Source organism: Roseomonas genomospecies 6 (genome assembly GCF_008365375.1).
Lineage (GTDB): Bacteria > Pseudomonadota > Alphaproteobacteria > Azospirillales > Azospirillaceae > Azospirillum.
The window spans coordinates 1-40839 of record NZ_QOKW01000040.1; the positions used below are offsets into that span (position 1 = coordinate 1).

A 40839-nucleotide genomic window follows, 5' to 3' on the forward strand; every position below is an offset into this window, starting at 1 on the left:
ACGTCGCCCAGTGCGCCGGCGGCTCGGCCTCGACCACCGGCTTCGACGACGGCCCGCCGATGGTCACCGGCGCCCAGATCGGCGACAGCGGCACCGGCCTGCATCTGGCGCTGGGCATCGTCACCGCGCTCTACCAGCGCACCCAGACCGGGCGCGGCCAGAAGGTGCTGGCGGCCATGCAGGACGCCGTGCTCAACCTCTGCCGCGTCAAGCTGCGCGACCAGCAGCGGCTGGAGCGCGGCCCGCTGAAGGAATACCCGCAGTACCCCAACGGCGACTTCGGCGACACCGTGCCGCGCGCCGGCAACGCCTCGGGCGGCGGCCAGCCGGGCTGGATCTTGAAGTGCAAGGGCTGGGAGAGCGATCCCAACGCCTACATCTACTTCATCGCCCAGGCGCCGGTCTGGGGCAAGATCTGCCAGGTCATCGGCAAACCGGAGTGGGTCACCGACCCCGACTACGCGACGCCCGCGGCGCGGCTGCCGCGGCTGAAGGACATCTTCGCGACGGTCGAAGAGTGGACCATGACCAAGACGAAGTTCGAGGTCATGGAGATCCTCAACAAGCACGACATCCCCTGCGGCCCCATCCTGTCGATGAAGGAGCTGGCGGAGGACCAGTCGCTGCGCGAGACCGGCACCATCGTCGAGGTCGCCCACCCGACGCGCGGCACGTACCTGTCGGTCGGCAACCCGATCAAGCTGTCGGACAGCCCCACCGAGGTCACCCGCTCGCCGCTGCTGGGCGAGCACACCGACGAGATCCTGCGCGAGGTGCTGGGCTTCGACGAGCGGCGCATCGCCGAAATCCGCGAGGCCGGGGCGCTTGGCGCCGCGCGGAGGCCGCTCACCGCCGGGTGACGCCCCCACGACCGAGTTTTCCTGAAATCTTCAAGACGCGAATCAAAAATCTGCAAAGGAGGAAAGGCCATGTCCGCAGCCATCGATCCGCTCCGTAACGAGCGCCCGACGGACGTCGTCCGCCGCCTTCTCGACACCGCGAAGGCCGAGGGCCGCACCGCCCTGACCGCGCCGGAAGCCAAGGAACTCTGCGACCTGTACGGCATTCCGGTGCCGAAGGAAGGCGTGGCGAAGAGCGCCGACGAAGCCGCCGCCCTCGCCGGGGGCATGGGTTTCCCGGTCGTTCTGAAGATCGTCTCGCCGCAGATCCTGCACAAGACCGAGGCCGGCGGCGTTCTGGTCGGCCTCACGGACGCCGACGCCGTCCGCCGGGGCTTCACGACCATCATGGACAACGCCCGCGCCTACGACCCTGGGGCGGAACTGGTCGGGGTGCAGGTCCAGCAGATGCTGCGGGGCGGGGTGGAGGTCATCGTCGGCTCCATCACCGATCCGAGTTTCGGCAAGCTGGTGGCCTTCGGGCTGGGTGGCGTGCTGGTCGAGGTGCTGAAGGACGTCACCTTCCGCCTCGCCCCGGTCTCCCGCGACGAAGCGCTGTCGATGCTGGACGGCATCCAGGCCGCGGAGGTGCTGAAGGGCGTGCGGGGCGCCAAGCCGGTCGACCGCGAGGCGCTCGCCGACGTGATCGTGAAGGTGTCCCGCCTCGTGGACGAGGTTCCGGAGATCGCGGAACTGGACCTCAACCCGGTGTTCGCGCGCGAGGACGGCGCCGTCGCCGCCGACGTGCGCGTGGTGCTGGACTTCGCGGCCAGGACACCGCGCTACCGTCCGTCGCAGGAGCAGATCGTCCGGCAGATGAACCGGATCATGAAGCCGGACGCGGTGGCGGTGATCGGCGCGTCGGCCGAGGACGGGAAGATCGGCAATTCCGTGATGAAGAACCTCATCAACGGCGGATACAAGGGCCGGATCTACCCGATCCACCCCAAGGCCGACGAGATTCTGGGCTACAAGGCCTACAGGAGCGTCAAGGACGTGCCGGACGACATCGATGTGGCGGTCTTCGCCATCCCGGCGAAGTTCGTCGCCCAGGCCCTGACCGAGGTCGGCGAGAAGAAGATTCCCGGCGCCGTCCTGATCCCGTCGGGCTTCGCCGAAACCGGCAACGTCGAGGGCCAGGACGAGATCGTGGCGATCGCGCGCCAACACGACGTGCGCCTGATGGGGCCGAACATCTACGGATTCTACTACACGCCGAAAAATCTCTGCGCGACCTTCTGCACGCCGTACGACGTGAAGGGGAAGGCGGCGCTGTCGTCGCAGTCCGGCGGCATCGGCATGGCGATCATCGGCTTCAGCCGGTCCGCCAAGATGGGCGTGTCGGCCATCGTCGGGCTCGGCAACAAGTCGGACATCGACGAGGACGACCTGCTGTACTTCTTCGAACAGGACGACAACACCCAGGTCGTCGCCATGCATTGCGAGGACCTGAAGGACGGCCGCTCCTTCGCGGAGGCCGCGAGGCAGGTCTCGAAGAAGAAGCCGGTGGTCGTTCTGAAGGCCGGGCGCACCGCTCTGGGCGCGCGGGCGGCCAGTTCCCATACGGGCGCGCTTGCCGGGAACGACAGGATCTACGAGGACGTGCTGCGGCAGTCGGGCGTGGTGCGGGCGCGCAGCCTGCAGGATTTGCTGCAATTCGCCCGCGGCATCCCGGTTCTGCCGACGCCGAAGGGCGAGAACGTCGTCATCATCACCGGCGCCGGAGGGTCGGGCGTTCTCCTGTCGGACGCCTGCGTGGACAACGGCCTGTCGCTGATGGCGATGCCGCCGGACCTCGACGCCGCCTTCCGCAAGTTCATCCCGCCCTTCGGCGCCGCCGGCAATCCGGTGGACATCACCGGCGGCGAACCGCCCACCACCTACCAGAACACCATCCGGCTGGGGTTGGAGGATGACCGCATCCACGCGCTGATCCTTGGCTATTGGCACACGATCATCACGCCGCCGATGGTGTTCGCCAAGCTCGTCGTCGAGGTGAAGGAGGAGATGAAGGCCAAGGGCATCGAAAAACCCATCGTCGCCTCTCTGGCCGGCGACGTGCAGGTCGAGGAAGCCGCCAACCATCTCTACGATCACGGTGTCGTGGCTTATCCATACTCGACGGAGACGCCGGTGGCGGCGCTGGGCGCCAAGTACAAATGGGCCCGCGCGGCCGGTCTGCTCTGAGCGGGGGGCGCCTCCGCGGTTCGTGAATGGACCGCGGGGGGCGCCCTCAACGGTTCGCGGTCCTTGCGGGGAGAGCGGCGCGGTCGATCACGTCGTACAACTCCTGATCCTCGCGGGCGATGCGCTGTTTCAGGGCGGAGACGACCTCCCGGGTCTCGCGGACGAAGGAGTCCGGGTCCTTGGACACCGCCAAAGGGCCGGGCCAATCCGCCCGGTAGCGGTCGAAGCGCGTGCGCAGATTGCCCATCTCGGCCTGGAACCGGGCCGCGGTGGCCCGAAGCGCCGGGGTCGGATGCGCCAGGAGACGCGGATAGAGCGCGCTGTCCTCCAGCGACAGATGAACCGTGAAGATGCCGAACAGGTCGCGGACCGCCGTGGCCAGCGCGGAAGCGTTCGCCGCCGGGGACGGCGCCGCCAGCAGCGATTCGATCCGCTCGACGAGCTGTCCGACGGCGGCGTGGTGATTGCGGTACAGGGTGGTGCTGATGGCGGCAGCGGACATGGCAGCGGACATGATGGTGTCTCCAACCGAGGCGGGCCGTTACGGGCCTTGTTGAGGGACGAGAGTGGCCGCTGGACACCCATGGATCGTTGCGCCAAAGCAAGCAGGAGCGCCAAAAGGCGAGGGCGGACCCCCAGACCCGGCGAGCCTTCGTGCTGTTTCAGTGTTTGGGCTTCAGGGTCGAACCTGCTCCGGTGCCGCATAGAAATCCCATAAGGTGTCTTATGGTAAATGAACCGACCGGCTGTTCCACAGCGGGGTTTTGTATGAACGCAGGTGGTGACCCTTCATTTTCCGGAACATGGCTCCCTTTCCGGAATGCGGCGTGCTAGGCTCCCGTCCGGGCTGTTGAATGGCTTATGGCCGGACCGCCTCCATGCTCAGGACATTCATGCAATGAACCACATCGTCGCTCCCTGCCAACAGGAACAGGACCGCCCGGAGTCCGCCTTTCTGGAAGGCGTGGACGGCATGTGGGCGATGCTGCGCGCCGAGGCGGAAAGCGTGGTCGTCAAGGAACCGTGGCTGCGCCCCTTCATCGACACCGCCATCCTGCTGCACCACGACTTCCCGTCGGCGCTGGGCAGCATCCTGGCGCGCAAGCTGGGCGACTCCTACATCTCCGCGGACCAGCTCGCGATGCTGGTCCGCTCGGCGGTGACCGACGCGCCCTGCATCGTGGAGGAAGCCTGCTCCGACCTTCAGGCCATCTGCACGCGCGACCCGGCGGCGGACAACTGCCTGACGCCGTTCCTCTATTACAAGGGCTTCCACGCCCTGGAATGGCACCGCATCGGCCATTGGCTGTGGCGGCACGACCGGCACGACCTCGCCCATTTCCTGCAAAGCCGGGTGTCGGAGGTGTTCGCTGTGGACATCCACCCGGCGGTCCCGGTCGGGCGCGGCGTCTTCATCGACCACGGCACCGGCGTGGTGATCGGCGAGACCGCCGTGGTCGGCAACGACGTGTCGATCCTTCAGGAAGTGACATTGGGCGGCACCGGCAAGGAACACGGCGACCGCCACCCGAAGGTGCGCGACGGCGTCCTGCTGTCCGCCGGGGCCAAGATCCTGGGCAACATCGAGATCGGCAGCCGCGCCAAGGTCGGCGCCGGCAGCGTGGTTCTGAAGGACGTACCCCCCTGCGCCACGGTGGTGGGCGTCCCGGCGCGGATCGTCGGCTGGTGCCGCGACACGGTGCCGGCGCTCGCCATGGACCAGACCGTGCCCGAGCCGGAGTATCACATCTAATGGTCCGGATTCAGTGGCCCGGGCCGCTCCGGAACTCCGGCGCGGTCATCTCCTCGCGGGTGAGCGCGATGAACAGGTCCACCACCGGGCTCTTGGAGCGGTTGGCGTCGAAGGCCACCTGGAACGGCGCCTGATAGGACAGGACCTTCGGCAGCAGCACCCGCAGCCGCCCGGCCTTGACATAAGGTGCGGCGTAATGGTCCGGCAGGTAGCCGAGATAGGCACCGGACAGGATCAGCCGCGCCGCCCCCTCCATGTCGCTGACCGTCGCCTTGGGGGTTGAAATGGCGAAAATCTTCAGGTCGCGCGATCCCCAATAGCTGCGAGCGACCAGCCGGTAGCGGCGGATTTCGTCCAGGTCGATGGCCTCGTCCGGCTGGGCGAACAGCGGGTGCCCGTCCGCCACGCAAAAGTGGATCGTCTCGTTGTAGAGGTCCTGATAGGACAGGCTGGGCACGATGCGCGGAAAGCTGGCGATGGCGAGCTGGAGCTGCCCGCCGATGACGTCGCGCAGAAGCTCGTTCGGCGGGCGGACGTTGATGATGAGCGAGACCTCCGGCGCCGCCTCCGTGAAGCGGGCGAAGACCCGCTCCAGCGGGGCGCGCGGGTCGGACAGCGTGTTGTCCACCAGCCCGACCGCCAGCGTGCCGGTCAGCCGTTCGCGCAGGCCGCGCACCCGTCCGCGGAACCGCTCCAGCGTGTCGAACACGCGGCGCGCCTCGTCATAGACGGCCTGCCCTTCCGCGGTGAGCTGGAATCCCGACCGCCCGCGCCGGCACAGCCGCAGACCCAGCCGCGTCTCCAGATCGGCAAAATGGGTGGAGATGGTGGACAGGGAGAGGTTCAGTTCGCTCTGCGCCGCACTGAATCCACCGGCCTCGACAATGGTCATAAACAACCGCAACAGGCGCAGATCGACGGTCTCAAGCTGGATCATCGCCAAGGCACCTGCCCTCCCCTGCCCCGTCCGGCGTGCCCTGCACCCGCGATACTTCGGCTCCGGTCGAAGTAAGATACAAAACTTTCTGATTTTCGGGCAACGGCGCCGGGCGTTCTAATGACCGCAGGCCACACAGATGGCTTCACGAACCGATAAGCTCGTCCGCAAGGAAAGGTCGCAATCCATGAACGAGACGACGGGTAAACAGGGAATTCACGCCGTGGTGGCCGGCGGCATCAGCCGACGCGCCGTTCTGGCCGGTGCGGGGACGCTGTCCGCGGTGGCGGCCGTCGGCGGCTTTCCGAACATCGTCCGCGCCCAGTCGAAGACGCTGAAGGTCGGCGTGTACGGGGGCTATTTCAAGGAATCCTTCGAAAAGCACATCTTCCCGGAATTCTCCAAGGCCACCGGGATCACCGTCGAAGCGGTGGCCGAGCCGACCGGCGAGGCGTGGCTGGTCCAGCTTGAACAGGCGGCCCGCGCGCGGCAGGCGCCCGCCGACGTCTCGATGATGTCGCAGGTGGCGATGCTGAAGGGGGCCGCGGCGGAGCTGTGGGCGCCCTTCGACCTGTCGAAGATCCCCAACGCCGCCAAGGTCGTCCCGCATCTGGTCAACAAATACCCGGACGGCAGGGTCAGCGGCATCGGCGCGGTGTCCTGGTACATCACGCTGGTCACCAACACCAACAGCTACCCGAAGGCGCCGGACAGTTGGGCGGCCCTGTGGGACCCGGCGAACAAGGACAAGCTCGGCCTGCTGGCGCTGGTCAGCAACAGCTTCCTTCTGGAAGTGACGGCGGCGACCTTCTTCGGCGGCACCAAGCATCTGGACAGCGAGCAGGGGCAGCTCGACTGTTTCAAGAAGCTGGCGGAGCTGAAGTCCAACGTGAAGCTCTGGTACCGCGACGAGGCTCAGTTCGAAGCCGCGCTGAAGTCCGGCGAAATTCCGATGGGCCAATATTACCACGACGTGACCGGCCTTGCCGCGGCGGACGGGCAACCGGTGCGCTCGACCTTCCCGAAGGAGGGCGGCATCCTCGATTCGGGAAGCTGGGCGGTCACCCGCGCCTCCAAGGCCGGCGACCTCGCGCATGTCTTCGTGGACTACATGTGCCAGCCGTCGATCCAGGCCCTGTTGTCGCGCAAGGTCGGCACCGCCCCGACCATCGACCGCAAGCTGACCGACCTGACCGACCAGGAGTTCGCGGCGGTGTCCTCGGACATCGCGCCGATCATCCCGCGCTACGACCTGTACCAGAGCAAGTCCGACTGGCTGAACCAGAAGTGGACGGAAATGATCGTCGGGTGAGTGAGAGCCCCTCTCCCGCCCCGGGAGAGGGAGGGACCCGCCGCCCTGCGGCGGGAGGGTGAGGGTACCGGCGAGGATCAGCGGACTGATTCTCGGCCGTACCCTCACCCGCCCGCTTCGCGGGCCCCCTCTCCCGGGGCGGGAGAGGGAATTTCTGCTTCAATTGCAATAAGCCATCCCATGTCAGCCCTTGTCCTCGACGGTCTCACCAAACGATACGGTCCCGTGACCGCGGTGCACGGCGCGTCGCTGCGCATTCCGCACGGGCAGTTCGTCTGCCTGCTCGGCCCGTCCGGCTGCGGGAAGACGACGCTCCTGCGCATGATCGCCGGGCTGGAGGACCCCTCCGGCGGGCGGCTGATGATCGACGGGCGCGACATCACCACGGCCCCCGCCCACACGCGGGAATTCGGCATGGTGTTCCAGTCGCTGGCTCTCTTCCCGCACCTGACGGCGGGCGAGAACATCGCCTACCCCCTGCGCATCCGCGGCGCCTCGAAGGCCGAGCAGCGCAAGCGCGCCGACGAGCTGCTGGAGCTGGTCCGCCTGCCCGGCGTGGCCGACCGGCCCGTGTCCAAGCTGTCCGGCGGGCAGCGGCAGCGCGTCGCCATCGCCCGCGCGCTGGCCCTGTCGCCCAAGCTGTTCCTGCTGGACGAGCCGCTGTCGGCGCTGGACGCCAAGCTGCGCGAGGCCATGCAGATCGAGCTGAAGCAGCTTCAGCAGCGGCTGGGAATCACCACCATCGTCGTCACCCACGACCAGCGGGAGGCGATGACCATGGCCGACCTCGTCGTGGTGATGTCGCAGGGCCGCATCCATCAGGCCGCCCCGCCGATGGAGGTCTACCGCCAGCCCGCCGACGCCTTCGTCGCCGATTTCATCGGCCTGACCAACCTGCTGGAGGGCGAGGTCTCCGCCCCCGGCACCGCCGCCGTGCCCGGCGGCACCCTGCATCTGCCGAACCTGCCGCCGTCCGGTCCGGTCCTGCTGTCCGTCCGCCCGGAGGACGTGATCGTCCACCCCGCGGGGACCGACGGGCCGAACCGGCTCACCGGAACGCTGTCCTTCATGCGCGACCTGGGCGCCAGCGTGGAGTTCCGCATCGACGTGGCCGGGCGGGAGATCGTCGCCCTGTCCCGTCCGCAGGATCGCCCGCCGGTCGCCCCCGGCGGCGCCCTGGCGGTGGAGTTTCCCCCGGCGGCCTGCGTCGTGCTTCCGCCGATGGCCGAGAGGGTCCCATGATCCGCCGTGCACCCCGCGGTCTGGCCGAGCACGCGCCGATCCTCTTCCCGGCGCTGATGCTGGTCGTCTTCTTCGTCATCCCCTTCAGCCTGATGATCGCGGTCAGCGTCTTCCGGCGCGTGCCGGGCGGCTTCTACGAGCCGGACCTCGTCTTCGCCAACTACGAGCGGTTCCTGACGGCCTTCTTCGGCGGGGTGATGTCCTTCTCGCTGGGGCTGGCGGCGCTGGTCGCGGCGCTGTCGGTGGGCATCGCCTTCCCCTTCACCTACCGGCTGGTGAAGCTGTCGCGCGGCGCGCAGATCCGCTGGCTGGTCTTCCTGCTGTCGATCCTGTCGCTGTCGGAAGTCATCATCGGCTTCGCCTGGTCCACCCTGCTGTCGCGCACCGCGGGCATCACCAACCTGTTCGTGGCGCTGGGCCTGATGGCGGAGCCGCAATCGCTCAGCCCCAGCTTCGGCGCGCTGCTGGCCGGGCTGGTCTATCAGGCGTTCCCCTACACGGTGCTGGTGCTCTACCCGGCGCTCGCCCGCCTCGACCCCTATCTGGAGGAGGCGGCGCGCACGCTCGGTTCCTCGCCGCTGCGCGCCTTCTTCACGGTGGTGGTCCCGGCGTTGCGCAACACCATCGTCGCGACCACGATCATGGTGTTCGTCTTCGCGCTCGGCTCCTACCTGCTGCCGCAACTTCTGGGGCGGCCCCAGCATTGGACGCTGTCGGTACTCATCACCGATCAGGCGATCTACCAGTCCAACATGCCCTTCGCGGCGGCCATGGCGGTCTTCCTGGTGCTGGTCAGCCTCGCGCTGGTCGGGCTGGCGCTGCTCGCCGGGCGGCGGGAGGAGACGGCCTGATGCTGATGCGCACGCTGAATTCCGTGGCCGCCGGCCTGATCGCGCTGGTCCTGTCGGCCCCCATCCTGGTGGTGGCCGGCGTCTCGGTGAACGAGAAGAAGGCGCTGACCTTCCCGCCGCAGGGCTTCTCGCTCGCCTGGTACGCGGAGGTCTTCACCGATCCCGGCTGGCGCGGCGCCCTGATCGCCAGCCTCGTCGTCGCCACCCTGTCGGCGGCGCTGGCGGTGCTGATCGCCTTCCCGCTGGCCTGGTTCCTGTGGCGCTGGCGGGCGCCCTGGGCGCGGGCGTTCGAGGTTCTGGGCATGACGCCCTTCATCCTGCCGCCGGTCATCACCGCGCTGGGCTTCCTCAGCTTCTGGGCGGCGGTGGGCGAATACGGGTCGCCCTGGACGGTGGTGGTCAGCCACGCGGTGTTCTTCGTCACGCTTCCGCTGGTCACGCTGTCGCTGGGTTTCGGGGCGGTTGACCGCTCCTATGTGGAGGCGGCGGCAACCATGGGGGCGGACGACCGGACGGTGCTGCGCACGGTGGTGATGCCATTGGTGCGGCCTTATGTGATTTCCGGCTTCGCCTTCGCCTTCGTGCTGTCGCTGAACGAGTACATCGTGGCCTACATGGTGGTCGGCTTCACGCTGGAAACGCTGCCCATCAAGATCTTCAACGCGCTCCGCTACGGCTACACCCCGACCATGGCCGCCGTGACGGTGCTGTTCGTGTCGCTGACGGCGGTGGTCTTCGGGCTGATCGCGTGGTTCGGCGACCTGCCCCGCCTTCTCGGCGCCTGGGCCAAGAACGACTGACATCCAAAAACGACTGACATCCTTTTCCTCAGAGAGATTCGGACGATGATCGACCCTCAGAAACTTGATCGTTTGCGTACGAAGTACAGCGGCTCCGGCGGCGACGACTTCCACGATCCGGAGTTCCAGCGGGTGGCCGCCCTCCAGTTCTCTGGCGGCAAGCGGGTGCAGCCCTTCGCCGGGGTGTCCACCCTGCTCGACGCCCCCTACCGCCCCGACGCGGCGGAGGCGGCGGATTTCGGCGGGCTGGACATCGCGCTGATCGGCGTGCCGATGGACCTGGGCGTCACCAACCGGGCCGGCGCCCGCCTGGGGCCCCGTGCCGTGCGCGGGATGGAGCGCATCGGCCCCTACGAGCACGCCCTGCGCATGGTCCCGGCGGCCTCCTGCAAGCTGGCCGACGTGGGCGACGTGCCGCTGTCCAGCCGCTTCAGCCTGGAGGCCTGCCACGGCGACATCCTGGCCTTCTACAACCGCGTGATGGACGCGGGTGTCGTTCCGCTATCGGTGGGCGGCGACCATTCCATCACCTATTCGATCCTCAAGGCGCTGGGCCGCGAGCGTCCGGTAGGCATGATCCATTTCGACGCCCATTGCGACACCGGCGGCCCTTACGAAGGCGCCAAGTTCCACCACGGCGGCCCCTTCCGGCAGGCGGTCCTGGACGGCGTGCTCGACCCGGAGCGCACGGTGCAGATCGGCATCCGCGGCAGCACCGAGTATCTGTGGGAGTTCTCCTACGACAGCGGCATGACCGTGATCCATGCGGAGGACATCCCGGAACGCGGCATCGCCAGCGTCATCGAGACGGCGCGCAAGGTGGTGGGCGACGGGCCGGTCTACGTCTCCTTCGACGTGGATTGCCTGGACCCGGTCTTTGCCCCCGGCACCGGCACACCGGAGGTCGGCGGCCTGACCACGCGGGAGGCTCTGGCGATCCTGCGCGGGCTGGACGGGCTGGACATCATCGGCGGCGACGTGGTGGAGGTGGCGCCGCAGTACGACGCCACGACCAACACCGCCCACGCCGGCGCCCAGATGCTGTTCGAAATCCTCTGCCTGTCGGTGCGCGCCCTCGCCAAGCGCCAGGGCAAGGGCTGACGCCATGCGGCTGACCCTGTTCCAGGCGGACGCGGAACCCGGTGCGCCGCACCGCAACCTCGACCGTCTGGAGCGGGCGGCGGCGGAGGCGGCGGGGCGCGGCTCCGCCCTGCTGGTCGGGCCGGAAATGTGCCTGACCGGCTACGACATCGGCGCGGAAGCGGTGCGCGCCCTGGCCGAGCCGGCGGATGGGCCGATGGCCGCGCGGGTCGCCGACATCGCCCGGCGGCACGGCATCGCCCTCCTCTACGGCTATCCGGAGCGGGGGGAGGACGGCGCCGTCCACAACGCCGCGCAACTGATCGGGGCGGACGGGCGGCCCGTGCTGAACCAGCGCAAGGCGCATCTGTACGGCGATCTCGACCGCGGGTCCTTCGCGCCGGGCGGCGACGCCTTCCCGACCGCCGAGGTCGGCGGGATGCGGGTGGGGGTGGCGATCTGCTACGACGTCGAATTTCCGGAACTGGTGCGCCGCCACGCGCTGGCCGGAGTGGACCTGCTGCTGGTGCCGACCGCCCTGATGTCGCCCTATGAGATCGTCGCCACCACCATCGTCCCGGCCCGCGCCTTCGAGAACGGGATCTTCGTCGCCTACGCCAACCGCTGCGGGCGGGAGGGAGCGCTGACCTATTGCGGCCTCAGCAGCGTGGCGGCGCCGGACGGATCGGTGCTGGCGCGGGCCGGCGACGGCGAGGCGCTGCTGACCGTGGACCTCGACCCGGCGCTGCGCAGCGTCGGCACGCATCTGGCGGACCGCCGCCCGGACCTGTACGGTGCGGTCTCCAGCGCGCCTGGGAAGGGCGATTCGTAGAGGAAGCACAGGAACATGCCGGTCAGCATCGACGACATCCACGCCGCCGCCGAACGGCTGGCCGGGCGCATCAGCCGCACGCCCTTCCTGCGGTCGGAAACCCTGTCGCAGATCACCGGCGCCGAGGTCTGGGTGAAGCTGGAGAATCTCCAATTCACCGCCTCCTTCAAGGAGCGCGGGGCGGCGAACCGGCTGCTGCGCCTGACGCCGGAGGAGCGGCAGGCCGGGGTGATCGCCATGTCCGCCGGCAACCACGCCCAGGCCGTGGCCTACCACGCGAAGAAGCTGGGCATCGCGGCGACCATCGTCATGCCGCGCTTCACCCCCTTCGTGAAGGTCAAGCGCACGCGCTACCACGGCGCCACCGTGATCCTGGAGGGCGATTCCCTGGCCGAGGCCGCGGCCTTCGCCCACGACCTTGCCGAGCGGGACGGCTTGGTCTTCGTCCATCCCTACGACGACGACGCGGTGATCGCCGGCCAGGGCACCGTGGTGTTGGAAATGCTGGCGGAGGTGCCGGACCTCGACGCGCTGGCCATCCCCGTGGGCGGCGGCGGTCTGGCCGCCGGGGCCGCGGTCGCCGCCCGCGCGCTGCGGCCCGGCCTGGAGGTCGTGGGCGTGGAGGTGGAGACCTACCCCGCCGCGGCGCAGCGCCTTGCCGGGCAGCCGGTCAAGGTCGGCGGCCCGACCGTGGCCGAGGGCATCGCCGTGCGCGACGTCGGCGACCGTCCCATCGACATCCTGAAGCAGCACGGCTGCGACGTGGTGCTGGTGCCCGAAGCGGTGATCGAACGCGCCATCGCCATGCTGATCGAAGTGGAGAAGACCGTGGCCGAGGGCGCCGGTGCCGCCGGTCTGGCCGCCCTGCTCTTCCATCCCGAGCGCTTCCGCCGCAAGCGGGTCGGGCTGATCGTGTCGGGCGGCAACATCGACACGCGCACACTCGCCAACGTGCTGATGCGCGGCTTCGCCCGCGACGGTCGCCTGCTGAACCTGGACATCGACGTGGCCGACCAGCCCGGCGCGCTGGCCCAGGTGACCCGCATCGTGGCGGAATGCGGCGGCAACATCATCGACGTGCAGCACCAGCGCCTGTTCGGCGCCTTCTCCGTCAAGTCCGCCGAGGTCGCCCTGCTGATCGAGGTCGAGGACGAGGGCCACGGCGACCGCATCACCGAGGGCCTGCGCGCCGCCGGCCTGCCCGTCCGCAAGGCGGTGGTGGCGGAAGCCGTGCAGCCGCTGTCCAGCGCGCGGCCCTGAGCCGAGGCCGTTTGCTTGCGGCGAGTTAGCCCTCTCCCCCCTGGGGAGAGGGTGGCCCGAAGGGCCGGTGAGGGGGTTGCGCGCGGCGGTACGTTCAGCACAAGCGCAACCCCCTCACCCTAACCCTCTCCCCAGGGGGGAGAGGGGATGTGCCTGCCTATGGATTGCGCACCCCTCCCGTGCACCGCCGCCTTTCGCGGCACATCCGGGCGGGCGCCGCCCTGATCCCCAGACCCGCCGGTTGTGGCACGGGCCATGCACTTCGCGCCTGTTCATTCGCGGAGGTCATGGATCATGTCGTCGCTGGAATCACCAACCCGACCCCACCCGGTTGACGAGAAACTGCCGCTGCTGCGGCTGCTGGCACTGGGCATGCAGCATGTGATGGTGATGTATGCGGGCGCCATCGCCGTGCCGCTCATCATCGGCGGCGCGCTGAAGCTGCCAAAGGACCAGATCGCGCTGCTCATCAACGCCGACCTGTTCGCCTGCGGCATCGTCACGCTGATCCAGACGCTGGGCTTCTGGAAGTTCGGCATCCGCCTGCCGGTGATGATGGGCGTCACCTTCGCCGCGGTGGGGCCGATGGTCGCCATGGCGGGGAACCCGTCGCTGGGGCTGCTGGGCATCTACGGCGCGGTGATCGGGGCCGGCGTCTTCGCCACACTGGCCGCACCGCTGGTCGGGCGCCTGCTGCCGCTGTTCCCGCCGGTGGTGACGGGCACCGTCATCGCCATCATCGGCATCTCGCTGATGCGGGTGGGCATCACCTGGGCCGGCGGCGGGGCCGGGAACCCGAACTTCGGCGACCCGCTCTATCTCGGCATCGCGCTGTTCGTGCTGGCGGTGATCCTGCTGGTGACCAAATACGCCAAGGGCTTCTGGGCCAACATCTCGGTCCTTCTGGGCATCGTCGCGGGCTTCGCCCTGACCATGGCGCTGGGGCTGGTCAGCTTCGACGGGGTGGGACAGGCCAAATGGGTGGACGTGATCTACCCCTTCCAGTTCGGCATGCCGGTGTTCGAGTTCTGGTCGATCCTGACCATGTCGCTGGTGATGATCGTCGTGATGATCGAATCCACCGGCATGTTCCTGGCGGTGGGCGAGATGGTCGGCCGCCCGGTGACGCCGGATCAGTTGACGCGCGGCCTGCGCACGGACGGGCTGGGCACGCTGATCGGCGGCGTCTTCAACACCTTCCCCTACACCTCCTTCTCGCAGAATGTCGGGCTGGTCGGGATCACCGGGGTGCGCAGCCGCTGGGTCTGCGTGGCGGGCGGCGTCATCCTGGTCGCCTTCGGCCTGTTCCCGAAGCTGGCCCACGTCGTCGCCTCCGTCCCCACCTATGTGCTGGGCGGGGCCGGGCTGGTGATGTTCGGCATGGTGGCGGCGACCGGCGTCAAGATCCTGGCGAAGGTCGATTACACGGCCAACCGCGGCAACATCTACGTCGTCGCCATCAGCATCAGCCTGGGCATGGTGCCGTTGGTCGCCGACAAGATCTTCCAGAAGATGCCGCCCTTCCTGTCGCCGCTCCTGCACAGCGGCATCCTTCTGGGCACCATCGCGGCGGTCCTGCTGAATCTGTTCTTCAACGGGCTGGGCAAAACCGACGCGAAGGCGTTCGTCGCCGCCGCCAAGACCGCGGAGGCGTGAGACACGGGTCCGTTACGCGATGCCAAGGAAGACCGCCAGCGAGGCGCCGATGCGCTTCATGTCGGCGTCCGGCAGGTGGCCGAAAATCTTGCCGACGCGCGCACGGCGGATGGTGGCGATCTTGTCGATCTGCACCCAGGACCGAACGCGCAGCCCGTTCGTCTCATCGGGTTCCAGCGCGGGGCGGAGGATGGGGGCTTCCGTCTCCTCCCCCGTGATGAGACACACCGTGACGCTGTCCATCGTGTCGAACAGGTCCGACTGGATGACGACCGCCGGACGCGGCTTGCGCTCGTAATCGCCGTTCTGCGCGATGGTCACGAGGTCGCCGCGTCTCACGGGGCGTCCTCGCCGAACAGGTCGTCTTCGATGGACTCCAGGAACTCCAGGCTGCCGTCCCGGCGATCCGCCGCATTGACGGCGATGCACTGGCGCCGTGCCTCTTCCCGGAATCCCGCCGCGCGGGTGTCGGGCACCCAGATCTGGACCGGGCGCAGCCCCAGGGCACGGAGGTGATCGCGGTGCTGCCGGACCCGGCTGCGGACAGGCTGAACCATTTTCCCCTCCTCGCGAATGTGTTACATGTAACGTAACGCGAAGAGGGAAGAATGGCAAGATCGGCGCGAGCCCCCTTACGCCGCCGGTTCGCTGCCGTAGACGGACTTGGTCTCCAGGAACTCCTCGAAACCGGTCTCGCCCCACTCGCGGCCGATGCCCGACTGCTTGTAGCCGCCAAAGGGAGCGGCGAGGTCGATGGAGGCGCCGTTCAGATGCACCATGCCGGTGCGCAGACGCTTCGCCACCGCCCGCGCCTCGTCCACCGTGCCGGCGTAGACATAGCCGGACAGGCCGTAGAGGGAGTCGTTGGCGCTGCGGATCGCCTCCTCCAGATCATCGTAGGGACGGATGGTCAGGACCGGGCCGAAGATCTCCTCGCGCATGATGGTCATGGTGTCGGTGGCGCGGCTGAAGACGGTGGGCTTGGCGTAGAAACCGCGCTCCAGCCCGTCCGGACGGCCCGGACCGCCGCACAGCAGGCTGGCGCCTTCCTCGATGCCGGCCTGGATGAGGCGCTGCACCCGCTCGTACTGGCGCTGGTTGGCGATGGGGCCGACGCCGGTGCGGTCGCCGCGCGGATCGCCCACCACCAGACGGGCGCAGACCTGGGCGGCGATCTTCTCCACCTCGTCCAGGCGGGAGGCCGGGACGTACATGCGCGACGGCGCGTTGCAGCTCTGCCCGGTGTTGGACATCATCGACCGCACGCCGTGGGTCACCGCCTTGGTCAGGTCGGCGCTCTCGCAAATGATGTTGGCGGACTTGCCGCCCAGTTCCAGCGACACGCGCTTGATGCTGTCGGCGGCGTTGTGGGACACCGACGCCCCGGCGCGGGTGGAGCCGGTCAGCGACACCATGTCGACCAGCGGGTGCGAGGCCAGGACCGGGCCGACCACCGCGCCGTCGCCGTAGAACATGTTGAAGACGCCCGCCGGAACCCCGGCCTCGTGCAGGATCTCGGCGAAGATCCAGGCCGAATAGGGGGCGAACTCGCTGGGCTTCAGCACCATCGTGCAGCCGGTGGCCAGCGCCGGGGCAACCTTGCAGGCGATCTGGTTGATCGGCCAGTTCCACGGCGTGATCATGGCGCACACGCCCACCGGCTCGCGCAGGATGCGGGTGGTGCCGCGGGTCCGCTCGAACGGATACTCGCGGGCGGCCTCCAGCGCGGTCTTGAAATGGGCCAGCCCCATGAAGGCCTGCGCCGGCTTTGACAGGGCCGCCAGGGGCGCTCCCATCTCCTCGGTGATGGCGTCGGCCACGTCGTCCATGCGCTTCTCGAACAGCGCGCAGACGGCGGCCAGCAGGTCCAGCCGCTCGTTCAGGGGGGTGCGGGAAAAGCCGTCGAAGGCGGCGTGGGCCGCCGCCACAGCGCGCCGCGCATCCTCCGGCCCGCCGAGCGCCACGGTGCCCGACACCTGCTCCGTCGCCGGGTTCACCACCTCCATCACGGTGGCGCCCGCCGCGGGTTCGGTCCAGGCGCCGCCGATGTAGAAGGATTGGCAGGTCTTCATCTCTAATCCCCTCGCTCTCTTGTCGTTGGCGTTTTCGGGTGAAACGATCCTGCCCCGTCCGGAGCCGTTTGCCAAAACATTCCCGCCGGAAAAACCGGATAGGTCAGAAGACCGGACCCTGTTGACAGACCAATGGTTTCAAGTTCTGATCGTTGTACACGAACCTGCCGCCGCCACCCTTGGCGGTGAGCCGATCGACAAGAACCGGGTCGCGCGAATGGCGGCCCAAGGGTGTGGGAGCCTGCTTCACGGGTACAATCCGACCGTACAAAAACAGGGGGACGAGGGATGGCCTTGCGTGATCGGCATTTGCGTGACCGGCGTCTTGCGGATGTGCTGCGTTCCGGAACCTTGAGACCGCTCCTTCCGGGGCTTGCCGCCCTGGCCCTGCTGGCCGCCGTCCCGGCGCCATCGCAGGCGGCGACCCTGACGGTGGGCACCTCGGCGGAGCCGAGCGCGCTCGACCCGCACTACCACAACCTCGGCCCCAACACGCGCGCCCGCAAGCATGTGTTCGAGTCGCTGGTCAGCATGGACGCCAAGATGCGGCTCCAGCCCGAACTGGCGGAAAGCTGGCGCGCGGTCGATGAGACGACCTGGGAATTCAAGCTGCGCAAGGGCGTGAAATTCCACGACGGCACGGAGTTCACGGCGCAGGATTTCATCTACACGGCCTGCCGCATCCCGAACGTCGCCAACAGCCCATCCTCCTTCACCGTCTACACCAAGGGCATCGCCGCCATCGAGGCGCCGGACCCGCACACCCTGATCATAAAGACGGGCAAGCCCTACCCGCTGCTGCCGGTGGAGCTGTCCACCTTCGGCATCATCTCCGCCAAGGCGGCGGGCGGCGAGACGGTGACCTTCGACAAGGCGGGCTGCAAGGCCGACTCCTGGCCGAGCACGCAGGCCTTCAACGACGGCTCGCTGATGATCGGCACCGGGCCGTTCAGGCACAAGTCCTACACCAAGGGCGACCGGCAAATCCTGGAGCGCAACCCGGACTATTGGGGACCGCAGCCGGCCTGGGACACGGTGGTCTTCCGCCCGATCACCAGCGACGGGCCGCGCGTCGCCGCGCTGCTGGCGGGCGACGTGGACATGATCGAATCGCCGCCGGTGCAGGACATCGAGCGGCTGAAGTCCGCCCCCAACGTCGCGCTGGCCCAGGCCCAGTCGAACCGCGTGATCTATCTGGCGCTGGGCGTGCAGGACACCCCGCCGACCATCACCGGCACCGACGGCAAGAATCCGCTGAAGGACCCGCGCGTCCGCAAGGCGCTGTCGCTGGCGGTGGACCGCGACGCCATCGTGAAGCGCATCATGATGGGCGTGGCGGAGCCGGCGAACCAGTATCTGCCCGCCGGATTCTACGGCAACAACCCGGAGGTCACCGTCGCCACCGACGCCAACAAGGCGAAGCAGCTCCTGGCCGAGGCCGGCTATCCGAAGGGCTTCCAGCTCACGCTCGGCACGCCGAACGACCGCTACATCAACGATGACAAGGTGGCCCAGGCGGTCGCCCAGATGTTCACCCGCATCGGCGTCCAGACCCAGGTCGACGCGACCACCGCCAACGTCTTCTTCTCCAAGCGCAACAAGCAGGAATACAGCGTCTTCCTGGCCGGCTGGGGTGCGGATTCGGGCGAGATGTCCTCCCCGCTGAAGGCGCTGATCGCCACGCCGGTCAAGGAGAAGGGCTACGGCACCACCAACTACACCAGCTACTCCGACCCGGAGTTGGACGGGATGCTGGACACGGCCCTGGCGACCGTGGACGACGCGAAGCGGGAGACGCTGCTCCAGGCCGCGGTGAAGCGGGCGATGGACGCCGACATCATCATCCCCCTGCATTACGAGGTGACCGTCTGGGCGATGAAGAAGGGGCTGAGCTACGAACCGCGCGCCGACCAGTACACGCTGGCGCAGAAGGTGGTTCCTGCGAAGTGAGCGATTTGCCCCTTTCCCCTCTGGGGAGAGGGTGCCCGCGCAGCGGGCGGGTGAGGGTCGTTCGAGGATCAAGGCGCTGATTCTCGTCGGTACCCTCACCCTCCCACGCTGGCGCGCGGGCCCCTCCCTCTCCCGGGGCGGGAGAGGGGACTTCTCCTACCCGTCCACCCACAGGCTAACGGCTCCATGCTTGTCTTCATCCTCCGGCGGCTGGCGCAGAGCGCGGTCGTCGTGGTGGCGATGTCGGTGCTGGTCTTCGCCGGCATCTTCGCCATCGGCAATCCCATCGACGTGCTCATCAGCCCCGAGGCCGACGAGATCGAACGAGCCGCCGCCATCGCCCGCCTCGGCCTCGACCGGCCCATGCACGAGCAGTTCATGCGCTTCGTGGACGGTGCGCTCGGCGGCGATCTCGGCACCAGCTTCGTGCATGGGGTCCCGGCGCTCGGCCTCGTGCTCCAGCGCTTTCCGGCGACGCTGGAACTGGCGCTCTGCGCCATGCTGGTGGCGGTGGTGCTGGGCATCCCGTTGGGGCTGTGGGCCGGGCTGAAGCCGGACTCCCTGGCCGGGCGGGTCATCATGACCGGCTCCATCCTGGGCTTCTCGCTGCCCACCTTCTGGGTCGGGATGATGCTCATCATGGCCTTCGCGGTGACGCTGGGCTGGCTGCCGGCGGGCGGGCGCGGCGAGACGGCCAGCCTGTTCGGCGTGCAGTGGAGCTTCCTGACCGCGGACGGGCTGGCGCATCTGATCCTGCCCGCCGTCAATCTGGCCCTGTTCAAGCTGTCGCTGGTCATCCGGCTGGCCCGCGCCGGCACGCGGGAGGTGGCGTTGCAGGACTATGTGAAGTTCGCCCGCGCCAAGGGGCTGGCGCCCGCGCGGGTGGTCGGGGTGCACATCCTGAAGAACATCATGATCCCGGTGGTGACGGTGCTGGGGCTGGAGCTTGGCAGCGTCATCGCCTTCTCGGTGGTTACGGAAACGGTCTTCGCCTGGCCGGGCATGGGCAAGCTGCTGATCGACAGCATCCTCCAGCTCGACCGGCCCGTGGTGATCGCCTATCTGCTGGTGACGGTGCTGCTGTTCGTCGTCATCAACCTGCTGGTCGATCTGGTCTATTCGCTGCTCGATCCGCGAATCCGGCTGAGCGGGGGACGGGCATGAGCACCGTCGCGGCCAAAGCCCCGGCGGTCGAGACGCCCCTCCTGCGGCTGGCGCGGGAGTTCGCGCGGTCGCGCACGGCGCTGGCCGGGCTGGCGGTGCTGGTCCTGATCGTGCTGGCCGCCCTGCTCGCCCGCTGGGTGGTGCCGCAGGACCCCTACGACCTCGCCCAACTGGACATACTGGACGGCATGATGGCGCCGGGCACGCTGGGCGGCGGCGGCTGGACCTATTGGCTGGGCACCGACGACCAGGGGCGCGACATGCTGTCGGCCATCGTCTTCGGCCTGCGCACCAGCCTGCTGGTCGGGGTGGTCGCCACGCTGATCGCGCTCGCCGTGGGGGTGGCGGTCGGGCTCCTGGCCGCCTATGCGGGGGACCGGGTGGACGGGCTGGTGATGCGGCTGGTGGACATCCAGCTCTCCTTCCCGGCCATCCTGATCGCGCTGATCCTGCTGGCCCTGCTGGGCAAAGGAGTGGACAAGGTGATCGTCGCGCTGGCCGCCGTGCAGTGGGCCTACTACGCGCGGACCATCCGCGGCTCCGCCCTGGTGGAGCGGCGCAAGGAGTACATCGAAGCCGCGCAATGCCTCGCCCTTCCCCACCGGCGGATCATGATGCGCCACCTGCTGCCCAACTGCCTGCCGCCGCTGATCGTGGTGGCGACGGTGCAGGTCGCCCACGCCATCGCGCTGGAGGCGACATTGAGCTTCCTCGGCGTCGGCGTGCCGGTGACCCAGCCATCGCTGGGGATGCTGATCGCGTCGGGCTACCAGTACATGCTCTCGGGCGATTACTGGGTCAGCCTGTTCCCCGGCCTCGCCCTGCTGGTCACCATCGTGGCGATCAATCTGGTGGGCGACCGGCTGCGCGACGTCCTCAATCCACGGTTGAACCATTGAGAGGGGGCACGCGATGACCGAACCCCTGCTGCGCGTGGATGGGCTGAAAACCCATTTCCTCACCCGCGCCGGTGTCGTGAAGGCCGTGGACGGGGTCAGCCTGCATCTCGCCCGCGGGGAGATCCTGGGGCTGGTGGGCGAATCCGGCTCCGGCAAGTCGGTGACCGGGCAATCGATCCTCGGCCTCGTCGATCCGCCGGGGCGGGTGGTCGGCGGGCGGGTGCTGTTCAACGGGGAAGATTTGATCACAGCCGGGGAGAAGCGGCTGCGCGCCATCCGAGGGCGGCGCATCGCCATGATCTTCCAGGACCCGATGATGACCCTGAACCCGGTGCTAAGCATCGGCACTCAGATGGTCGAGGCCGTGCGGGCGCATGAAAAGGTCAGCCGGGCGGAGGCGTGGGAGCGCTCCCGCCGGGCGCTGGCCCGCGTCGGCATCGCGTCGCCCGACGAGCGGCTGGCGTCCTACCCGCACCAATTCTCCGGCGGGATGCGCCAGCGCGTGGCCATCGCCATCGCGCTGCTGCACTCCCCGGACCTGATCATCGCCGACGAGCCGACGACCGCGCTCGACGTCACCATCCAGGCGCAGATCCTGTTCGAGGTGCAGACGCTCTGCCGCGAGACCGGGACGGCGCTGATCTGGGTGACCCACGACCTTGCCGTCGTCTCGGCCCTGGCCGACCGGGTGGCGGTGATGTACGCGGGCCGGGTGGTGGAGACCGGCACGGTTGCGGAGATCATCGGCAGCCCGCGCCACCCCTACACCCGCGGACTGCTGGAGTCGGTGCCCAGCCGCAACCGGCGCGGCGTGCCGCTGCGCTCCATCCCCGGCATGACGCCCTCCGTCCTCGATCTGCCGGAGGGCTGCGCCTTCCGCCCGCGCTGCGACCGGGCCACCGGAGCCTGCGCCGTCATGCCGGAACTGGCCGGGGACCGGGAGGACCGGGCCTGGCGCTGCTGGCATCCCTTCGAAGCCGAAGCGCGGGGAGACGCTGCATGACCGCCGCCCCCATTGTGGCTCCCATTTTGGAACTGGACGGCCTGACCAAGCGCTTCGCGCGCAAGCTGGATGTGGTGGAGCGCTTCGCCCGCCGGCTGGGGGCGGCCATCGACGACCGGGCGGTGCAGGCGGTCAGCGGCGTGGACCTGTCCATCGCGGCGGGCGAGGTGGTCGGGCTGGTCGGCGAATCCGGCTGCGGCAAGAGCACGCTGGGCCGCATGGTCGCCGGCATCCTGCCGCCGAGCGCCGGTGCCATCCGCTGGCGCGGCCGGAACATGCGGGACCTGTCCCCGGCGGACCGCCACCACGCCAACCTGAAGATCCAGATGGTCTTCCAGGACCCCATGGCCTCGCTCAACCCGCGCCTGCGCGTGGCGGACATCGTCGGGGAGGCGCCGGTGGTCCACGGGCTGGTCCCGCGGCGGGAGGCGGAGGACTATGTGGCCGCGATCCTGCGGCAGGTCGGGCTGGACCCCGCCTATCTGCGCCGCTACCCGCACCAGTTCTCCGGCGGGCAGAGGCAGCGCATCGGCATCGCCCGCGCGCTGGCCGTGAAGCCGGACGTGCTGGTCTGCGACGAATCGGTGGCGGCGCTGGACGTGTCGATCCAGGCGCAGATCATCAACCTGTTCATGCGCCTTCGCGAAGAGCTGTCGCTCACCTATCTCTTCATCAGCCACGACCTGGGCGTCGTGGAACACATTTCCGACCGCACCGCGATCATGTATCTTGGACGGATCGTGGAGTTGGCCCCGACACCGGAGCTGTTCGACAAACCCAATCATCCCTATGCCAAGGCGCTGTTGGACGAGGCGCCGCGCGTGTCCGTGGAGAAGCGGCGGTTCGCGCCGATCCGCGGAGAGATTCCATCGCCCCTCGACCCGCCGCCGGGCTGCGCCTTTCACCCGCGCTGCCCGCACGCGATGCCACGCTGTTCGGCGGAACGCCCTGCCCTGCGCGAGATCGCGCCCCGGCGCTGGTCCGCCTGCCATCTGAACGAAACCACAGGTCCATGATGCCCTCACCCGATCCCGCCGGCCCATCCGCGTGCAGCCCGCGCACGCTGGAGCTGCTGCGCGACCTGATCGCCTTCGACACGACCAGCCGCAATTCGAACCTCGACCTGATCCACTACATCCGCGATCATCTCGCGGCGCTGGGGGTGCCCAGCACGCTGGTGTTCAACGAGGATCGGACCAAGGCCAACCTCTACGCCACCATCGGCCCGGCGGACCGCGGCGGCGTCTGCCTGTCCGGCCACACCGACGTGGTGCCGGTGGACGACCAGGACTGGTCCAGCGATCCCTTCACCCTGACGGAGCGCGACGGCAAGCTGTTCGGGCGCGGCACGGCGGACATGAAGGGCTTCGTCGCGGCGGCGCTGGCCATGGCGCCGGATTTCCTGGCCGCCAACCTGACGACGCCGATCCATTACGCCTTCTCCTATGACGAGGAGTTGGGCTGCATCGGCGTTCCCGGCCTGCTGAACCAGCTCGCCGGGATGGCGGCGAAGCCGCGCCTGTGCATCGTCGGGGAGCCGACGCGGATGCGGGTGATCGTCGGCCACAAGGGCAAGGTGGCGCTGCGCTGCCGCGTCCACGGCCACGCCTGCCATTCCTCGCTGGCCCCGCAGGGGGTGAACGCGGTGGAGTACGCCGCGGAACTGGTGTCCTTCCTGCGCGGCATGGGCCGCCGCTTCGCCGAGCAGGGGCCGTTCGATCACGATTACGACGTGCCCTACACCACGGTGCACACCGGGGTGATGGAGGGCGGCACGGCCCGCAACATCGTCCCCTCCGACGCCTCCTTCGAGTTCGAGATCCGGCATCTGGCCGACCATCCCGTGGCCCCGATGCTGAAGGAGCTGCGGGACTTCGCGAAGGCCTTGGAGCCGGAGATGCGCGCCGTCCGCCCGGATGCAGGCTTCTCCTGGGAAACGCTGTCGGACAGCCCGGCGCTGGACACCCCGCCGGAATCGGAGGAGGTGACGCTGGTCAAGAACCTCGCGGAGCAGAACGGCCATGGCAAGGTGGCCTTCGGAACGGAGGGTGCGCTGTTCACCAGCATCGCCGGCATCCCCGCCGTGGTCTGCGGCCCCGGCGACATCGAGCAGGCCCACAAGCCCGACGAGTATGTGGAGCTGAGCGAACTCGCCCGCGCCGAGCGCTTCCTGCACCGTCTGAAGGACGCCGCGGAGAAGGGCCTGTAACGCAAGAGGGCCGGAGCGTCGCCGCTCCGGCCCCCTATTCAAACGTCCCTCGGACCGTTGCGCTACGCCGGTCAGTGGACCTCCACGCTGACGATGGCCGGCAGGGTGCGCAGGAAATTGACACCCGTGTCGGTCGCCTCGACGACGAGGTGACCGGAGCGGTCGTGCCCGCGCAGGCGGGCCTCCGCGCCCATGCCGGCGGTGCGCAGCACCTCCGACAGGTCGGACACCGCGGTGCGGACCCAGGCCCGATGCTCGGCCATGCTCTTGTACGCTGTTGCTTCCGCCTGATTCAGGGTGACTGTAAAGGTGTGCAGCTCGATGGTCATAAGAGCTCCGGAGTGAACCGATTGTTCTGGGACAAGCTCAGATTTTGACGCTGTTCGAGCATCCGCTCCGCCCCAACCGGACGGCGATTCAAGGATATGGCTGGAAAGGGACGTGCGGACACTTGCCGGTTGGCGGATAAAGCCGGGGATCAGCCGATCGGCGGAAAGGGTCCCTTTCGATTTGGGGAGCAAACAAACAGCAGTGTAACCGATCTCCGCGCCCCGCGCTTGTGATATCGTGGGAACGCAGCCTTGCGCGGGACGCGAGCAGATCGGCGTAGAGGCGCTTGCCGCAGCCCTGGCCCGCTGATGAAAAACCGCGCAATGATTCAGCCGCGGGTGCGCAGCCGGTTGCGGACCCGCTTGAGCGGCTGCTTCAGTTCCATGGCGTCGAGCAACGCCCCTGCGGCCTGCCGCAGCGAGGCCGATGCGGACTTCATCGCCCGGATGTGACCGGGTTCGGGTCGGTCGGCTTCCGGGCGGATGGCTCCCACCCGCTCCTTCAGCCGCTCCAGCCACTCCCCCTCCACGCCGTGCTGGCGCGCGTAGTCCAGGATGGAGCGCAGTTCGGCTGCCTGCGGCTCGTTGCGCACGGGGATGCCGCCGATGCGGCCGGGGTCGAGCGGCCCGTCGAAGCATTCGGGAGCGGCCACCCCGGCGGCGGCGAAGTTCATCCGCGTGCGCACGCACTTCTCGCACACCCCGCAATTCCGGTACTGCTCCACCCCTTCCCAGCAGACGCGCAGGGAGAGGACGGCCTCCGGGTGGGCGGCGACCGCCGCGGCCTTCTCCGTCCGGGACCAGGCCGCCCCGTCGTGAACGATGGAGAATCCGTCGCCGGACAGCAGATGGTCGGCGATGGGGGTGGTGCCGTAGGGGATGACCAGCGCGTCGTAGGGCTTGGTGCTGCCGATCAGCCCGAACTCGAACTCCGCGCCGTAGAGATGCAGGCAGGCCGCCAGCTCCGCCGCGTGGGAATCCTGCCAGTTCTGGAGATGCAGTTCCTTGCTGTTGGTCCGCACCACACGCAGATCCAGCCCGACCAGATCGCGGAAGGGCCGGGTGCGCTCGACCAGCCGCTCGAAATCCTCGGGGTGGTCGAGCGCCACGTCGAAGCCGTGCACCATCAGAAGCGCCCCGACGCTGTGGCGCCGCTCCGGCGGCAGGAGCAGCCGGTGGCGCAGGATGGTGAAGGTGCTGTCCAGCCCGCCGGAATAGGCGGCGATGGCCCGCCGTCCGGGCTTGGGCGCCGTGCGGTCGACGACGGCTTCCGGGATGATCTCCACCGTCCGGTAGCGGTCGGGTCGCCAGCGTCGCCACACACCCTGGAGCGTGTCGATGTTGTGCAGCGCCGTGCGGGTCACCGGCCCGTGCACATGAACGGGAAGGCCCCGCTGCATGGCGTGGAACAGGAAGGCCATGACCGCCCCGTCCATGGGCCGGTCCTCCGCCGTCCCGATCGGGTCCTCGAACTCGTAGACCACGCGGTTCCGGCGGCGGGTGCCGTCCTCGGACAGCAGGACGGTGCGGCGCACCATGCCGCCGCTTCCCGTCTCCTCGATGCCGATGTGAAGCCCCCTGCCCGCCATGCGTCCCGACGTCCTCTCCAGTCCAGGTCCCGGGATGACAGACGGATGCGGGGCGCTATCGTTCCCAGCCGGCCAGCCAACTGTCGATGTAATTGGTCAGCTTCCCGTAGGAGTTGTCGCGCACCTGAACCGGCAACCCCATCATCAGGGCCAGCAGCATCCCGTGCAGGCGGTTGGTGACCACGGCGTTGGCCGCGCCGAAATGGGCGACGGCCTTGCGGATCAGCCGGTCGCGGATGGGATACCAGCTCCGCACCGGATCGGCGGGGAGCGGCACCGCGTCGTCCAGCCGGATCAGCCGGGCGGCCAGCGCGAATCCGGCGAAATCCTCCGGTCCGCACAGATCCTCCCAGTCGAAGACCGGCGAGTCCTGGCGCAACCAGTGGCGCCCCGCGCATTCCTGGTCGCGCCGGGCCATCACCAGCAGAGTCGTGTCGTGGGCCGGGCGGACCGGCGTCAGACGTGCCGGATAGCGGGTCAGGTAATGGGCGAGGTCCGGCACCTGGATCGCCCGTTCCCCCAGAAAGGGCCGCACCAGCTCGAGCGACGGTGCGTCCCGCGCCATGAAGACCAGATTGCGGTGCGCCGCCCAGCGCTTCATGTCGTGGCGCAGGCGGTCGTGGTCGCGGTAGTAGACCGTCTGCGGCAGCAGGACGATGCGGCTGGACGGAAAGCGCTCCAGCACCTTCTGCCGGAACAGCTCGTGATGGGGGTAGAGATCCCCGAAATTGCCGCCGCCGTGCAGCAGGATGGTGGCTTGCCCGTCGCGCTGGCGGCGCAGCAGGCGCCGGGCGTTGCCCAGAGTCACCCGCTCCCGTATCTCCACGCCGCCGTCGGCGAACAGCATCTCCGCGGCTTGGTTGATCAGCAGATCCCCGGTGTTCAGATGGACCGGGATGTCCGCATAGACGGCGGGACCGCTGCCGAGATGCGGCAGAACCGCATCCCGCACCCGCAGCGACAGGGCCTCCAGGGCCGCAAGATCCGGGTCCAGCCAGAGGTCGGCCGATCCCGAATCCGGCCCACCAGCAGACCCGGCGGCTGCGCGTCCCCCGGCACCGCCGTCATAACACCACGTATCCATGGCCAATGGCCCGCCCCCACAGAAGATTGGTCCCGGAAAACTGGTCACACCCGCTCCCAGACATGGCGCCCCCGGAGATGGAAGAGAAGTGACACGCCCCGGTCCAATGTGAATGGGAGTGATGCGTGAAAGTTCTCTCCCAAAGGAATGCGCCTGGATTCGCCGGTTTTACCCGTCCGAAAGGGCAGGGAACTTTCGCGGTAGTCGTTCCGGCACGTCGTGCGGAGCTGGAATATTCGTACTCATATAATTGGTTCGCAAACCAATTCCGTCATCATCCCCGTCGCCATGTGCAGCAGGTTGTGGCAGTGCAACGGCCAGCGCCCCGGATTGTCGGCGTCGAAGGCGATGGTGACGGTCCCGTTCAGCGGCACCAGAACCGTATCGCGCACCGCCCCGGCCAGCGCCGTCCCGTTGAGCGCCGTCACCTGGAAATGCTGGCCGTGCAGGTGCATCGGATGGGCCATGGGGCTGTCGTTGACCATGGTGACGGTCACGCGCTGCCCTTTCTGCACCGTCAGCGACCTGTGCTCGCCGAAGGGGCGGTCGTCGATGGTCCAGACATAGGGGGCCATGCCGCCGGTCAGCCGGATGGTGAAGGCCGCGTCGGCGGGGCGCGGCGCCAATGGTTCCAGCGCCGTCAGCCGCCGCTCCAGCGACAGGTCCACCGGCCCGGCGGCGGTCCCGGCGAGGCCCGTGGTCTTGGTCACCGCCGCGCCGGGGGTGGCGAGAACGATGCCGGTGCGCTGGCGCTCCCCCTCGCGCTGCGCCAGGATGGGGAAGGCGCCGCCCTCCGCGGGCAGTTGGACCAGGATGTCCAGCCGTTGGCCCATGACCATGCCGAAGCGGCGCCCGGTCACCGGTTGCACCGGGTTTCCGTCCGCCGCGACCACCGTGCCGTCCAAGACGCCGAGGTCGATGTGGAAGGCCGTGGAGGTCGCCCCGTTGATGAGCCGCAGCCGGACCCGCCCGCCGCGCTCCACCCGCACGACCTCCGGATCGTCGAGTGTGCGGTCGTTGGCAAGGTAGGCGTCGTACTCGACGTCGTTCAGGTCCATGGCGGCCCCGCCGGACATCGGCGTGGCGCCGCCATGCCCTCCATGGCCGCCGCCGTGACCGCCCCCATGGCCGCCCCCGTGTCCCCCGTGCCCTCCATGACCTCCATGCGCCATCCCGCCGCCGGTCAGCGTGGCGAGGACCTCGGCGGGGTCCCGGAAGGTGAAATCGTGCAGCAGGACGGTGACCTCCTGCGCGTCCTCGCGCCGGTCCCCAACGGTGCGGACGATCAGGGGGGCCGCCATCAGCAACTGCTCCTGAAGGCCGTGGTGCGAGTGCATCCAGTGCGTTCCGGGCCGCGGCTCGAAGTCGTAGCTCTGGCTGGCGCCGTCCCGGATCAGCGGGCGGTTCGCGTCGGCCACGCCGTCCTGGGCATAGGGCGGAGTCATGCCGTGCCAATGGATGACGGTGTCCTCTCCCGCCCGGTTCGCCAGATCGACCAGAAAGCGCTGCCCCGGATCGAGAAACAGGCCGGAGGTCCCGTCCGGCTGGCGGATGCCGAAGACCGGGGCGGGTTTGCCCATCACTTCCAACACGCGCCGCTCGACGGTGAGTCGAACCGGGCCCGCGGCCCGCGCGGGGCGGATGACGGCGGGAATCAGGGTGGAAGCGCCGCCCAGCGCGGCAACCGCCGCCGCCGAGGTCAGGAAACGGCGGCGGGTCTGAAGAATCGTCATGATGCAATGGTCCGTTTTTGGGAAATGGCGGCCCATGGCGCGCGGCGAAGGCGCACCTCGGGCGTGGATTCCGGTCAAACGGCCATGCGCGGTGGCCTGAAGGCCGGTGGCGGACCGGTTCCCTCCGGCAACAGGCCGGTCGGCGCGAAGGCAGCGGACGCGCGGGGCGGCGCCGAAAAGGCCGCCGCCGTGGCGATTCCCGACAGCATCATCGGGCAGGCGCCGCCGCAGGACAGCCCATTCCTTCCCGCGCAGGCGTCATCCGCCGGTGGGGCATGGTCCGCATCGCCCACCCAAAGGCTCATAACCGGAGCGGGTGCCGGAGCGGCGGGCGGGGCGTGGGTCTGATGGGCGCCGGCATGGACATGCGCCTGCACGGGGGTAGGGGCGAACAGCGCCAGCGCGGCCAGCACCAGCAGTCCCGCCACCAGCCGCCCGATCGGCATAATCCCGAAAAGGGTGCATCCACCCCGCGCCATCTCCGTTTCCCGTCCCTGTGTGGGCGTCACCGCACACAGTTTCCACCTTCCAGCGGCGGGAAGGTCAAGCACATTTTTGCGCTGCCGCCGCCGCCCCTGTCACCGGCCTGGACAGCCTCGCCGTGCCGTGATATCTGCAGCCCGAACCAAGTGAGTTAGTACTCACTTATGCAATAAGGCTATTCATGGGACGGCTGGACAACTCGGCCCGGCGCGCGGCGATCATCGACGCGGCCCTTCCGCTGTTCGCGCGCAAGGGATTTGCCGCCACCACGACGAAGGAGATCGCGCAGGCCGCCGGCGTGTCGGAGGCGCTGATCTTCAAGCACTTTCCCAGCAAGGCGGCCCTCTACGAGGCGATCTTCCGGTCCTGCGTGGATGGGGACGAGGAACTGGCGCAGCTTCTGGCGATGCCGCCCAGCACGGCCACGCTGGCCGCCTACGTCCAGGCGATGGTGAGTTGCTACGTCAACGATCTGCCCAGCGACCGGGACAACCTGCTCCCCCGCTACCGGCTCTATTTCATGAGCCTGCTGGAGGACGGGGAGTTCGCGCACATGGTGCGCCGCTGGATGTCGGAGCACATCGTCCCACCCTTCGTGGCCTCGCTGCGCGCCGCCCGCGCCGCCGGGGACCTCGTCCCCTCGGCGCCGGTGACGGAGAACGCCTTCTGGATGGCGGAAATGCTGGGGTCCACGCTGGCCACCATCCACCTTCCCCCGACCCCGGTCGTGCCCTCCCTGACCGATCCGCGGACGGCGGTCCCCGAAGCGGTCGCCTTCATCCTCCGCGGCCTCGGCCTGAGGGAGGAGACGGTCGCCCTTTACACGCGGTCATTGCATTGCACCCAATCAACAGAACCAGAACCGACCTGTTCGAGAGAGGCTGATCGTGACGAGTGACACCGACCATTCCGTTCACGCGCCGGAACGGACCACCGCGCGCCGTCCGGTCACCCGCGGGCGGCTGGCTTTCCGCATCATCATCATGGCCGTCATCCTGGCCCTGCTGTTCGGCGGGCTCTACGCCTTCAACAGCTTCCGGGAAAAGGCCATCGCCGACTTCTTCGCCGGCAACAAGCCGCCGCCCACGCCGGTGTCGGTCGCCCAGGCGACGGCGCAGTCCGTTCCCAAATTCACCACCGCCATCGGCACCCTGACCGCCAGCCGGCAGGTCACGGTGGCGCCGGAGGTGGTCGGGCGCGTGACCCAGATCTTCTTCGAATCGGGCGCCCGCGTGAAGGCCGGCGCCCCGCTGGTGCAGCTCAACGACGCGCCGGACCAGGCGGATCTGCTGGCCTACCGCGCCCAGGCGAAGCTGGCGGAGAACAACCTGGAGCGCGCCCGCAACCTGCTGCGCAACCAGGCCGGCCCGCAGGTCACCGTCGACCAGAACCAGGCGCAACTCGACGAGGCCAACGCCAACATCAAGAAGACCGAGGCGCTGATCGCCCAGAAGCTGATCCGCGCGCCCTTCGACGGCGAGTTGGGCATCCGGCAGGTGAATGTCGGCGAGTATGTCAGCGCCGGCGGCCCCATCGTCACGCTGACCGACCTGTCCAACCTGTTCGTGGACTTCACCCTGCCCGAGCAGGCGCTGAGCCAGATCCGCATCGGCCAGCCGGTGCTGGTCGCCGCCGACGCCGCCCCCGGCGCCAGCTTCAACGCGGCGATCTCCACCATCGAGCCTCAGGTCAGCCCGGATACCCGCGCCATCAAGGTGCGCGCCACGCTCCAGAACCCCGAGCGCAAGCTGCTGCCCGGCATGTTCGCCAACATCCGCGTCGTCCAGCCGGCGGCCCCGGACCGCATCGTCGTGCCGGAAACCGCGGTGGACTACACGGTCTACGGCGACAGCGTCTTCGTCGTCGCCGCGCAGAAGGACGGCGAGGGCAAGGAGGGCTATGTGGTCAACCGCGTTCCGGTGAAGACCGGCGACCGGTTCGACAACAAGGTGGAGATCCTGGAGGGGGTGAAGCCCGGCGACCGGGTGGTGTCCTCCGGCCAGCTCAAGCTGAACAACGGCGCCGCCGTGGTGCCGACGGAAGCGAGCGCGCTGGTGCCGCCGCAGACCGTTCCGCGCAACTGAGGACCCGGCCATGTCATTCACCGACATCTTCATCCGGCGGCCGGTCCTGGCTCTGGTGGTCAGCCTGCTGATCCTGCTGGTCGGCATCCGGTCGCTGACGGATCTGCCGATCCGCCAGTATCCGGAGCTTCAGAACACCGTCATCACCATCACCACCGCCTATCCCGGCGCGGCACCCGACCTGATGCAGGGCTTCATCACGACGCCCATCGAGCAGGCGGTGGCGACGGCGGAAGGCATCGACTACATCACCTCCTCCTCCACCCAGGGGGTGAGCCTCGTCACCGCCTACATCCGGCTGAACTTCAACCCCAACGTCGCGATGACCGACGTGATGTCGAAGGTGCAGCAGGTCAAATACCAGCTTCCGCGCGAGGCCAACGACCCCGTGATCCTGAAATCCACGGGCGAGACGACCTCCATCCTCTACATGGGCTTCGCCAGCGCGGAGCTGTCCGGGGCGGCCATTTCCGACTATCTGACGCGCGTGGTGCAGCCGCTGCTGTCCACCGTGCCCGGCGTGGCGGAGGCCCAGATCCTGGGCGGGCAGACCTTCGCCATGCGCGTCTGGCTGGACCCGGACCGGATGGCGGCCCGCAACATCGCCGCCGCGGACGTCCGGGCGGCGATCCAGGCCAACAACTACCAGTCCGCGCCCGGGCAGGCGAAGGGCGTCTTCGTCGTCTCCAACATCACCACCAACACCGGCCTGACCGACGTGGAGCAGTTCCGGCAGATGGTGGTGAAGTCCAAGGACGGCGCGCTGGTCCGCATGAAAGACATCGCCCAGATCGAGCTGGGCGCGCAAAGCTCCAACGCCAGCGTGTCGATGAACGGCCAGCAGGCGATCTTCATCGGCGTCAACTCCACCCCCACCGGCAATCCGCTGACCATCGTGGAGGACATCCGCAAGCTGGTGCCGGAGTTGGAGCGCAACCTGCCGCCGTCGCTGAAGATGGAGATCGTCTACGACTCCACCCGCTTCATCCAGGCCTCCATCGACGAGGTGCAGAAGACGCTGCTGGAGGCGGTCGGCATCGTCATCGTGGTGATCTTCCTGTTCCTGGGCTCCTTCCGGTCGGTGCTGATCCCCATCGTGACCATCCCGCTGTCCATCGTGGGGGCCGCGACGATCATGCTGGCCATGGGCTTCAGCCTGAACCTGCTGACTCTGCTCGCCATGGTGCTGGCCATCGGCCTCGTGGTGGACGACGCCATCGTGGTGGTGGAGAACGTCCACCGCCATCTGGAGGAAGGAAAGTCGCCCGTCGAATCCGCGCTGATCGGCGCGCGGGAGATCATCGGGCCGATCATCTCCATGACCATCACGCTGGCCGCGGTCTATGCCCCCATCGGCTTCCTCGGCGGGCTGACCGGCGCGCTGTTCCGCGAGTTCGCCTTCACGCTGGCGGGGGCGGTCATCATCTCGGGCGTGGTGGCGCTGACCCTGTCGCCGATGATGTGCTCCGTCCTGCTGACCTGCGACATGAACGAGGGCCGCTTCGCCCGCTTCGTGGACCGCACCTTCGAACGGCTGGCCGGCTGGTACGGGCGGCGGCTGGCCGGCGCGCTGGACTTCCGGGCGGCGACCCTGCTGTTCGGCTTCGGCGTGCTGCTCAGCGTCGGGTTCCTCTTCGCCAACACCATGTCGGAACTGGCGCCGGAGGAGGACCAGGGCATCCTGTTCGGCATCACCAAGGGGCCGCAATACGCCAACCTCGACTACATGGACGCCTATGGCCGCCAGATGGACGAGGTGTTCACCCATTATCCGGAGACCGACACCCGCTTCGTGCTGAACGGCATGCCGACCCTGACCCAGGGCTTCGCCGGCATGATCCTGAAGCCGTGGGACGAGCGCACCCGCAGCGCCAAGGAGCTTCAGCCGCTGGTCCAGGCCGAGCTTGCCAACGTCGCCGGCACGCAGGTGTTCCTGGTCTCGCCGCCGGCCCTGCCCGGCTCCACCGGCGGCCTGCCGGTGCAGATGGTCATCAACAGCCCCGGCGACTACAAGACCATCTTCGACGCCATCGAACGCATCAAGGCCGCCGCCACCGAAAGCGGCATGTTCATCGTCACCGACAGCGACCTGCAGTTCAACAGCCCGGTCATCCGGCTGCATGTGGACCGCTCCAAGGCGGCGGACCTGGGCCTGTCCATGCAGTCGATCGGCGACACGCTGGCCGTTCTGGTCGGCGGCAACTACGTCAACCGCTTCAACCTGAACGGACGCTCCTACGAGGTCATCCCGCAGGTTCCGCGCGACAAGCGCCTGACGCCGGAGACGCTGACCCGCTACTACGTCACGGCGGGCAACGGCGCGCAGATCCCGCTGTCCACCGTCGTCTCCATCGAGACGGCGACGGAGCCGAACGCCCTGACCAAGTACAACCAGCTTCCCTCCGCCACATTCTCCGCCGTGCCGATGCCGGGCGTGACGATGGGGCAGGCCGTGGAGTTCCTGGAGCAGAAGGCCCGAGAGATCCTGCCCGCCGGGTTCGGCCATGCCTACCTGTCGGAATCGCGCCAGTACGTGACGGAGGGCAGCCAGCTCATGGTCACCTTCGTCTTCGCGCTGGTGGTCATCTATCTGGTGCTGGCGGCGCAGTTCGAGAGCCTGCGCGACCCGCTGGTGATCCTGATCTCGGTGCCCATGTCGATCTGCGGGGCGCTGCTGCCGCTGTTCTTCGGTCTGGCCACCATGAACATCTACACCCAGGTGGGTCTGGTGACGCTGATCGGCCTGATCAGCAAGCACGGCATCCTGATGGTGGAGTTCGCCCGCGAGATGCAGATCAACGAGCGGGTGGACCGCCGCACCGCGATCGAGCACGCGGCCCGCGTCCGTCTGCGCCCGATCCTGATGACCACGGCGGCGATGGTGGTGGGCCTTCTGCCGCTGCTGACCGCCGCCGGGGCCGGTGCGGCCAGCCGCTTCTCCATCGGTCTGGTGATCGTGTCGGGCATGCTGATCGGCACGCTGTTCACGCTGTTCGTCCTGCCGGCGGTCTACACCATCCTGGCGAAGGACCACTACGCGGCGTCGGTCTCCCGCCGCGCGCGGGAGATCGCGGCGGCCTCGCGGTAACGCCAAGCCGGACTGCGGTTTTTCCAAACCCCCTCGCCCGTGCCTGGGCGAGGGGGTTTTTTCCTGTCGATCGGAACTTGGCCTCGCGGTCGGGCATTGATCGGACCCTGCCCGGGATGGGGGGAAGGAACCCGACACCTGCATCCTGCACACCGTCACCCAAAGGTGCCGCAACGGTTCCCGCGATCCGTCACGAACTCATCGACGATTGAGGGATAAGGAAATTCACACGCTATAAGTGTGTCGCGTCCTAGCCGATAGGGGCTGCCAAGCCTCGAACCACCATCGGCAAGGACACACACATGCCCGTTATCATCCGTCATCTCGACACCGCCACGAATGGGGCACAGCCCCGGTTTGCGGACGCCATCGAATTGGCCCGGCAATGCGTGGACCAGTATCAGCTCAACATCTCGCTCGGGCCGGGGGGAGGAATTGCCAATGGCAGTTGCTGGGCGGCGGTCGCGGTGAATCCCAGCCCGGACTTTCCCAACCTCACCCCGATAAATCCGGTCGGCGCGATTCCTAATGGCGGCGGCGTTGCGACGGTTGGCGGCCTGGGCTATGGCATCGCCTTCGGAAACTCCCAAATCGCGACGATCGCTGCCAACGTTCCCGTTCCCGGCTTCAACGGCGGCGGACACGCTGAACGGGTCGCGATCAACACCGCCGGCCTGCCCAATCTCCACGCTCCCGGCAATCAGGCGGTCATGTTCGTCCAGTTGCATCCCTGCAATGGGCCTGGAACGCATCAGTGCCAGGCATGGCTGAATGGGCTCGGTCTCGGAGCCGTCACGCTGAATGTCTACTACCGGTTCGCATACCCCGGCGGGGTCGGCGCCATGACGACCTGGAACGGACAGGGACGAGCGGCTCAGCAGGCGGACATCGGGACCTGGTGATCCCAAACGGGGTCTTCCCAGCCCCGTTTCCGGCTCCGCCGGGACAAAGCTCTTGACCGCAAACAAGCCTGGGTCTGGGTCATGACGGCCGCGTCATGCCCCAGACCGGTGCGGATCACATGCTTATGCTGTGGAGTTTCGGGCTCAGCCAGCCACGGTGGCGGCATCAGCCCCCGCACCCGCCATCACCCCCAGCCGCTTGGCGATGCCGGCGCCATAGGCGGGGTCCGCCGCGAAGAAGTGCTTCAACTGGCGCTGCTGGATGAAGCCCGGCGCCTGCCCCAGCGAGTCCGCGATGTTGTCCATCAGCCGCTCCTGCGCCTCCGCCCCGATCAGGCGGAACAGGGCACCGGCCTGGGCATAGTCGTCGTTGCCCTCGCGGTGGTCGTAGCGGGCGGCGTCGCCGGAGACGCGCAACGGCGGCTCGGCCACTGCCCCGTTCTGCACCGGGCCGCCGAAGCTGTTCGGCTCGTAGTTCGGACCGCCGCCGCCGTTGCCGTCGAAGCGCATCGCCCCGTCGCGCTGATAATTGCGGGCCTTCGCCGCGTGCGGGCCGTTGACCGGCAGCGCCTGATGGTTGGCGCCCAGCCGGTAACGGTGCGCGTCGGCGTAGGCGAACAGCCGGCCCTGCAGCATCTTGTCCGGGCTGAAGGAGATGCCGGGGACAACGTTGGCCGGGCTGAAGGCGGCCTGTTCGACCTCCGCGAAGAAGTTCTCCGGGTTGCGGTTCAGCACCAGCTCGCCGAATTCGACCAGCGGATAGTCGGCGTGCGGCCACACCTTGGTTAGGTCGAACGGGTTGATGCGATAGGCGCTGGCCTCCTGCTCCGGCATGATCTGCACCGACACGGTCCAGGCCGGGAAATCGCCGTCCCGGATGGCGGCGAACAGGTCGCGGGTTGCGTGGTCGGGATCAACGCCGGCCATGCGCACGGCCTGCTCCGCCGTGAAGTTCTGGATGCCCTGGCGGGTCTTGAAGTGGTACTTGACCCAGAAGCGCTCGCCCGCCGCGTTGATCCACGAGAAGGTGTGGCTGGAGAAGCCGTCCATGTGGCGGTAGCCGCGCGGCGTGCCGCGGTCGCTGAACAGGACCGTCAACTGGTGCATCGTCTCCGGCGACAGGGAGAAGAAGTCCCAGACCGCCGTCGGGTCCTTCAGGTTGGTCGCCGGGTTGCGCTTCTGCGTGTGGATGAAGTCGGGGAACTTCAGCGGATCGCGGATGAAGAAGACCGGCGTGTTGTTGCCGACCATGTCGTAATTGCCGTCCTCCGTGTAGAACTTGACGGCGAAGCCGCGCGGGTCGCGCTCGGCGTCGGCGGAGCCCTTCTCGCCGCCGACCGTGGAGAAGCGCAGGAACACCTCCGTCTCCTTGCCGATGTCCGACAGGAACTTGGCCGACGTGTAGGGCGTCACGTCCTTCGTCACCCGGAAGACGCCATAGGCGCCGGCCCCCTTGGCGTGGACCACCCGCTCCGGAATGCGTTCGCGGTTGAAGTGAGCCAGCTTCTCGATGAGGTGGAAATCCTGCATCAGCACCGGACCGCGCGGGCCGGCGGTCAGCGAATTCTGGTTGTCGGCAACGGGGATTCCGGCAGCGGTCGTCAGGGTGCTCATGGCTCAACTCCTTGCGTTTCTTATCGGTCGTCTCGTCCGCTTTGCCCCCTGGTTATCCCGCCGCATCGTTGATATATCCAAGACATCGTTTCAAATGCTTCGATAGCTTGATCCTATGAATCTTGCCGGCTTGTCCCTTCGCGATCTGGAGTATGTGGTGGCCGTCGCCGAGCAGCGGCATTTCGGCAAGGCGGCGGAGCGTTGCTCCGTCAGCCAGCCCTCGCTGAGCGCCCAGATCCGCAAGCTCGAAGACCTTCTCGGCATTCCGCTGTTCGAACGGACGAGCCGCCGCGTGCTGCCGACCCCGCAGGGAGAGGTGGTGATCCGGCAGGCCCGCGTCGTCCTGGAGGAGGCGCGCCGCCTGCTGGCGCTGGCTCGCGGGACGGAGGGGACCTTGCACGGCCCACTCTCCATCGCGGCGATCCAGACGTTGGGGCCGTACCTGTTCCCCCATGTCCTTCCCGCCATGCGCCGGCATCTGCCCGACGTCCAGCTCGTCCTGTCCGAGGGACGCACCGACGGCCTGCTGGAGGAGTTGCGGGAAGGGCGGCTGGACGCCGTTCTGCTCGCCCTGCCCGTCGATGGCGACGGGCTGACCTGCGACGCCCTGTTCTTCGAGCCCTTCGTGTTGGCCTACCCTGCTGGTCACCGGCTGGAAAGCCTGCCCTCCATCGCCCTGGCCGACCTCGACCCCGGCGAGCTGGTGCTTCTGGAGGAGGGGCATTGCCTGCGCGATCAGGCGCTGGCCGCCTGCGGCGCCACCACCCGCGGCATGCGCCACGCCACCGGGCTGGAGACGCTGCGCCACATGGTCGCCAGCGGAACCGGCTACACGCTGATGCCGCGGCTCGCCACCGGGGATGGGGAAGCGGCGACGGTGGGCGGGTTGATCGCCTACCGCGATTTCCAGGGCGACCCGCCGGGCCGGGTCATCGGGCTGGTCTGGCGGGCCAGCGACCCGCGCGCCGCCGGCTTCCGCGCCCTCGCCCGGAGCCTGCGCGACGCCACCCCACCCGGCCTGCGCCGGATCGACGGCTCAGCCGCCCCGTGAGTCCGGTTCCGCCATGAAGGCGAGGTGGTGCAGCACGATCCCGCTGGTCGTGGCGACGTTCAGGGAATCGAAGTCCGGCGCCATGGGGATGCGCACCGTCCGCGTCCGCGCCAGGACGGAGGCCGGCAGACCCGGCCCCTCCGATCCCAGGAGCAGCGCCGCGCGATCCGGACGGCGCAGGCCCGCCAGGGTCACCGCACCCGCCGGACTCAGCGAGACCGCCGCGAAACCATGCCGCTCCAGCAGGGCGACCGGATCGGTTCCCGCCGGAATGCGGACGAAGGGCACCCGCAGCGCCGCCCCGACCGACACGCGGATTGCCTTGCGGTAGAGCGGATCGCAGCAGCCGGAATCGAGCAGCACCGCATCCACCCCAAAGGCCGCCGCGTTGCGGAAGATGCCGCCCACATTGTCGTGGTTGCCGATCCCGCAGAGCACCAGGACGGTCGCCCGCGGTAACAACCCGGCCAGAAGCGCGTCCGGCTCCGGCATCGGCGCCGCCCGTCCCAGACCCAGGATGCCCCGGTGCAGCGGAAATCCTGCGATGACGTCCAGAACCTCCTGCCGGGCGCTGTAGACCGGCACCCCGGCTGGCAGAGCCGCCAGCATCGGCTCCAGCCCGGCGATCCGCTTGTCCGCGATCAGCAGGGACAGGGTTTCGTGGCGCGAGGCGGTCAGCAGGGTCCGCAACACCACCGCGCCTTCGGCGATGAAGCGTCCCTCCCGTCCCACGAGGTCGCGCTCCTTCACGTCGCGGTAGGCGGCGATCCGCGGGTCACCGGGGTCTTCGATGGGAATGATGGGTGGCATGACGCTTGTGTAGCGTCCCCGGCGCCGCACCGGAAGGCCGGAAAACGAAGGACCGGTGTGAGGGGCGCCACTTCCGCGCCGGCCGAAGTCCGATAGACCGATACGGCAACGCGGGGCGGCCGTCCCCGCCGGAACGGAGGAACCGCCCATGCCCCACCTGTCCACCGTCCTCGCCTTTGGCGCAGCCCTGCCGAAATCGCTCACCGCGGCGCTGCTGGGCGTCTGCCGCACGCTCAAGACGCACCGGTCCCGAAGCTGGACGTCAGGCGCCTGCGACCGCATCGACGACCATCTGTTGAGGGACATCGGCATGAGCCGCAGCAGCCTGATGGCCGCCGAACGCCTGAAGAAGCCTCGGCACGGCGAAGCGCGTGACCGGGGCCACTGATACGGCGCTTGCTGATACGGCGCTTACGGCTTGCCCACCGGGGCCACCCGCAAGACCTCGCCGCTGTTCTCGTCGGTCAGCAGATACAAGGCACCGTCCGGCCCCTGGCTGACCTGCCGGATGCGCTTGCCCAGATCGCGGAACATACGTTCCTCGTGCTTGATCTTGTTGCCGTCGAGTTCGAGCCGGACGACCTCCTTGGTCGCCAGCCCGCCGTTGAACAGGCTGCCCTTCCAGCCGGCAACCGCGTCACCCGTGTAGAAGGTCATCCCGGAAGCGCCGATGACCGGGGTCCACTGGTAAACCGGCTCCTCCATTCCGGGGGCGCTTGATTTGCCCGTCCCGATCGGCGTTCCGTTGTAATTCACGCCATAGGACACCACGGGCCAGCCGTAATTCTTGCCCGGCTCCGGCACGTTGATCTCATCGCCGCCGCGGGGACCGTGCTCGTTGATCCACAGAGCGCCGGTCTGCGGATTCAACGCGGCGCCCTGGATGTTCCGGTGGCCGTAGGACCAGATCTCCGGCAGCGCGTCGGACCGGTTCACGAAGGGGTTGTCGGCGGGAACGGAGCCGTCGCGGTTGATCCGCACCACCTTGCCGAGATGCGAGTCGAGGTCCTGGGCCTGCGTCCGGAACCGCTCCAGCGAGCGTTCGCCCAGCGTCACATACAGGTGGCCCTGCCGGTCGAAGACCAGCCGCGACCCGTAATGCATCCGGCTTTCCACTTTGGGCTTCTGCGAGAAGATGACCTGGACGTCGGTCAGGGCGGTGCCGTCGGCGTTCAGCGCGCCGCGCGCCACGGCGGTGGAGTTGGTGCCGCTCTCCGGCCCCGGTTCGGAGTAGCTGAGATAGACAAAGCGGTTCTGCGCGAAATCCGGGTCCAGCGCCACGTCGAGCAGTCCGCCTTGCCCCCGGTCATCGACCTTCGGGACGCCCTTCACCGGCGCGGAGAGCGTGCCGTCCTGCGCCACGATGCGCAGCCGGCCGTCCTTCTCCGTCACCAGCATCCGGCCATCGGGCAGGAAGGCCAGTCCCCAGGGATGGCTGAGACCGCTCACGACGGTCTTCACCGAGACCATCGCCTTCTCGGTCTTGAACACCTTGTCGACCGCACCGGCGTCCGTGACGCTCAAGCAAGCCGCAAGGGCGGTGGCGGTCATCAGGGCGGCGGTTCGGCCCATGCGCATTCTTCGTCCTCCCACGTCATCGCTGTCGATGCGTAGGTGGGGGCACAGCCGCTCCGAACAAGATACCCAAGCCAACCCCAACCCTCATAGTCCCTTCCCTCACCTCCGGCGGGGGAGGTTTAGGGAGGGGGTCCAGCGCCCGCACCCCCGACACAAACTTTCACCACACCAAACGACGAAAAGCCGGCGCTTCCCTTGCGGAAAAGCGCCGGTTTTGTCGTCCATGAAGCCGATTGTCGCGTGACTGTACAACGTTCCGCGGCGTCCGGACCGGTTTTGGTCGGGCGTGTGCCGTGGTGACCTGGCGGCGACCTACTCTCCCACGTCTTGAGACGCAGTACCATCGGCGCTGAGGCGTTTCACGGCCGAGTTCGGGATGGGATCGGGT

The 40839-nt window shown here is 68.3% G+C and carries 36 protein-coding genes and 1 rRNA gene; 23 read left to right on the forward strand and 14 right to left on the reverse strand.

The window, feature by feature from the left end; all coding sequences use genetic code 11:
• Together DS843_RS28250 and DS843_RS28255 are read left to right on the forward strand one after the other, a co-directional pair.
• Positions 1-860, forward strand: an 860-nt coding sequence (locus DS843_RS28250) for a formyl-CoA transferase (RefSeq protein ID WP_149472157.1), incomplete at its 5' end; no start/stop codon positions are given.
• A gap of 69 nt (positions 861-929) precedes the next feature.
• Positions 930-3086, forward strand: coding sequence for an acetate--CoA ligase family protein (locus DS843_RS28255; protein ID WP_149472158.1), 2157 nt, complete (start codon positions 930-932; stop codon positions 3084-3086).
• Positions 3087-3132: 46 nt separating this feature from the next.
• Here DS843_RS28255 and DS843_RS28260 read toward each other — a convergent pair whose 3' ends face one another.
• Entirely contained in the window at positions 3133-3600 is a 468-nt protein-coding gene (locus DS843_RS28260; protein WP_286192371.1) for a hemerythrin domain-containing protein, read from the reverse strand.
• Between the two features lie 384 nt (positions 3601-3984).
• Between DS843_RS28260 and cysE the strand changes: the two genes are divergently transcribed.
• Positions 3985-4839, forward strand: a complete 855-nt coding sequence (gene cysE / locus DS843_RS28265) for a serine O-acetyltransferase (protein ID WP_149472159.1) — start codon at positions 3985-3987, stop codon at positions 4837-4839.
• Positions 4840-4849: 10 nt separating this feature from the next.
• Here the strand turns inward: cysE and DS843_RS28270 are convergent, their stop codons facing one another.
• Positions 4850-5776, reverse strand: a complete 927-nt coding sequence (locus DS843_RS28270) for a LysR family transcriptional regulator (RefSeq protein ID WP_286192372.1) — start codon at positions 5774-5776, stop codon at positions 4850-4852.
• 187 nt (positions 5777-5963) lie between these two features.
• On the opposite strand from DS843_RS28270, the gene DS843_RS28275 reads away from it, so the two are divergent.
• From DS843_RS28275 to DS843_RS28310, 8 genes are all read left to right on the forward strand, one after another.
• Positions 5964-7088 (forward strand): ABC transporter substrate-binding protein, encoded by a 1125-nt coding sequence (locus DS843_RS28275; RefSeq protein ID WP_149472161.1) that lies wholly within the window; start codon positions 5964-5966, stop codon positions 7086-7088.
• Positions 7089-7313: 225 nt separating this feature from the next.
• Positions 7314-8330 (forward strand): ABC transporter ATP-binding protein, encoded by a 1017-nt coding sequence (locus tag DS843_RS28280; protein ID WP_286192373.1) that lies wholly within the window; start codon positions 7314-7316, stop codon positions 8328-8330.
• Entirely contained in the window at positions 8327-9181 is an 855-nt protein-coding gene (locus DS843_RS28285) for an ABC transporter permease (protein WP_035682465.1), read from the forward strand. The genes DS843_RS28280 and DS843_RS28285 overlap by 4 nt, the downstream gene beginning before the upstream one ends.
• Entirely contained in the window at positions 9181-9981 is an 801-nt protein-coding gene (locus DS843_RS28290) for an ABC transporter permease (RefSeq protein WP_149472163.1), read from the forward strand. Before DS843_RS28285 ends, DS843_RS28290 begins: the two co-directional genes overlap by 1 nt.
• A 45-nt stretch (positions 9982-10026) precedes the next feature.
• Positions 10027-11082 carry an agmatinase gene (gene speB / locus DS843_RS28295; protein WP_149472164.1) on the forward strand — a complete coding sequence of 352 codons (1056 nt, stop codon included), beginning with the start codon at positions 10027-10029 and terminating at the stop codon, positions 11080-11082.
• Positions 11083-11086: 4 nt separating this feature from the next.
• Complete coding sequence (locus tag DS843_RS28300) at positions 11087-11893, forward strand: carbon-nitrogen hydrolase family protein (RefSeq protein ID WP_149472165.1); 807 nt, start codon at positions 11087-11089, stop codon at positions 11891-11893.
• Positions 11894-11908: 15 nt separating this feature from the next.
• Positions 11909-13153 carry a threonine ammonia-lyase gene (locus tag DS843_RS28305; protein WP_149472166.1) on the forward strand — a complete coding sequence of 415 codons (1245 nt, stop codon included), beginning with the start codon at positions 11909-11911 and terminating at the stop codon, positions 13151-13153.
• 294 nt (positions 13154-13447) lie between these two features.
• A complete protein-coding gene (locus DS843_RS28310) occupies positions 13448-14809 on the forward strand; it encodes a nucleobase:cation symporter-2 family protein (RefSeq protein ID WP_208852350.1) in 1362 nt (453 codons plus the stop codon).
• Positions 14810-14821: 12 nt separating this feature from the next.
• Here DS843_RS28310 and DS843_RS28315 read toward each other — a convergent pair whose 3' ends face one another.
• The 3 genes from DS843_RS28315 to DS843_RS28325 all read right to left on the reverse strand — a co-directional run bounded on the left by DS843_RS28315 (position 14822) and on the right by DS843_RS28325 (position 16881).
• Positions 14822-15148: a type II toxin-antitoxin system PemK/MazF family toxin gene (locus tag DS843_RS28315; protein WP_149472167.1), complete on the reverse strand. Its 327-nt coding sequence runs from the start codon at positions 15146-15148 to the stop codon at positions 14822-14824.
• On the reverse strand, positions 15145-15366 hold the full coding sequence (locus tag DS843_RS28320) for an antitoxin MazE family protein (protein WP_149472168.1): 222 nt from the start codon (positions 15364-15366) through the stop codon (positions 15145-15147). Before DS843_RS28320 ends, DS843_RS28315 begins: the two co-directional genes overlap by 4 nt.
• Positions 15367-15441: 75 nt before the next feature.
• Entirely contained in the window at positions 15442-16881 is a 1440-nt protein-coding gene (locus DS843_RS28325) for an aldehyde dehydrogenase family protein (RefSeq protein WP_149472169.1), read from the reverse strand.
• A gap of 351 nt (positions 16882-17232) precedes the next feature.
• Between DS843_RS28325 and DS843_RS28330 the strand changes: the two genes are divergently transcribed.
• From DS843_RS28330 to argE, 6 genes are all read left to right on the forward strand, one after another.
• Positions 17233-18831, forward strand: a complete 1599-nt coding sequence (locus DS843_RS28330) for an ABC transporter substrate-binding protein (RefSeq protein WP_286192374.1) — start codon at positions 17233-17235, stop codon at positions 18829-18831.
• A gap of 186 nt (positions 18832-19017) precedes the next feature.
• Positions 19018-19995, forward strand: coding sequence for an ABC transporter permease (locus tag DS843_RS28335; RefSeq protein ID WP_149472171.1), 978 nt, complete (start codon positions 19018-19020; stop codon positions 19993-19995).
• Positions 19992-20894: an ABC transporter permease gene (locus tag DS843_RS28340; RefSeq protein WP_149472172.1), complete on the forward strand. Its 903-nt coding sequence runs from the start codon at positions 19992-19994 to the stop codon at positions 20892-20894. The genes DS843_RS28335 and DS843_RS28340 overlap by 4 nt, the downstream gene beginning before the upstream one ends.
• A 13-nt stretch (positions 20895-20907) precedes the next feature.
• Positions 20908-21897: an ABC transporter ATP-binding protein gene (locus DS843_RS28345; RefSeq protein ID WP_149472173.1), complete on the forward strand. Its 990-nt coding sequence runs from the start codon at positions 20908-20910 to the stop codon at positions 21895-21897.
• The gene (locus DS843_RS28350; protein WP_149472174.1) at positions 21894-22913 is read left to right on the forward strand and encodes an ABC transporter ATP-binding protein; all 1020 of its coding nucleotides are present in this window, start codon (positions 21894-21896) and stop codon (positions 22911-22913) included. The genes DS843_RS28345 and DS843_RS28350 overlap by 4 nt, the downstream gene beginning before the upstream one ends.
• Positions 22910-24106 (forward strand): acetylornithine deacetylase, encoded by a 1197-nt coding sequence (gene argE, locus DS843_RS28355; RefSeq protein ID WP_149472175.1) that lies wholly within the window; start codon positions 22910-22912, stop codon positions 24104-24106. The genes DS843_RS28350 and argE overlap by 4 nt, the downstream gene beginning before the upstream one ends.
• Before the next feature lie 71 nt (positions 24107-24177).
• On the opposite strand, the gene DS843_RS28360 is transcribed toward argE, so the two are convergent.
• From DS843_RS28360 to DS843_RS28380, 5 genes are all read right to left on the reverse strand, one after another.
• Positions 24178-24435 (reverse strand): hypothetical protein, encoded by a 258-nt coding sequence (locus tag DS843_RS28360; RefSeq protein ID WP_149472176.1) that lies wholly within the window; start codon positions 24433-24435, stop codon positions 24178-24180.
• 329 nt (positions 24436-24764) lie between these two features.
• Positions 24765-26024 (reverse strand): hypothetical protein, encoded by a 1260-nt coding sequence (locus tag DS843_RS28365; RefSeq protein WP_149472177.1) that lies wholly within the window; start codon positions 26022-26024, stop codon positions 24765-24767.
• Positions 26025-26079: 55 nt separating this feature from the next.
• Positions 26080-27108: a polysaccharide pyruvyl transferase family protein gene (locus tag DS843_RS28370; RefSeq protein ID WP_149472178.1), complete on the reverse strand. Its 1029-nt coding sequence runs from the start codon at positions 27106-27108 to the stop codon at positions 26080-26082.
• A gap of 242 nt (positions 27109-27350) precedes the next feature.
• Complete coding sequence (locus DS843_RS28375; RefSeq protein ID WP_149472179.1) at positions 27351-28841, reverse strand: multicopper oxidase family protein; 1491 nt, start codon at positions 28839-28841, stop codon at positions 27351-27353.
• A 74-nt stretch (positions 28842-28915) separates the two neighbouring features.
• Positions 28916-29320: a hypothetical protein gene (locus DS843_RS28380; RefSeq protein ID WP_149472180.1), complete on the reverse strand. Its 405-nt coding sequence runs from the start codon at positions 29318-29320 to the stop codon at positions 28916-28918.
• 185 nt (positions 29321-29505) lie between these two features.
• Here DS843_RS28380 and DS843_RS28385 point away from each other — a divergent pair, with 185 nt between their 5' ends.
• The 4 genes from DS843_RS28385 (at position 29506) to DS843_RS28400 (ending at position 35398) form a co-directional block, all read left to right on the forward strand.
• The gene (locus DS843_RS28385) at positions 29506-30222 is read left to right on the forward strand and encodes a TetR/AcrR family transcriptional regulator (protein ID WP_149472181.1); all 717 of its coding nucleotides are present in this window, start codon (positions 29506-29508) and stop codon (positions 30220-30222) included.
• Positions 30212-31408 (forward strand): efflux RND transporter periplasmic adaptor subunit, encoded by a 1197-nt coding sequence (locus DS843_RS28390; protein ID WP_149472182.1) that lies wholly within the window; start codon positions 30212-30214, stop codon positions 31406-31408. Before DS843_RS28385 ends, DS843_RS28390 begins: the two co-directional genes overlap by 11 nt.
• 10 nt (positions 31409-31418) lie before the next feature.
• The gene (locus tag DS843_RS28395) at positions 31419-34496 is read left to right on the forward strand and encodes a MexW/MexI family multidrug efflux RND transporter permease subunit (protein ID WP_149472183.1); all 3078 of its coding nucleotides are present in this window, start codon (positions 31419-31421) and stop codon (positions 34494-34496) included.
• 302 nt (positions 34497-34798) lie between these two features.
• A complete protein-coding gene (locus DS843_RS28400) occupies positions 34799-35398 on the forward strand; it encodes a cytidine/deoxycytidylate deaminase family protein (RefSeq protein ID WP_149472184.1) in 600 nt (199 codons plus the stop codon).
• Between the two features lie 144 nt (positions 35399-35542).
• On the opposite strand, the gene DS843_RS28405 is transcribed toward DS843_RS28400, so the two are convergent.
• Complete coding sequence (locus tag DS843_RS28405) at positions 35543-37012, reverse strand: catalase (protein WP_149472185.1); 1470 nt, start codon at positions 37010-37012, stop codon at positions 35543-35545.
• A 130-nt stretch (positions 37013-37142) separates the two neighbouring features.
• Here DS843_RS28405 and DS843_RS28410 point away from each other — a divergent pair, with 130 nt between their 5' ends.
• A complete protein-coding gene (locus tag DS843_RS28410) occupies positions 37143-38063 on the forward strand; it encodes a LysR substrate-binding domain-containing protein (protein ID WP_475849439.1) in 921 nt (306 codons plus the stop codon).
• On the opposite strand, the gene DS843_RS28415 is transcribed toward DS843_RS28410, so the two are convergent.
• A complete protein-coding gene (locus DS843_RS28415; RefSeq protein ID WP_149472187.1) occupies positions 38049-38873 on the reverse strand; it encodes a TrmH family RNA methyltransferase in 825 nt (274 codons plus the stop codon). The genes DS843_RS28410 and DS843_RS28415 overlap by 15 nt on opposite strands.
• A gap of 148 nt (positions 38874-39021) precedes the next feature.
• Between DS843_RS28415 and DS843_RS28420 the strand changes: the two genes are divergently transcribed.
• On the forward strand, positions 39022-39261 hold the full coding sequence (locus DS843_RS28420; RefSeq protein ID WP_149472188.1) for a hypothetical protein: 240 nt from the start codon (positions 39022-39024) through the stop codon (positions 39259-39261).
• A 23-nt stretch (positions 39262-39284) separates the two neighbouring features.
• Here the strand turns inward: DS843_RS28420 and DS843_RS28425 are convergent, their stop codons facing one another.
• Together DS843_RS28425 and rrf are read right to left on the reverse strand one after the other, a co-directional pair.
• Positions 39285-40451: a PQQ-dependent sugar dehydrogenase gene (locus tag DS843_RS28425; RefSeq protein WP_286192375.1), complete on the reverse strand. Its 1167-nt coding sequence runs from the start codon at positions 40449-40451 to the stop codon at positions 39285-39287.
• 299 nt (positions 40452-40750) lie between these two features.
• A 5S ribosomal RNA gene (rrf, locus tag DS843_RS28430) occupies positions 40751-40839 on the reverse strand; the annotation flags it as partial.

Coding starts and splice junctions, on each gene's coding strand:
- DS843_RS28255 (WP_149472158.1), top strand. CDS start 930: ATGTCCGCAGCCATCGATCCGCTCCGTAACGAGCGCCCGACGGACGTC.
- DS843_RS28260 (WP_286192371.1), bottom strand. CDS start 3,600: ATGTCCGCTGCCATGTCCGCTGCCGCCATCAGCACCACCCTGTACCGC.
- cysE (WP_149472159.1), top strand. CDS start 3,985: ATGAACCACATCGTCGCTCCCTGCCAACAGGAACAGGACCGCCCGGAG.
- DS843_RS28270 (WP_286192372.1), bottom strand. CDS start 5,776: ATGATCCAGCTTGAGACCGTCGATCTGCGCCTGTTGCGGTTGTTTATG.
- DS843_RS28275 (WP_149472161.1), top strand. CDS start 5,964: ATGAACGAGACGACGGGTAAACAGGGAATTCACGCCGTGGTGGCCGGC.
- DS843_RS28285 (WP_035682465.1), top strand. CDS start 8,327: ATGATCCGCCGTGCACCCCGCGGTCTGGCCGAGCACGCGCCGATCCTC.
- DS843_RS28290 (WP_149472163.1), top strand. CDS start 9,181: ATGCTGATGCGCACGCTGAATTCCGTGGCCGCCGGCCTGATCGCGCTG.
- speB (WP_149472164.1), top strand. CDS start 10,027: ATGATCGACCCTCAGAAACTTGATCGTTTGCGTACGAAGTACAGCGGC.
- DS843_RS28300 (WP_149472165.1), top strand. CDS start 11,087: ATGCGGCTGACCCTGTTCCAGGCGGACGCGGAACCCGGTGCGCCGCAC.
- DS843_RS28305 (WP_149472166.1), top strand. CDS start 11,909: ATGCCGGTCAGCATCGACGACATCCACGCCGCCGCCGAACGGCTGGCC.
- DS843_RS28310 (WP_208852350.1), top strand. CDS start 13,448: ATGTCGTCGCTGGAATCACCAACCCGACCCCACCCGGTTGACGAGAAA.
- DS843_RS28320 (WP_149472168.1), bottom strand. CDS start 15,366: ATGGTTCAGCCTGTCCGCAGCCGGGTCCGGCAGCACCGCGATCACCTC.
- DS843_RS28325 (WP_149472169.1), bottom strand. CDS start 16,881: ATGAAGACCTGCCAATCCTTCTACATCGGCGGCGCCTGGACCGAACCC.
- DS843_RS28335 (WP_149472171.1), top strand. CDS start 19,018: ATGCTTGTCTTCATCCTCCGGCGGCTGGCGCAGAGCGCGGTCGTCGTG.
- DS843_RS28340 (WP_149472172.1), top strand. CDS start 19,992: ATGAGCACCGTCGCGGCCAAAGCCCCGGCGGTCGAGACGCCCCTCCTG.
- DS843_RS28345 (WP_149472173.1), top strand. CDS start 20,908: ATGACCGAACCCCTGCTGCGCGTGGATGGGCTGAAAACCCATTTCCTC.
- DS843_RS28350 (WP_149472174.1), top strand. CDS start 21,894: ATGACCGCCGCCCCCATTGTGGCTCCCATTTTGGAACTGGACGGCCTG.
- argE (WP_149472175.1), top strand. CDS start 22,910: ATGATGCCCTCACCCGATCCCGCCGGCCCATCCGCGTGCAGCCCGCGC.
- DS843_RS28360 (WP_149472176.1), bottom strand. CDS start 24,435: ATGACCATCGAGCTGCACACCTTTACAGTCACCCTGAATCAGGCGGAA.
- DS843_RS28365 (WP_149472177.1), bottom strand. CDS start 26,024: ATGGCGGGCAGGGGGCTTCACATCGGCATCGAGGAGACGGGAAGCGGC.
- DS843_RS28370 (WP_149472178.1), bottom strand. CDS start 27,108: ATGGATACGTGGTGTTATGACGGCGGTGCCGGGGGACGCGCAGCCGCC.
- DS843_RS28375 (WP_149472179.1), bottom strand. CDS start 28,841: ATGACGATTCTTCAGACCCGCCGCCGTTTCCTGACCTCGGCGGCGGCG.
- DS843_RS28380 (WP_149472180.1), bottom strand. CDS start 29,320: ATGGCGCGGGGTGGATGCACCCTTTTCGGGATTATGCCGATCGGGCGG.
- DS843_RS28385 (WP_149472181.1), top strand. CDS start 29,506: ATGGGACGGCTGGACAACTCGGCCCGGCGCGCGGCGATCATCGACGCG.
- DS843_RS28395 (WP_149472183.1), top strand. CDS start 31,419: ATGTCATTCACCGACATCTTCATCCGGCGGCCGGTCCTGGCTCTGGTG.
- DS843_RS28400 (WP_149472184.1), top strand. CDS start 34,799: ATGCCCGTTATCATCCGTCATCTCGACACCGCCACGAATGGGGCACAG.
- DS843_RS28405 (WP_149472185.1), bottom strand. CDS start 37,012: ATGAGCACCCTGACGACCGCTGCCGGAATCCCCGTTGCCGACAACCAG.
- DS843_RS28415 (WP_149472187.1), bottom strand. CDS start 38,873: ATGCCACCCATCATTCCCATCGAAGACCCCGGTGACCCGCGGATCGCC.
- DS843_RS28420 (WP_149472188.1), top strand. CDS start 39,022: ATGCCCCACCTGTCCACCGTCCTCGCCTTTGGCGCAGCCCTGCCGAAA.
- DS843_RS28425 (WP_286192375.1), bottom strand. CDS start 40,451: ATGCGCATGGGCCGAACCGCCGCCCTGATGACCGCCACCGCCCTTGCG.